The following is a 57,671-nucleotide window of genomic DNA, read 5'->3' on the forward strand; positions in this document are numbered from 1 at the left end:
CGGGTAATGTGGCCGACAACAACAAAAATCTCTTACCAGAACTCCTAGCCGATTTACAAGGACATTGTTTTGGCGATTGTGGCTACCTGACCAGCCTGTTTGCTGACTTCTACGCTCGGGGTTTGCAGTTGGTCACTAAACTTCGAGGCCGGATGAAAAATACATTGATGCCCTTAGGTAACAAATTGAATCTGCGCAAACGGGGGCTGATCGAGTCGGTCAATGACCTGCTAACTTCGGTCTTTGATGCAGAGCATACCCGGCATCGCAGTGCGATTAATGGCCAGCTCAACGTGTTAGGCGGTTTGATCGCCTATTGTTTTTACGATGATAAGCCTTCCATTGTCGTGCCTGTCCATAAACGCCTTTATCCATAATTCACGTTAATTATAAATCCCATCGGCAAGCTTGAATTTACTGACCCACTGGCCGTCTTCTTTATGCATAAACGTTAAATTATTCAAGGGGTAAAAATTGCTGCTGGCCGGTACACTTTTAATGATCACAAACCGAGCATTGGGATGCCCTTCTAGCCTAAAGGTAGCATTGGCCTTTTCCTCAAACTGGCCATTGATTCGATTAAAAAAGCTATGGATCAACTCGTGCCGATCTGGAAACTTTTTATGGGTGGCTTCAATCGTAGATTTTGCCTGACCTACATTTCCTTGTTGTACTTCGATGGCCGATTTGATTAACCAATAGTCCAGATCAGCGTTTCCGCTGTCTGTCAACTCGGCTACAAACGGCTAGATCGTATACTCGTTTTTCTCCATGGTGAAGAATTCCAGTAGGTTTTCCAGTACAATCCGTTTATGTTCCGTTGCTAAAGGCAGGTGCTTGTATTGTTCATAAGCCGCTTCTACTCCTTTCGATTGATAGGTTTTATACACCTGACAAATTGGATTTTGAGGAATGAGTTCATAAAGGGCATAGGATTTACGGCCATTTTTCAATAGGGAATGGAGGGTGGTTTGGTAGGAATTTACATAGTCGCCAGAGAAATAAAAGCAGATGGCTCCCGTCGTAAGATTGTTGATACTGGAATAGATCGTGTGTCGGCCTTGAGCAGTCTTTTTACAGATGTCGGTAACTACCTCCAGGCTTGGCGACTGGTTTTTTAAGATAGTTTGAGCAATCGGATACCGCCAGCAAGACGTGCTATCCGCTTTCCCATAGATGTCAAAATTGGTGGAGACCTGGAAGGGGGAATTTTTCAGAATTCGGCTGCCAGTTGGGCTAATCAGCGCAAAATGACCGTGCCGGTCGGCCAAGTGCATCTGGACACTTCGGAATCCAAACTGAAACCAGTAGGTTTGGAAGAAAGAAACGACTTGCTCTACTGTTTTGAAATTGGCTAAAATATAGCTTAGCATAGCCTTGTCGCCTTGGGGAAATTCTTTTTTCAAATACATGCCCTTGACTGGATACAAGTCTGTCGCATTAAAATCAAAGGCTAAGCCCGCTTCATTCATCCCGCCCGCAATTTGCGTGTTTTCTCCATTTTCAGGTTTGTCTTTTGACAAGGTGTAATAGCCGAATTTGACGCCCTTCTTTTTGGGAAATACGTTGATGTAGTTGTAAAAACTGAAACTGGCATCTTCATTATTGCCAAACCACACATGGCCCTTCCGGTCCATTGCACTAACAATCGTACAAGCAAGCCCTTGGCAGGGGTTTATTAGGCACAGGGTTAGTAGAACTAAAGAAGCTAGTTTTATTTTCATGGCTTTTCAGATGGATTGTGAGAAAGTCGCCGTGGAAACCGTCTATCCATGAAAAGGTTACAGAAGTTTTTATGTAGTGTGCGTATATTGCTTCTTTCTATAAATGGGTATGCCAGCCCATGAGCGTTCTAGTATTTAAAGTCAATGCTTCAATACGTATATTCTGAAAGTAGGTCTAATTAGAAGACGTAATTTGACCCAAAAACCGCCCCATTTTTGGAGCAGACACATGAATACGCTTTTGTCTCACTTTGGAGGGTTTTGAGAGACACTAACTTTCAACTATCTGTCCAACTCAATCAGGCCTATACGCTATCGTCCACAAACGAATGCCCGATCAAGTAGACTGGCCATTACCTCTTTCACAAACTGATTAGAAACTCACCCGGTGCTAGAGCCTCACAAGGCAGCGGCATTAGGCCTAATTCTAAACAGACAGCGGGGTTTGCCGCTTACTCTCCTGATGGGTCATCATTCGGTATATCTTCTGTACCCAGCTAGTCAACACTTGTTATGCAGAATAAAGCATTAGTAGTCGGTGTCAGTGGTATTACCGGCAGTAATCTGGCCCAACGGCTGCTCGACCAGGAGTGGACCGTGTATGGGCTGGCCCGTAATCCCGCCACAGAACTAACAGGATCGATCCCCATCGCAGCGGACCTGTTGCGAATGGATAGTCTGAAGGCGGCCTTGTCTGACGTTAGTCCCACTCACGTGTTTATTACCAGTTGGATGCGCAACGAAACCGAAGCTGAAAACATCCGGATAAACAGCCTAATGGTGCGCAACCTGCTGAACGCGGTCAGGTCAACCAGAACCGTGCAGCATGTAGCCCTAGTCACGGGCCTGAAGCATTACCTGGGTCCCTTTGAGGCGTATGCCAAAGCCGGCACATTACCCATAACGCCGGTACGGGAAGAACATCCCAGACTGGCCATCGAGAATTTCTATTACGCTCAGGAAGATGAAGTGTATGCCGCGGCTGAACGGGATGGCTTTAGCTGGAGTGTTCACCGGCCCCATACGGTGATTGGCAAAGCCGTGGGCAACATGATGAACATGGGCACCACGCTGGCCGTCTATGCGTCCATCTGCAAAGAAACCGGCCGACCCTTTCAGTTTCCAGGTTCCGACGCCCAGTGGAATGGGCTATCGGACGTAACGGATGCCCGGGTTCTGGCCCAGCATATGATCTGGGCTGCGACCACTGAGGCTACCCGTAATCAGGCCTTCAATGTGGCCAACGGCGATGTGTTCCGCTGGAACTGGTTATGGCAGCAGCTTGCCGACTGGTTTGGCCTGGAAGCCAGAGGCTTCGATGGGATGATACACCCCCTGCAAGCTGCCATCGGATCTGATGCGACGCTGTGGCGAGCTATAGCGGTCAGCCACAAGTTGAAAGAACCTACGCTGGAACGTCTGGCCTCGGCCTGGCACACGGATTTGGACTTGGGCCGTCCCCTGGAGGTAATGACGGATATGTCCAAGAGCCGCAAGCTGGGTTTTACCGTTTACCAGGACACGCGGGATTCGTTCGTTGATTTGTTTGTCAGGCTTCGGCAGGAGAGGTTAATTCCGTAACGATATCAGGGTATATCCGCAAGCCTGGTTTATTTTTTAAGCAGCTCAAAGGTAGGTGTAAACAGATCACTCCATAACGACGTAGCCTACTGAGTGGTAATGATCTTGTTACGAGCCCTACAGTCACTATTTAAACGAATCATGATCAAATCGGGCTAAAATAAAATGCGCCAGCAAAATCGGTTAGCCACCGGAAAATTATCGCCTAATCAACCAAAACCATGACTAAAAAGCGAGTATTTTTTACGGGCGGATCGGGCAAAGCCGGTAAGCACGTCATTGCCTATCTGCTCGACCAGGGCCACACCGTGTTGAATGTCGATCTGATGCCCCTGGATTACCCGGGTGTCAATAACCTGGTCGCTGATATTACCGATTCTGGCCAGATGTTTAATGCCTTGCGTTCCTACGCCAGCTTAGCAGAACTGGAACCTGGCTGGGGCGTACCCAGCTTTGATGCAGTCGTCCATTTTGCCGCCGTGCCCAGGATCTTACTCAAACCCGATAATGAAACGTTCCGCATCAACACGATGGGAACCTATAACGTACTTGAAGCGGCCGTCAAACTGGGTATTCGAAAAATTATTATTGCCTCCTCCGAGACGACCTATGGCATTTGTTTTTCCGATGGCCAAACCAACCCGCATGTCTTGCCGCTGGAGGAGGACTATGACGTCGATCCCATGGACAGCTATGGATTATCCAAGGTGGTCAATGAACAAACGGCCCGCAGCTTTCAGCGACGTTCGGGGGCGGATATCTATGCCTTACGGATCGGCAATGTGGTTGAACCCCACGAATACGCGGAGTTGTTTCCTGCTTATTTTAGCCATCCTGAGGTGCGACGCCGGAATGCCTTCAATTACATCGATGCGCGGGATCTGGGTCAGATTGTGGATTTGGGTTTGCAAAAGGATGGACTGGGCTATCAGGTGTTCAATGCGGGCAACGATCACAACGGAGCCATTCTTCCCAGCCAAGAGCTGGCAGACCGGTTCTTCCCGGGGGTGCCCATCAGTCGGGCATTGGAGGTGTATGAAGCGTTGTTTTCCAATCGCAAAATCCGGGAAGTGCTGGGCTTTAGGGAACAACACAACTGGCAAAAATACGTAGCCTGGGGGGCGTAAGGTACAACGGAGTTTTTGTCTAGTTGGCTACTGTGGCTGATACCGTAAGCTACGCATTGAGTTAGACAAATATTAAAACCAGCATATAATGAGAATACGTCTCTATTCGCCACAACACAAACGAACGTACATAGTAGAACAAGATGGGTAAAATAAATGCCCAGAAGGGCACCTAATTACAACATACATTCCAGGGGTTTCGTGAAAGGAGAGTGACTATTGCGCAACGCTGCCTGTGTTTGTTTATAGCATTATTTATCAGATGATTTATGCGGTGAAATTAGTTGATTGATTAGGGTCATCTGCATCGAGACGATCTTCCATTCATCGTTTTTCTTTTCAAAAACATCAACTCTCCATTTATAATCAGTATCGCCTTTTTTGTATTGGCGAAAGGGTACAGTATAGTCTTTGTCAGCGAAAAGGGTTTCTTCCGTGTAGACCATAACTAGTGTAGGGGTTAGAAACCGCACTTGTTTAACGTCAAATCGCAAGGAGGTTGGCTCTAAGCAGCATGGACCCAGCAGCTTGAAATGGGAAAGAATTTCAGGTTTACTTTTCCAAATTTCACCGACAAAATTGATCAAGGTTCCATCGTCCGTAAAATAACTGCTCAAGGCTTCCCAATCATGCTTATTCCAGGCAGTCTGTTGTTGTTGAATAATACGCCTAATGGCCATTTCATCTTTTTCATGGCTTTGGGCGAACACCGCCGTTGTCACAAAAGCGAATACACAAGCGAAGATGGTCTGTTTCATACGAGTTGTTTTTAGGACAAAACTAGCTCGGTAGGCTGCTCGCTGACTAGTACAAATACGACATTTTCACATTAGTGAAATATGCCTTTCACGGCCAGGAAAGACTGCTTTTCAAACGCATCGGAGATTTGTTTAGGATTTGCATTAGCAAATACCTTAAAATCTCGGATCAAGTGCATCTGGTCGAAATAATGGCATTCGTAGGCTACCTGTGTCCAGGTAATGTGGGGATTCGTTTCCTTGAGCAACCACGCCTTCCCAAATCGAACCAACCGACTATAGAATTTTGGCGAAACCCCCATTCTGTCTTTAAACGCTCGTTCAAACTGGCGGTTGCTCATGCAGGCTTTTTTGACCAGGTCATCAATCTTGAGGGTGCCCCCGTACTTGATTAGTTCAGGGATAACATAATCGATAGAAATAGGCTGTCTAATTTTAGAGAGTAGCGTGAACATAAATTCATCAGCCAACTTTTTCATCTCCATGAAGTCAGTGGTATTCCTTAAGGCGTCCAAAATAGCGGTAACGGCGCTTCCAAACACGGCTTCACCATCATAGTCTATGTGGATCATTTCCTGCATCGATTGTCGCAATAAGCGATAGAGCGTTCCGGGTTGAAGCCCGATCTTTATCATGAGGTGATTCGGCCCAATGGAGAGAATATGCCGTTCGGTTTGCGGTCCACTGATGGTGCAGGCATAAAGTGATCGAACTTGTTTTGTCAGGATGTCTTCTACTCTTGGCCTGTCAAAGGGATAAAATAAGATAGAATGTTCAGGTAAGGGTGGAAAAGGAAAGGATAAACTAGTTTTGCCATCATCGGTCACTGCCTGACCAATCATGATATTATTGACGACATGGCTAATTGCCGGATGAGGCACGAAGAATAATTGTTTATCAATCATAAAGAGATATCCTCGTATGCGTATCAGTCATGATAAGCAACTGTCAGCACGACCTGCAACTCGCTGATTTAGGCACTCTCCTTTTCCAATGCGAACTGTGTATTTTGTCGTGTTTTCAAGCTTGCCTAGTTGAAGATATAAAAACTTATCGTATTCAGAAGGATTATACCGCAAGCAGAGTTGTGCACCGGCAGCCTGTATATGGTTCACTCAATGTGCTTAGGCGTGTTGAATACAGGAAAGATTACGGGTACATCAGTATACAATCCATCTCGCCAAACGCTCCAACGTGAGACGAACGAGCGTTCATGTGTCTGTTTCAATATTAGGGCGTTTCTTTAGACGGAAGGCGATGTGCGCAGGTTTAAAAAGCCATGATTTTTGAGTCTTGACTTTTGAAAACCGCTGAATCGCACGCCTGGATTATGCCGTCGCTGTGGTTCGGCGTATGGGCTGGCGTTGCCAGTAGGTCAGACTCCTTCAAGCCCATTCCAGCGGACCAAACTGGTAAAATTGTAGCCAAATGGCACTGAAGGTCAGGTTAATAATCCACACTACAGCCACTACGTAATACAGTTGATGATAGGCTAACTTACCGTAATAACCCAGTCCGTATCCATTGAAAAACAACGTGCAGCAAAGCGTTTGCAGAATGTAATTACTGAACGCCATCTGGCCAACGTTGGCCAGCGCTTTCAGTAGCCACGGCACCACACCTGAGCGGTACAGTAGAATCACCAGACTGGCGTGACCAATCCCAGCTAGTGCCCGTTGTACATCATACCCCAGCGCTGGGATAATCCATTGTTGAGCATATTGAGCTGGATCAAGCAGCCGCTGCTGCATCAAAAACATACCCACTGCGCTCAGAGGTAAGCCGATACTGTAACTGCCCAGCAGGCTAAGCCAGTAGCTTCGGGTAGAAAGTTTGGCCGAAAAGAATCCCCATTTGAACAAGGCCATCCCCAGAAACATCATACATAGATTATCCCACAGGGAGAGGTACAAAATCATGGAATGTACTTGAATGTTTGCAGGCTCCAACGTTTTATACACCGTGCCGTAACCGGCACGCATCTTTCGATTGTGCTAAACCACGGCATTCATGTCTGGCTTCGATTCCTTGATAACCTTCTCCCAGGCTTCCTTGTCTTTCTTCTGCTCAGCGGTCAGCTTTTGGTGCGCTTTTTCTACCGCAACGGCCTGTTGATACTGTTCATATTGGCTCCGAAACTCAAGTTGTTGCCGTTCTCTCTTTAGGGCATTGATCGATAGGCATATTAGCGAACAAATCAGTAACTGGCGGGGCTTTAAGTTGCGGAAGGGAAACAGGAACAAGGCACAGATGGCGTAATCGAATAGGATATCACCTACCCACATTAGTACATATTCGTGAATGACGCCAAACAGCACCATCCACAACAGTCGACGATAAAGGAAATCGGCAGCACTTCCCGGATTGGCTTCTTCTTTGCGAGTAGTGAAAATCAGGATACCCGCCCCGAACAGCATCGAAAACAAGGCCCGCATTTTGCCCTCAAAGAAGATGGTCATCACCCCATAGACATTATAATCGGTGCTGCCGGGGCGCAATAAAGGCTCATTTTCGAGGGCAAAGGCACGGCCAAAAATGGGAATATTCGTCAGTAGAATCCCCAGTAGGGCTACTCCCCGCACGATGCCGATGGTCTTGATTCGTTCAACCTGAGAAATTGGACGGGACGTTAGACTGACGGGAGTAGTTGTTTCTGATGAAACAGCTTGTGAAGTACTCATGTTGCAGAATGAGTTTGCCGTATCAGGTTATACCGTTTATTCGGAAATAGGGATTCCCGGTTTTATATCTACATTGTGATAAGAGACAATTTTCCAAACGCCCGCATCTTTGCTCAATACTTGTAATAAACGGGTATGGAGTTGCCCCTTGGCGTCAAGCTGAAGTCGAGCCGGAATCCCTTCTTTCGCAAAGCCGGATACTTGGCATAAGGTCTCTAAAAGGGCGACATCGGAGCGGACAAATTTTATAGATACAATTTTTTGTTTTAAAACCGTATTCTTAAAAAAGCTTTTGAAAATAACATCGTGCTGATCCAAAAACGCTTTATGCCCTTAGAAGAACATGCCCCCAATATTAGTAAAGGTGCCATCGGAGGAAAATGACTGGGAGTATGTCTGGGCATCCCCCTTATTCCAAGCCTGATCTTCCAGTTGGATGATGGTTTGAATGGCCACCGAGTCTTTCGCATTTTGGGCAAGAAGGCGGGATGAATGAAGGATCAACATAAAAACCAAGGCTCCTCGGATGGCTGAATATAGTTTCATGCTTATTGGGTTTATATAAATCGTAGTACGTAAGCTACCAAACGGAATACCCGCCACCTATACTTTTTTAGTTAACGGTTAACTAGTAGGAAATCCTAATTTATGCAATTAAACGTCTTATAATCAGGGTCTTAATTTGCAGAAAAATTATTATCTGATAAACGTAAAGCTAGCCACTTTATGCATTCATTCGTAGCATTCGGTTTCTCATCTTGTCCCAACATAAGCCGCCGTATATAGTAGGACAAAGAATTAGACTTGGAATGATAGTCTCCGACCAGTAACCCCTGATCTTTAGATTCTCACGAAATCGCTCCTTTTTGTGAGAAGTAAGGAATGTCGAACACAGGTATTTCTGAAGCGGATTTACTCTTCAGAACTACCTGTGTTGAATTTGACGCATATCAGATTATACGCCATGATTGCCATTCCCATTAGTTGAAACAGGTTGCGCCTTAACTACTTCCGTTTTACCCGCTTTCCCATTCTCGCCCTTTTTCGCATTCTCCCGCAAGGCTTCCAGGCCTTTCTTCCCGTAAGCCAATCGGGTAATGCCCACGTAGAGCACAGGCACCACAAAAATGGCAATCGACGTAGCGGCCAGCATACCGCCCAGCACGGTACGTCCGATAGTCGCGCGGGCAACACCTCCAGCCCCGGTGGCAAGTGCCAACGGAAACACACCCAGAATAAACGCCAGCGATGTCATCAGAATCGGGCGTAGGCGCAACCGTACCGCTTCGAGTGTCGATTCCAGCAAATCCTCGCCTTTATCCACGCGCTCTTTGGCAAATTCCACAATCAGAATGGCGTTTTTAGCCGCCAGCCCAATCAGCGTAATCAAACCAATCTGCGCATAAACGTTATTGCTCAGATAAGGGAACAAAATCAGGGCTACGATAGCACCCAACGCACCGATCGGTACCGACAAAAGCACCGAAAATGGCACCGACCAGCTTTCGTAAAGGGCTGCCAGAAACAGGAAAACGAAGCCGATCGACAGCGCGAAAATGTAAATGGAACTGTTGCCCGCGTTAATTTCCTCGCGACTTAATCCACCGAAATCGAACGCATAGCCAGCCGGAAGCACTTTGGCTGCTACGTCACGTAGCGCGTCAATTGCCTGACTACTACTGTAACCCGGCTTGGCACCGCCGTTCAATTCCACCGATCGAAACAGGTTGAAGTGCGAAATCAGTGGCGCGTTTTCGATGATACTTGTCTTGATAACGGCACTGATGGGCACCATCTGCCCGCCCTGATTCCGAACGTAGTATTGCCCCAACCGGTTTATATCGCTCCGATACATGGTGTCGGCCTGCGCAACGACCCGGAATTTACGACCGTAAACAATGAAATCGTTAACGTACTGACTACCCAGAAACGTTTGCATTGTCCGATAAACGTTACTGACCGAAATACCCAGTTTTTTACACTTATCACGGTCTACATCAACGCGATACGCCGGGGTTTTGGCCGTGAAGTACGAAAACGCACGGCCGATTTCGGGACGTTTGTTGGCTTCGGCCAGGAAGTTCTGTACTACGTTGTCGAAAGCCCGAACGTCGTCGTTGGTTTCGCGCTGCTGAATCTCGAACGTAAAACCTGATGATTGGCCAAGTCCCGGAATAGCTGGCGGTTGAATAACCTGTGGTCGGGCATCGTTCAGCACCGATAACGCACGTTGCAGTTTAACTACCAGTGAATCGGCCTGCATACCCGGTTCTTTACGTTCCTCCCACGGTTTTAACTGGATAAAAACCGTACCACTATTTGATTTAGACGCAAACGTAACGGCGTTCAATCCGCCCAGCGCCGAAAAGTGTGCTACGTAAGGCTGCTCCTTCAGAATGTTCATAATTCTGTTGAGCACGACCAGGCTCCGTGAGGTAGAGGCTGCTTCGGGAATCTCATAGGTCACTATCAGACGGCCTTCGTCTTCGGTCGGAATGAAACCAGTGGGTTTTGCTTTAAACAGCAGACCCGTTCCGATATAAATAACAACTAACCCAACCAGAACGAGCGGAGTCGATTTTATTAACCGCTTCACGCTATTCGTATACGAGTTCGTTACGCGCTCGAACCATTGATTGAACTTATAAAAAAGCTTATTCAAGCCAGTCGCTTTTTCGTCGATGTGCATTGGACGTAGCATCAGCGTACAAAGTGCAGGCGTAAGTGATAGAGCAACAAAAGCCGAAATCAGTACGGATACTGCGATAGTAATGGCAAACTGCTGATACAGCCGCCCGACAATCCCCGGAATAAAACCAACCGGCACGAACACAGCCGCCAGAATCAGGGCGATGGCAATAACCGGCCCCGAGATTTCGCGCATGGCTTCTCGGGTAGCCTCTCTGGGCGACATCCCTTTGTCAATATTCACCTGAACGGCTTCCACCACCACAATGGCGTCATCGACCACAATTCCGATAGCCAACACAAACGCAAAGAGTGTCAGTGTATTAATGGTAAATCCAAGCGGAACGAACAAGGCAAACGTACCAATAATCGATACGGGAATTGCCAGCAACGTAATGAGTGTGGCCCGCCAGCTTTGTAAGAACAGAAAGACGACCAATACTACCAGCACCAGCGCTTCGAGTAGTGTTTTAACTACCTCAGAAATAGATACCTGAATAACGGATACCGATTCAAAGGGCACTACGTAGTTGATATCTTTAGGGAAGGTTTTTTTCAGATTGTCCATGGCCGAGTACACGCCTTTGGCTGTTTCGAGCGCATTACTGCCCGGCAACTGATACACAAGCAGATAAGCCGCCCGGTTACCATCGACAAACGAATTACTTGCATATGAAAACTTGCCCAACTGAACCCGTGCTACGTCGTTCAGATAAACCAGCGACCCGCGAGACGGATCACTACGTACCACGATTTTTCGAAATTCTTCTTCTTTGCTGAGTCGGCTGTTGGTAAATACGGTGTATTCAAATGCCTGAGAAGCAGGTTGTGGCGAAGCCCCCACCGATCCGCCAGCTACCTGTAGGTTCTGTTCCTGCAAGGCTGCCACTACGTCATCGGCCGTCAAACCGAGTTGCGCCAATCGGTCGGGTTTGAGCCAGATACGCATACTGAAATCGTCGGCGCGACTGAAAATATCGCCTACACCCGGTACACGTAACAGTGCATCGCGGATGTAGATGTTGGCGTAGTTATCGAGAAACGATACGTTGTGCGTCTTGTTTGGCGAGTAAATGGCTACCAGCATGAACAGCGATGGGTTCCGCTTACGTACCACAACGCCCAGGCGAGTTACTTCTTCCGGCAATTGGGGCTGAGCAATACCGACGCGGTTCTGAACGTCGAGTGCGGCAATGTTCACATCGGTCCCGACCTTAAACGTTACGTTCATCGTCATCCGGCCGTCGTTGGTGGCGTTAGTTTGAACGTAGTCCATGCCGGGCGTACCGTTCACCTGCGTTTCAATGGGCGTAGCGACGGTCTGCTCAACAGTCTGAGCATCAGCGCCCGTATACGTACCGGTAACTTGCACCACCGGGGGGGTAATGTCGGGATATTGGCTGACCGGCAGGCTCAGCAAGGCTAATATACCCAACGCCAGAATGACGATGGAGGCAACAATAGCCGTAACCGGTCGATTGATAAATATTTCTGCGAACATAATTTAATGAGTGAAAGGGCGAAAGAGAGAAAGAGTGAAGAGAGAGCTGGAAGCCCTACTCTTTTGCTCATTCACTCTTTCGCTCATTAACTTTTACCACCGCTCCTTCTCTGATTTTCTGCGTGCCTTCAGTAACGATCAGTTCGCCTTCGTTCAGGCCGTTTTTCACGATTACTTTGTCGTTGATACGTGCGCCAAGGGTCACCTTTTTCTGACTGACTTTACTGCTGTCGCCCACTACGAATACGAAAAATTCGCTCATCTGCTCCGTAACTGCCTGATACGGAATTAGCAATTGCGGCTGACCCGTATTATTTCTCACACGAACGTTTCCATTCAAACCAGGCTTCAATATGCGTTTCGGATTCGGGAAAGCGACACGGACACGTAACGTACCAGTCTGTGGGTCAATGGCCCGGTCGATGATACGTACCGAACCCGGATACGGATACGGTTCTCCACTGGGTAGCATCAGAATAAAGGTCGAATCGCGTGTTACGTTCGTCTTACCCTGTAAGGCCGTAAATCGGGTAATCTGCGAATCGTCGACCTGCAAATCTGCCGAAATCGGACTGTCCGACGAGATGGTGTTGAGTGGGGTTGAACCAGGCCCAACGGCGGCTCCCAGACGTACCTGCGAGATACCGATGGTACCATCGAGCGGAGCATAAATAGTCGTGTATTTCAGGTTTGTAGCCACCTGCTGAATGCTGGCTTGAGCGGCTTCTACCTGCATTTTGGCGGCTTCCAACGTAGCGTTGGCATTATCGACCAATTGTTTGGCAACGGCGTCCTGTTGGGCTAACGTATTATATCGATCAGCGTCTTTCTGCGCCCGGTTCAGGTTTGCTTTCTGTACGTTCAGATTCGCCACGGCCTGGTCGTAGCCAGCCCGGTACTGTTGCGGATCAATCGTATAAAGTTTCTGGCCTTTGCTTACGTGCTGGCCATCCTGAAAAAAAATTCCCGTAATATTCCCGGCAACCTGCGGCTGAATTTCTACTTCAAGTAGCGCCGTTACTGTAGCCGGAAATTCATCATAATACGTAGCACTACCTTTTTCGGCTTTCACCGCTGTAACGGGTGTAGGTGGGGGAGGAGCCTGTTGCTGCTGGTCGGCCTTTTTACCGCCACAGGAAGTAAGAAAGACGGCTAAGCCTAAACCTATAAATAATTGAATGATAGAGTGTTTCATAGTGGAAAAATCTTTTTTGTCATGCTGACGAAGGAAGCACCTTAACCTTCCCTTACAAGTTTATTTGGAAACTTTAAGATGCTTCCGCTCCGGCGGCCCGGCTTCGTCAGCATGACAAACCTAAAATTGAATGGCTCCCAACGACCGCTGTACGTCGAGTTTACTAACTAAAACCTGATACAACGCATTGAATACGTTCAGACGAGCGGTACGTAGGTCGGCTTCGGCGATGGTGACATCCAGATACGTTTTAATACCCGACCGATATTGGAGATTAATAACCCGATAGACCTCTTCGGCCAGTTGCTGATTTTCACGTAACGCCAGATACGTTCCCAGATTTCCTTTATAATTTGCCAGAGACTGCGCGTATTCGGCGTCGACAGCACTGGTTAAAGACGCTAAATCCCACTGCAATCGTTTTACCTGTAATTCGGCGATTTTAGTTTGCTGAATACGTCTTCCGCCCTGAAAAATGGGCAGGGCCACCGTCAAACCAACAAGCGAATTTGGAAATGACTGACCATATAGCTGCCCCAGGGCGTTGTTCTGGTACAGGAAATTATAGTTGGCATTGGCATTTACGGTCGGCAGATACGACCAGCGATTGTAGCGGACATTGGCGTCCAGCAGTTGCCCCTGTGTTCGTAGCAACTGGTATTCGATGCGATTCTGCGGATTCACCAATTGCAACGTATCGACGCTGGCTTCATTTGCTAATTGCAACGTATCGTAGGCAACACTGAGCTGCGCATTTGGAGGATACCCCATCAATTGCTTCAAAACCTGATACTTACCACTTACCTGATCACGAAATTGTTTGCGTTGCGCCAGCGAATTATTCAGCGCAATACGTGCCCGCTGCGGGTCTGTTTTATCGACAATACCACCCTGATACTGATTGGTAGCATCCTGCAAACTACGCTGTAGCCGAGTAATATCCTCGGTCAGAATATCAGCTTGCCGCTGCGTCAGAATCAGGTCGTAAAACGCTTTGCTGACGTTAACCACTACGTCGATTTTATTGCGGTTGGTAACCTGTGTGGCTTGCACGCGGTACGCATCGGCGGTCTGGCTGGCCAGCAGCAAATCGCGATTGAAAATACTTTGCGTGAGTGAGAAGGATACCGTCGATGTATTCTGGGCGCCGAGAGCAACAGGTCGTCGTTCGCCGGTTGTGGCATCCGGAATGAGCGTAACGGGTAGCTTGAGGTAATGCAACAGGTTGTAACTCCCCGCAATTTGCGGATACCAGGCTGCTAACGCACTTTGAATGGTACGTTCCGCAATTTCCTGATCGATAACCGACTGACGGACAATAGGTTGGTGTTCCAGCGCGTATTGAATGCAATCGGTAAGAAAGGCTTGTTTGGCTAATGAATCAGACGTCTTTTGTGCCAATACTGCTGGCGGTAAAAACCAGCCCAGTATCAGCAGAAAGCCGATAAATACTTTTTTCATACAGGGTGTACGCTGGAACGCTTCAGTAGATAGTCAATGGCGTGTACTATCTCAACAACCCGTTCCTAACCTCATTTTGTTCGCTGATTAATAAGAAATTAACTGCCTATTTTGTTTACTTAAGTAGTTTTTCTGAACGTTAATTGGGTAAAATGACGAGGAAAAGAGTTAGCAAACTTGCAATCTAAGTAGGCTGGTTTGGGGGGCAAGATCCGGCATTACTGTTGCAAACCGATAGAGTTCTGTTTGCCAAACCCGGCCAAAGGACGTAATTTCGGGCTTCGACTGAATTGATAAAGTAAAATGGCCGACGTATTGAATGATTCCGAAGGAGTTGACCGTAGCGATGCCAGTGTTAGCAACACCGGAAACTCCCTGAATTTTATAGAACAAATTGTTGAAGAGGACTTAGCTGCGGGCAAAAACGGAGGTCGTGTACACACGCGTTTCCCGCCCGAACCCAATGGCTATCTCCACATTGGCCATGCCAAATCGATTTGCCTGAACTTTGGTCTGGCCGATAAATACGGCGGGCAAACCAACCTCCGTTTCGACGATACCAACCCCGTTACTGAAGATACTGAGTACGTTGATTCAATTAAAAACGACGTGCGCTGGCTGGGCTTTGAGTGGGAAAATGAATTCTACGCGTCAGATTATTTCGACCAATTGTATACGTTTGCTGAAACGCTGATTCAGAAAGGGTTAGCGTACGTAGATGATTCGACTTCGGAAGAAATTGCCGCCCAGAAAGGTACGCCGACCGAGCCGGGACGTATGAGCCAATACCGCGACCGTAGCGTGGACGAAAGCCTGGATTTGTTCCGTCGGATGAAAGCTGGTGAGTTTCCCGATGGGGCCAAAGTGCTACGTGCCAAGGTCGATATGGCATCGCCGAACATGCAGTTGCGCGACCCGATTATTTACCGGATCAAGCACGCGCATCACCACCGCACGGGCGATACATGGTGCATTTACCCGATGTACGATTTCGCCCACGGGCAGTCGGATTCCATCGAACACATTACCCATTCGCTCTGTACGCTGGAGTTTGAAGTACACCGGCCCCTGTATGACTGGTTTATCGATAAACTAAATATTTTTCCGTCGCGACAAATTGAGTTTTCCCGGCTCAACCTGACCTACACGGTCATGAGTAAACGGAAACTGAAACAACTTGTAGAAGAAGGGCACGTCAGCGGTTGGGACGACCCACGTATGCCGACTATTGCCGGTCTTCGTCGACGTGGCTACACCTCCGCCAGCATCCGCGAATTTGCCGACCGGATCGGCATCGCCAAACGTGACAACATGATTGACGTGGGTTTGCTGGAATTCTGCATCCGCGAGGAACTGAACAAAACAACCCACCGCGTGATGGCGGTTGTCGATGAAAAACCGCTGAAGCTGGTTATCACGAATTACGAGATTGGTCGGGAGGAAATCATGTCGATTGAAAACAATCCCGAAGACCCCGGCGCGGGCGAACGGAACGTACCGTTTAGCCGCGAGGTGTACATCGAACGGGATGATTTCATGGAAAACCCGCCGAAGAAATTCTTCCGGCTGTTTCCCGGCGGCATGGTACGTCTGAAAGGAGCCTATATCATCAAATGCGATGAAGTGGTAAAAGACAACGCGGGCGAAATTATCGAGCTACGTTGTTCGTATATCCCCGAAAGCCGCAGTGGTTCTGATACGTCGGGTATCAACGTAAAAGGTACGATTCACTGGGTATCCGTACCACACGCCGTCGAAGCGGAAGTGCGTCTCTACGACCGACTTTTCTCCGTCGAGAACCCGGCCGCCGACGAGCGGGAATTCCGCGAACTGCTGAACCCCAATTCGTTGGAAGTGGTACGTGCTTTCGTAGAGCCGGCCCTAATTGAACTGGTACGTTCGGGCGCACAGACCAACGTACAATTCATGCGGAAAGGCTATTTCGTGCTAGATTCCGATTCAAGGTCCGATAAACCCGTTTTCAACCGCACCGTTACGTTGAAAGACGCCTGGGCGAAGGAGTTGAAGAAAGGGTAGAAGGTAGAGTCAATTATGAATAAACGTCTGAATTTATCGGAACTACCTACTTTCGTAGATGTACAGATAGATTCAGACGTAATTATTTTTCAGTTAAGTGATAGCCGTAAAGTGGCTGTTCCACTAATATGGTCAAAACCTTTAAGTGCTGCATCTGTAAACCAACGTAACAATTTTATCATCAGTGCTTATAATGTATTTTGGGATGGCATTGACGAAATTATTGGGGTCGAGAATGTACTTTTTGGGAGGGAACTGTATTTGTAAATTCCGAACTAAAGCCGAAACATGGACGAGCTTCATCGGCACGAATTAGTAGCGCTGACCGAAGCACTACCAGCATATAATTTGCGTCGGGTTGAGATTGGCGTAGTTGTGGATATAGGCCCCGACAGTACATATTTACTTGAGTTTGTTAGCAATAATGGTGTTCTCTATGCCATGCCAACTGTCCCGGCCACTCAGCTAATGAGAGTATATCTCCAAGCTGATATGGTTGATTAGTAAAATGTTGCCTTGAGCGAGGTTGTTACGTCGAAATTATACTTCATGGACATTATTCGGAAATCCAGCAATCCGAAGGACATTCACGTTTACGATAAGGAGTATTGGTGGTCTAAAACACCTCAGGAACGGTTAGCCTCTGCGTTTAAGTTAATACGTAGAGCTATACCCATTTACTACGCTAACCCTAATAACCCACCTTTGGGCGATGGAAGACAAGTACTTAAATCGGATAAGCCTATTCAACGCCCCAAATTTCCATCAATTCAGCCCCAAGACCTACTTGATTTATAAAGCTTACCGACTCAATCGAAATAAATTCATTACTTCCCACAGTCCTCACTTCCTGTACAGCTTAAACTAATAAACAACTCGGAGCGGATTTTCCAGCCTGTATCGGTTTTGCGCCACATGGATAGGTACGTTCCGGTGATGGTTTGAATGCCATCGGGTTTTCGGAAACGGCCGACCCAATGGCCGTGTTCGGCAGCTAGTGGGGCTGACGTACTAATGTCAATTCGCTCTGTAGTACGTACATAGCCCAGAAAATTAGGGTCTTTGAATTGCGGAGCTACCGACGCCAGCACCGAATCGCGACCTGATACGTGTGAACCACTACCCCTCGTCACCTGAATATCTGGAAGCATGGTTTCGCCGAACTTTTGAAGATTACGCCCTTCAATCGCCTGATTCGATTGGAGACGTAACGCTCGAATTGATGCTACGTCGGCTGATTCTGTAACTTTTGAATTTCCGTCAACTTGCGCCAGTACCAAATAAGGTACCGCAACCAATAACCAGATACGTAGTAAACTCTTCATGATAGCTTAATTCAGTCGGTAAACGGGGTAGCGGTTGTGCGTTTTTTCGTAGTAGGGCGTTTGCCGATAAATAAAATCAAGCTGAGCGTTGGCGTTTTCAGCAAAGGCTTTGTCGGAAGCTCGCTTTTCTTCGAGTTGTTTACGTAGCGCGGGGTCTTTTCGGACTAGTTCGGCGGCTGTATCCTCAAAAATGTAATTCGAGAAATACTCTTTCTGATCAAGAATACTGTCGAAGAAATTCCAGGCAAAAAACGAATCGACGCCCTGTGGTTCAAGTGTTTCAACGATATATCGGTTGCTGGACTGATCCGTTGGAATCAGGAAGTCACCCTTGTAAAATTGAAGTTTTTGTGATTCAGTGCGTAGCGTAACGTTCGAATGTATATAATGGCCTTCGTAGGGACGCTGACCAGTCCTGAACGTGTCAATGTGATAAGCCGACACGGTCAATACAGTATCTTTCGACAGTGGTTGTAACGTAACGCCGTTCCGTTTGAGTTGATTAATCACGTCGCGCCAACCCTGCTGAATCAGATAGAACCGCGGTTTATCCACCTGAACATTGGCCGAGAACGTATTGAAATAAGGAATACGCTTCGTGAAGGGCTTATTTCGGTCGTAATAAAGCCGTTTCAGACCCGACACCTCGCTGGGTTTATAAGCCGCTTCGTAGCCCAGAAACGTAACGGAATCAACTTTAGTCCGATCAAGCGAAAAGATGAGCGGAAACGTTTTTTGCCGACGAACAGCCTCGTTGGCAAACTTCTGGTTCGCCAGAATCGTACTGGCTTCGCGTTCGCACAGACGTAGCACGGCTTCATCGAAAACGTAAGATGCCTTAACCCGCGCCGGATACGGTTTCCACATATGTGTTTCAAGCGTGAAGCCAAAGCAATTGAACAGCGTCGCGTACCCCGTCGAATAGCGGGGCGTATCATTATAGCCAACTAGGCCGCTTTCGGGTGTATCGCCAACGTGGTCTACGTAAGGCGCTGGTGGGAATCCCCTGGCAGTGAGCATTTTATCCAATGCTGGCTGAAATCGTTTGGTCATATAAACCGATACGTCCGGTTGTAATTTATCTTTCTGCGTAGCGAAATACGTCAGAACGTGTTGATAATCAGCCCCATCGCTGGTGTGATTATCCACAAAAACTTGCGGCTTAAGCGACTGAAACGTGGCCTGAAATGCCCGCGTATTTTCAGATTCGGCTTTTATAAAATCGCGGTTGAGGTTCAGGTTTCGGGCATTTCCGCGAAAACCATACGATTCCGGTCCGTTCTGGTTCACCCTCGAGACGCCCCGGTTCAGACTGCCGCCCACGTTATATACCGGTACGATGGCCAGCAATATGTTCTTTGGTAATTTGTTGGTTTTCAGTAAGTCACGGGCAAGCATCATGCAGGCATCGATACCTTCGGGTTCGCCGGGATGTATACCGTTATTGATGAGCAACGTAACACGATTCGGACGGGCCGTAAATTGTTTATCGGCTGCCAGAAGAAATAAATGCAGCGGTTTCCCGATGTCGGTTTGCCCAATTTCGACCAGTTTGGCTTGCTCGTATTGCCGATCTAACTGCTGGTACCAACTGATAATCTGGTAATACGTTGCTGTCTGGTTGGTATCGCGTTCATAAGGCGTCAGTTCGTTGACGCTACGTTGCGCCAACGAACTGATACAGGTAACAAGAAAGAATGCCAGGCTTAAAAAAGGTAGCCGTAAAAGAGAAGAGAGGTCGCATCTACGTAACATGCAGGCAAGTTAACAGGCGTAACACCAAATCAGCGTTAACTTACCAAACGGTTATCCTGTCCTTTTCAGATTTATACATTTTATCGCCCGGCTGCACATTAAAGGCATTGTAAAAAGGCGTGAAGTTCATCAGCGGTCCGTTCACACGCCACTTGGCCGGCGAGTGCGGATTGGTGTTCACATACATGCCCATGTAGGCGTCCCGTGTTTTGACGCGCCAAATCCGGGCTATCGAAATGAAGAACCGCTGATCGGGGGTAAAGCCGTCCAGTTTCGTCGTGTCTTTTCCCTGCTCGGTCAATTTAAAGGCATCGTACGCAATGGCAACGCCAGCAATGTCGGCGGTGTTTTCACCTACCGTCAAGGCGCCTTTTACATGTACCGAATCCAGCACGGTAAACGTATTGTACTGATCAATCACCTGCTGGGTTTTGGCTTTGAATTTGGCATAGTCCGATTTTGTCCACCAGTTTGTTACGTTGCCATATTTATCAAATTGGGCGCCCTGATCGTCGAAAGAGTGCGTGATTTCGTGGCCAATCACCATACCGATACCGCCATAATTCAGGGCGTCATCGGCGTTAACATCGAAATAAGGAGGCTGTAAAATGCCCGCCGGGAACACAATTTCATTGAGCGGAGGATTGTTGTAGGCTGTTACCGTTGGCGGAGTCGTGTGCCATTCCGTTCTGTCGACAGTTTGCCCTACCTTCGCCAGATTCTGGAGGTAATCATTCTTATTGGTCGACAACCGATTTTCAAAATAAGCGTCTCTTTTTATAGCCACTTTCGAGTAATCCCGCCATTTATCTGGATAGCCAATTTTCTGACTGAAAGCATACAGTTTTTCTTTCGCCTTTGCCTTGGTGGAATCGCTCATCCAATCCAGACGGTTGATACGTGCTTCAAAGGCTTTTTTGAGATTGTCGACCAGAACAGTCATCCGTTTCCGGGCCGATTCCGGAAAATATTTTTTTACGTACAACTGAGCCAGTGCCTCTCCGAGCGAACCGTCAACCGCTTGCGTCATTTCTTCGGCCCGTGTTTTCTTAACCGCCTGACCAGTCAGAATTTTAGTATATTCAAACGAAGCATCAACAAACGGTTGGCTTAAGAGATTTGCATAGTTGGTAAGCGCGTGGGCTTTTAAATAGACTTTCCAATCACTGACAGAAACCGAATCTAACATCCTGTTCAGCTTATCATAATAGGCTGGCTGTTCTACGTTGACCGAATCCGTTTTTACACCCAGGTTGCTTAATAACGTTGTCCAGCGAAGGCTAGGCTGTCTTTTTGACAGAGCAGTGACTGCCAGTTTGTTGTAGTTTGCCTTGACATCCCTACGTTCAATATTCGTTTTATGGGACGTAGCAAGCTGTTTTTCAATGGCATAGATAAGTGCTGCGTTTTTGCTGGCAGTCGTTGTTTCGGTGCCTGTCAATTCAAACAACCGGGTGAGGTAGTTCCGGTAAGCCTGTTGAATCGAGCGTGTTGACGAATCGGTCCTGAAATAATAATCCCGTTCGGGCAAGCCAATTCCGGTTTGATAAAACTGAGCAATATTGACCGTACTCTTTTTGTCATCGGGGCCAACCGAAAAACCAATGATGGATCGATCGCCTACTTTTTGTTCTTCAGCCACCAACTTCAACAACGTAGCAACGTCCATCACGGCATCGATGCGGGCCAATAGGGATTTGATAGGCTCGTACCCACGTTTGTTAATGGCAGCCATGTCCATACCTGACGCGTAAAAATCGCCTACTTTTTGTTCAATGCTACCAGTCGGATTATGCCTTGCCGAAACGCTGTCCAGAATCCCCTGCATTCGAATTCGCTGCGGATAATTCAAAAAGGAATATGAACCCACGCCGGCCTGACTGGCTGGTATTTGAGCCGTATCGGACCAAATGCCGTTGGCGTATTTAAAAAAATCATCACCCGGTTTTTTAGAGGTATCGATTCCCGTAATGACTACGCGTTTTGAATGCTGAGCAGATACGGGTGAACAGGCACAGGCCAGCAATAAGGCCAGCGAGAAATATAGTAGTCTTTTCATAGTTTGTCAGATGTAAGCACGTCCAAAGGTAGGCAATTTACGGGCGGAACCAGTAACAAAACAATGACCTAACCTCAACGTATTGGAAAGCTTTTCGACCCAGGGAACGTAGAACGAGACGGCGATTTCTAACTAGTATGGCAGAAAAAAGAAACAGAAGTGAGCGTGAAGAAATGATTATAAACATAGAGTTAATTAACGTAACGCTTTAAGCTACGTTTCGCTTTCCACGAGTTTTTTCAGTCCGTCCAGAATTTGATCCCAGCCTTTTTCAGAACGTTTATAGCGTTCTTCAGCCCCTTCTCCCTGGCCCACATCGTCGGTGATGGACAACGTAGTTACGCCATTTCGATACGTTAGTTTATCGGTAACGGTTGAAAAATTCGATTCATCACCATCATCGTCACTATTTTCCAAGCTGTATTTCAGGAGTTTATTGGGTTCAATTTGTAGAATCTGGCCCTTCATCTCTATTTTTTTTATCAGGAACATCCGACCCGTGAATAAGATCGTACTGCCAATTTCCCAATCAGAAAAAACTTCGCAATTGAAGAAATACTGTTTGGTTTTTTCCGGGTTGGTCAGTGCATTCCAAACCACCGATGGCTCAGCCTTGATGCTGATTTTTTTCTTGACGACATACGCTTTCATGCTGTTAATGAGCGATTTGTTGGCTACAGCATAACGTAACAACTGCGCCGGGTCGCTACGTATATAAAAGTTCGTTGGTCCCGGATTTGTTTTGTAAAATAGCTACGTAGCTATTTTCAGTAACGAGCGGTATTGCGCTAGTTCATCTGGACAGTCGACACTACGAAAAGACCAAGTGATATACTGCGGAAAAACGTCGTTTGAAAAGACGAAAGGCGTGATAAACAGAGGGGTTAGATAGGTAAATAAACAATTTTAAGAATGAAATAAACCATTAAAATTCGCTTATTTATCGGAATCTTCTTTGGGAAACATGACCAAAGGCACGCTGATTTCTGTATTTTTGACCCTTCACCCAAATCATCAACCAATCTCTATTCATGCAGAAACATCTCCTGACTGGACTGTTTGCGCTGTCAATAACCTACACGGCTCGAGCACAGACCACTTTTCCGCAGAATGGCGTTCACGACGAACGGCCTGGCCTGTATGCCTTCACGAATGCAACTATCATTGTCGATCCACAAACCACACTTAATAATGCTACACTCCTCATTCGCGATGGCAAAGTCGAAGCAGTGGGAACGGCAGTGAGTGTGCCCGCCGGAGCCGTAGTGACCGATTTAACCGGTAAACGGATTTATCCCGCCCTGATCGACATCGACTCCGATTACGGAATGCCCGAAGTGGCACGGGCAACGGGTGGAGGCTTTGGTGGGGGAGGTCGGCCTCCACAGTACGAATCCAACAAAAAAGGACCGTATTACTGGAACCAGGCCATTCAGCCCGAAAACGACGCCAGCCTGATTTTTAAAGCCAATACGTTGAAAGCCGACGAACTTCGAAAACTTGGCTTTGGCGCTGTGCTTACGCATCCGCACGACGGCATTGCGCGAGGTACAGGCGCACTCGTTACGTTAGCCGACGATCGCGAAAACATGCTGATGCTCAAGTCGAACGCTACGGCGCATTATTCATTCAGCAAAGGCAGCTCGACTCAGCAGTATCCTAACTCGATGATGGGTGTGGTGGCCTTGCTACGTCAGGCGCTCTACGATGCAGACTGGTACAAGCGGGCTGGTAATAAAGAGCAATCGAATTTGTCACTCGATGCGTTCAGCCGGATTCAGCCACTGCCCGCCATTTTTGAGGCTAGTGATAAAATGGGCATTCTGCGGGCCGATAAAATCGGTGATGAGTTTGGCGTTCAATACGTTATCCGTACATCTGGCGATGAATACCAACGTGTCGACGAGGTTAAAGCGACCAAAGCGGCCCTAATTGTTCCGCTGAATTTTCCGCAGCCTTACGACGTAGAAGATCCCTGGGATGCTGACAACGTATCGCTGGCCGAACTGAAGCATTGGGAAATGGCACCGCTGAACACAGGTCGACTGGCAAATGCGAACGTAACATTTGCGATCACTACGGCGGGATTACGTAACAAAGCGGATTTCTGGGCTAATCTGCGAAAAGCCATCGAAGGCGGTCTGTCGGAACAAAAGGCACTGGAAGCACTAACTAGTGTTCCAGCCCGGCTGATTCGTGCTGACGATCAGCTTGGTACGTTACAAAAAGGTCGTCTGGCTAATTTTATTATTACGTCCGGAAATCTGTTCAGCGCCGATAATGTAATTTATGAGAACTGGATGCGCGGCAAGCAGCACATTGTGACCAATAAGAATGTAGCGGATTTGCGCGGTACGTGGAATCTCACCATCGGGCAGCAATCGAACCTGAAATTAAATATCACCGGAAAATCGCCTGAAAAGCCTGAATATCAAATTCTTATCGATACGGTAAAAGTGACGCCGAAAGTTGCTGTGTCGGGCGATGTGATTTCCATGCAGGTGCAATTGAATCGTCGAAACCCCGCCACAACCCGGCTGACCGGTTATCGCATGGGTACGACCATTAAAGGAGATGGCGAATCGCCTGATGGCAAAGTCATTACGTGGTCGGCAGTACGTACGGGCGATGCACCACAATCTACGTCTGCTACGTCCACAACGGGAGGGAGTTCAACTGCTACCGTCGCTACGTCAGGTACCGCTACACAACCCACCAGCAACACAGCTGCTACGGTCATTTATCCGTTTGTGGGGATGGGTAATGCGCAACTACCTAAATCTGAGAACGTACTGATTCGGAATGCGACGGTCTGGACCAACGAAAAGGACGGTATTCTGACCAACGCCGACGTACTGGTTGTTGGCGGAAAGATTTCGAAAGTAGGCAAGAGCCTGACGGCTGGGTCTGACGTGAAAGTGATCGACGGTACGGGCAAACACCTCACCAACGGCATCATCGACGAACACTCACACATTGCGCTGCTGTCGATCAATGAAGGTGGGCAATCGAGTTCCGCAGAAGTGCGGATGTCTGATGTGATTAACCCCGAAGACATCAATATTTACCGACAACTGGCGGGTGGTGTTACTACGTCGCAACTGCTGCACGGCTCAGCTAACTCAATTGGAGGCCAGTCGGCTATCGTGAAATTGAAATGGGGCGAATCGCCGGATGGCATGCTGATTAAGGGCGCCGACGGGTTTATCAAGTTTGCGTTGGGTGAGAACGTAAAACAGGCCAATTACCCCAACCCGAACGTACTGACCCGCTTCCCGCAGTCGCGGATGGGCGTTGAGCAGGTGTACATGGACCATTTTACGCGGGCGAAAGAATACCTGCGTATGTGGCAGAATTACAATACGTTGAATGTGAAAGCGAAAGGACTGGCACAAGCGCCCCGGCGGGATATTGAACTGGATGCACTGGGCGAAATTCTGGAGGGCAAGCGGTTCATTACGTGCCACTCCTACGTGCAGTCTGAGATTAATATGCTTATCAAAGTCGCTGATTCGCTGGGCTTTAAGGTCAATACGTTCACGCACATTCTGGAGGGTTATAAACTGGCTGACAAGATGGCGAAACACGGTGCTGGTGGCTCGTCGTTTGCCGACTGGTGGGCGTACAAAATGGAAGTGCACGATGCCATTCCGTACAATGCCGCACTCATGCACCGCCAGGGCGTAACGGTTTCCATCAACTCCGACGATGCCGAAATGGCCCGCCGTCTGAATCAGGAAGCCGCTAAAACTGTGGAATATGGCGGTGTTAGCGAAGAAGATGCCTGGAAAATGGTGACACTGAATCCCGCAAAACTGCTCCATCTCGACAATCGTCTGGGTAGTATTAAAGTGGGCAAAGACGCTGATTTAGTGTTGTGGAACGCGCATCCACTGGCAATTTACGCTCGTCCTGAAATCACGATGATTGAGGGGACTACTTACTTCAGCCTGAAAGACGAAGACGCCAAACGCGACGCCATGCACGCCGAAAAAGCTCGTATAGTACAGAAAATGATTTCCGCCAAAGCAAGCGGTTCGCCCACCGTTCGTCCTACGTTCCGGCGTGCCCGGATGTGGCATTGCGAAGACATTGAAGGCGTTATCGCTGAAGGAGAAGAAAAATAGAAGGCCGATTTTGTCATGCTGAGGAACAAAGCATCTTAATGTTCCCTGGCTAACTTGTTTGGACATCTTAAGATGCTTCATTCCTCAGCATGACAAAATCCAAAACATGGGAAAAGAAATGAAAAAGATCTTCATACTCGCTGCTTTGCTGGTTTCACTGGCGAGTTTTGCGCAGAATCCGGCTCCGGGTGGAGCACAAACAAAAACCATCGCCCTGATGGGGGGGACGGTACACATCGGCAACGGGCAGGTTATCCCGAATGGCGTTGTGCTGTTCAGTAATGGCATCATTACCAACGTAGTAGATGGGACAACGGTTCGGCTCGACCTGACCAACGTAGAGACCATCAGCGTAGCGGGCAAGCACGTTTATCCGGGTATTATTTCGCCCGCGTCGACGGTTGGTTTGCAGGAAGTTGGTGCGGTACGTGCTACCGTCGATAAGCAGGAAACTGGCATCCTGAATCCCAACGTCCGTGCGCTGATTGCCTATAATACCGACTCAGAAATTATTCCGACGATACGTAACAACGGCGTACTTTTCTCGCAGGCCATGCCGCAGGGTGGAACCGTGTCAGGGAGTTCGAGCGTGATGATGTCGGATGGCTGGAACTGGGAAGATGCTGTATTGAAGAAAGATGATGGTATCTGGCTGAACTGGCCGAACTATTTAGCGCGGGAATTTAGTCTTGAGGATTTCTCGACGGTTGTCCGGAAAAACGAACGGCGCACGCAGGCTATCGAAGCGTTACGTACTACGTTCACCGAAGCAAAAGCGTATGCAGCCCTGACCAACCCGATGCCGATGAACCTGAAACTCGAATCGATGAAGGGACTGTTTACGGGTAAACAAAATCTGTATGTGCGGGCTGATTATGGCAAAGACATCATCGAAGCCGTTACATTCGCCAAGTCGCTGGCCATTCCGAACGTAGTGATTGTGGGTGGAGAAGAGGCCAATCGGGTAGTTGGATTTCTGAAAGAAAATAACGTACCAGTGATTCTGAGTGCGTTACATCGGTTGCCCAATCGCGAGGACGAAGACGTAGACCTGCCGTATCGGATGCCGGGCATTCTGCATAAAGCGGGCATATTAGTGGCACTGAGCTACGCTGACGAGTGGTGGCGGACACGCAACTTACCGTTTCTAGCCGGAACAGCCGCTGGCTTTGGTATAACGGATAAGGAAGAAGCGCTCAAACTTGTTACGTCGAATACCGCGAAAATTCTGGGCATTGATAAACTGGTCGGTACGTTAGAAAAAGGTAAACACGCTACGTTGTTCGTGTCGGCGGGGGATGCGCTGGATATGCGTACAAACGTAGTGGAACACGCTTTTGTGCAGGGCCGTAAAGTGAATCTGGACGACCGACATAAACGGTTATACAAGCAGTATAAGGATAAATACGAGCAGAAATAACTAAGGCGTTAACCGAGAATCGTTACGTAGGTCATTACTCCCAGTAATGGCCTACGTAGCGATTCTCGGTTAACGTCCCAGCCAATCTTTGAAATCAGACAGACGACTCAGGCTGACGAATACTTCCTGTCGGGTAGTAGGCTGTAAATCAAGCTTTAGTTTGCCAGCTGAATACGTATGAATCGTTTGTATTGCTGAACGAGCGACTAAAAACTGCCGGTTTGCCCGAAAAAACTGCGACGGACTCAGAATGCCGGCTAACTGATCGAGGCTGTATTCGAGGGGTAGAAACTGGCTGTCTTTGGTCATCAGAAACGTAGCTTTCTCTTCTGAATAGAAATAAGCAATGTCACGGGTTTCGATGCTCCGAATCTTCGTGCCGATGCTGATCATAAACCGCTCTTTATAAGGTGATTCCCGAAACTGTTGTACGACTTGCAACAGTTGAGTGAGGTCGGGGCTGGTTGCTACGCTACGTAGCGTTTTTAACTTGGTTAGTGCGTTTACCAGTTCTTCTTCATCAACAGGTTTCAGCAGATAATCAATGCTGTTGACCTTGAACGCCTTGATCATGTACTCATCATAGGCAGTCGTGAAAATAATTGGTGTGGTCAGATGGATTTGCTCGAAAATGGTGAACGCCAGACCGTCTTCCAGATGAATATCCATCAAGATCAAATCTGGCGAAGGATTTTGCGACAACCACGTAACGGATTCCCGTACCGAAGGTAACTGGGCGAGAATATGGATACTGGGATCATATTTTTTGAGCATCCGTTCAAGGTGCCGCGCCGAACGCGCTTCATCTTCAATAATCAGTACGTTCATAATTTAAAGAGTGAAAGAGTGAATAGCTACCGCGAAATTATTCGCTCTTTCACTCATTTAATAAGGGTATTTTGACGATGAATGAACCGGCTTCATGACCATAACTAATTGGGCGGTCGGTTAGGAGTGCGTAGCGATTCGTGATATTTTGAAGCCCTACACCTGTGGACGGCTCTGGCTGGTCGCGCGGTTGAATGGGATTTTCGACGATCAGCCAGTCGTCCTGCGTATAGATACGTACCAGCAGCCGTTCCTGAAGCGACATTCGGTTGTGTTTCACCGCATTTTCAACGAGTAACTGAAGCGTTAGTGGAGCAATCTGACACTGAAGCTGGTTCTCCTGCGATACGTCGATAATTACTTCAAACTTGTTCTCGAAGCGAATCTGAAGCAGAAACGTATACGCTTTAATGAAATCCAGTTCAGTTTTGAGCAAAACCATATCCTGATTCCGTTGCTCTAAAATGTATCGATACGCTTTTGATAATCGCTTGATAAACTGTTCGGAGAGTTCGACATCCTCATGAATCAGCGAGGTCAGAATACTTAGGCTGTTGAAAAGAAAGTGCGGACTGAGCTGCTGTTTCAGCGCTTCGAATTGGCTAAGCAGTGCTTCTTTTTCTAAGCGCTCGGCTTTAAGCTGTACATCTTTTATTTGTTGAAAAGCCCGCAAATTAATTGTCAGATAAAAGGCAGACAGCATAATAACGACCGAGAGAACGTTATTGGCCCGCTTAATGTAAGCCAACACTTCTGGGCTAAACGGTGAGCCCTTCGACTTGTGTGCCATTGAAGGCCCAAAATGATCCACCAGAAATGCTATTCCCCCCAACACAAGGTGAAGCATCTGGGTGAAAAAAATGGAAAGGACCAGGGCAATGAGAAAGGTGAACAGAAATGATTTACCACTAAACCCCATCAATACGTCTTTGCCGAATAGACGAAATAATTGACGCTGACACCAATCTGTAACCGTAATTCCGAGATAATAAAGAACAAGGTTAATCAGAGCAAAAGCCGCAAAAAACGGAAACGCCCGGTAAATGGTAGTCCAATTACGTGCCGAATCCGGTAGGTTGACATAAAGCAGCAAAGGCGAAAAAAGCCCCAATAAATACAGGGCAATCTGCCATTTCTGCCTCGAAGTAAGTCGGTTATGCATGTTTCGGGTTGACCTGCAAAATGATAAAAGTATCCGGTAGCACCATTAATAGAAACGAAAGCATTACGTTTCTTCGGGCTACTACGTGACTTTAAACATAGAAACCGGTGGCTAGCCGGTTTCTACAGTCAGTTAATCAGGAAAGAATCCCAGGAGGCTAGCTTGTTACGATTCCTGTACAACGAAGCTCTCATAGGGATCGGCCTGAACAACAAACGTTTTGGTAACCGTTTGGTCTCCCGTTTTCAGCACCAGTTGATACGTGCCCATACTCAGGTTTGAGAAATCGAAAGCCTGGCTAAGTCCTTTTTGAAGCGATACGTTCGCGTTGTAAATGTTCTGACCGTTTGCGTCCCGAATGGCCAACTGACCTTTGGCCTGAACTGGTTGAACGTAAAGTTTGAGTTTGTGATCAGTTGTCATCACCACACGGGTTTCTGATGTAGAAGGCTGATCCGTTGCTTGATTGGCGAACGATGCAGTACCGGCGATCAGTCCCAGCATCAGTGTAAGTACTTTTTTCATGGCTTGTTTTATGTTTTGGTTTGTTTATCTCGTTTTTGACGGTTCTCCGTTGCGATGAGACAAAGTTGCAATGGGTATGACAAGCCTGAAAATCAAAGGCGACGAACGCTGGAATTAGCCGGACGACTGCGGGTTTTCGGGTGATGACTAATTGACTAATGGGGATGACATTCAAAAAATATCCCGAAAGTTTACACATCCGGGATAGTACATCTTGGGAATCAATGGTTAATGTACTCGCAACTTTTGTCCCGGCCGAAGGCGCGAGCCTGAGATATGATTTTTACGTTTCAACGAAGATACCGACATACCGTAGCGGTCGGCGATGGAACTGAGTGTTTCACCTGAACGTACGCGATGCAGCACTGTCCGTTTAAGGCGCGGCCTTGAACTGGATTCTGACGAAGACGACCGCCCACCCCGCAAATAATCCCAGACGGAACTGGTTAACAGAAAATGATCGGAGTTGATGGTGTTCTCGGGGAAGGAGAAAATATTTAAAGGAGTAAATGGATTTCCTTCGTAGCGTGTCTCAAAGTGAAGATGCGACCCATAACTCCGCCCTGTGCTACCTCCCAGACCCACCTGGTCGCCTGCTTTGACGAGCTGGCCGTTTTCAACGGTTTGCTTCGACATGTGGCCGTAGAGTGTTTCAAGGCCATTATAATGTCGAACCAGCACAAATCGGCCCCAGCCACTACCATCCCAGCCTACTATCCGGACGATACCATCGAAAGCTGAATAAACAGGCGTTCCAGTTTCCAGGTCGAGGTCAACGCCAGCATGCCAGCGCCCCCAGCGATACCCGAAATTAGAGGTCATTTTACCGACGTCCAGCGGAGACGACCAGTATCGGTTCGCTGGCGGGTCATATAACTTGATATCGATAGCTTCGTCGAACTCAAGGGGATTGATGTTATAAGGATCAACGGTTCGTGAATCCCAGACCGCATAATAATCGGCGATTTTAACCCATTCTGTACCTACAAGAACAGAGTCGATCACTTCAACCACACTGGTTTCACCCTGATCAATCTGGCTGGTGTCTTCACTAACCACTGGGTTTAATTCTTTCTTGGGTTCAAACTGACTGTTGAAACGTAGCTGGGTTGGTTCCTGTTCAAACTGTTCGTCTGCTTTTTGCGGTTGCTGAACGACCGGAGCATTCGGTTTTTCTTCATTCTTGGGTGTAATACGCAGGTTATTTTTAAATCGCCCGCGCTCTTGCGCCTGTGTTGGCAATGCCAGAAACAGGCAACACCCAATGGCCAATAGCCACTGTGTAGCGGTTTTTCTCATCACAGGTATAGATGAGTTCCAGGTTTCAGCCGGGCCGCCGGGCGGTTGGCTGACGCGAAAACCGCCCGGCGGCCCGGCTGAAACCTGGAACAGATTAGTATCTTAAATTTCTTCGGCCTGCATTTCCAGCGTAACCAGATAACGCTCGGCGTCAAGGGCGGCCATACAGCCTGTACCAGCAGCCGTAATGGCCTGTCGGTACACATTATCCTGCGCATCGCCACAGGCAAACACGCCCGGTACGTTGGTTCGGGTACTCCCTTTCTCAACAATAATGTAGCCGTTATCGTCAAGTTCGAGGTAGTCGCGGAAAATGCCCGTGTTCGGCGTGTGACCGATGGCCACAAAAAAGCCTGTTACATCCAGAATCCGTTCTTCACCCGTTTGAGTATCTTTTACCCGAACGCCGTTCACACCTTCGTCGCCCAGTACTTCTTCTGTAACGGTATTATACAGGATTTCAATATTGGGAGCCGTTTGCACGCGTTTCTGCATGAATTGCGACGCCCGCATCTCGTCGCGACGTACCAGCATATACACTTTCCGGCAAAGATTCGCCAGATAGCTGGCTTCTTCAGCGGCTGTATCGCCAGCTCCGACAATTGCTACGTCCTGACCCCGGAAAAAGAAACCATCACAAACGGCACAGGCTGATACGCCTAATCCGTTGAGACGCATTTCGGAGGGTAAACCGAGCCATTTGGCCGAAGCACCCGTCGAAATAATAATCGAATCTGCGGTGATTTCGTGTTTGTCGTCAACGATAGCCCGGTGTGGATTGTCGTGGCTGGGTTGATCTACAAACTGCACGCTGGTAATCAGGCCATAGCGAATATCAGTACCAAACCGACGAGCCTGCGCTTCCAGGTCCTGCATCATCTGCGGACCATGAACGCCGTTCGGATAGCCTGGAAAATTATCGACTTCATTCGTAATGGTGAGTTGCCCGCCGGGCTGACCGCCCTGATACAGAACGGGATTCATATTCGCACGAGATGCGTAAATGGCCGCTGTGTAACCGGCTGGGCCAGAGCCTATAATCAAGCACTTAACGTGTTCGGATGTCATTGCAGAGAAACGAAGCAAAATGAAAAAATACCCCCTGCCGATGTTTAGCTGGACGAGGGTATCTTGACAACATACACAAAATTGAAAAAAATCCCGCAGGAAAGCAAAGAGTGAACGTGTGAATGAGCGAAAGAGTAAATAGCTTGCGTTAGCCATTCACTCTTTCGCTCGTTCACACATTCACTCTTTGCTATATCACGCGCCACTCGATACGTCGGTTCAAGCGTCGGTTTTCGTCAGTCGTGTTAGGGGCCACGGGTTTAGATTTGCCGTAACCGATGGCTTTGATACGTGTTGCGGGTATTCCGGCTTTAGTGAGATAAGCCGCTATAGATTGGGCTCGCTTTTGAGAAAGGGTCTGATTAGCAGTTGCATCGCCTTTGTCGTCGGTATGGCCCGAAATTTCGACGTTCAGAGTCGGGTTGGCCTGTAAAAAGGCAGCCAGTCGGTCGAGTTCGGTACGTGACTTCTCGGCCAGATCGTAGCGACCTGATTCGAAGAATAAATTATTGAGGGTTTCATTGGCCGAACTTCCAGCCGCTGCTGGCTCCAGAGGGACACTCAGTGATAGGCCATCGCCTTTGGTCTTCTGGGTAAAATCGAACGATAGGCTTTTGAAAAGATAGCCTGGCACACTCACGTAGAGCGCGTATTCGCCCCCACTCGGCAATACGGCCGTATACTGACCCGTCTGAGCATCGGCCTGCACCCGCGACACTACCTGGTTGGTTTTTAGGTCAATCAGTTCGACTGTGGCTGATAAGGGCTTTTTCGTTTTTGCATCCTCAACAACTCCTTTCAGATAGCTAACTGACTTGATACGTTCACGTAGCGTTTCAGGTAGATCGAACGTATAGAGCCTTGATTTCTGCGAAATTCCATCTTTTTGCTCTTCAAACGAGTAGTACGCCCGCGTTCCGTTGGCTGCTACAAACAGGGACGCCTGATCCTCTGACGTATTGATCGGGTATCCCAGATTAGTAGGCATCGACCAGCCCGAGGCTCCGTTATCGGCCACAAACAAATCGTAACCACCCATTCCAATGTGGCCTTCTGACGCAAAAAACAGGCTTTGCCCGTTGGCGTGAATAAAGGGAGAAGCTTCGTTAAAAGCCGTATTTACAGGCTCACCCAGATTAACAGGTTCGGCCCATGTGCCGTCGGAGCCGATGTCGCTCTGCCAGATATCGCGCTGGCCTTTGCCACCCGGTCGGTCAGAAATAAAATAAAGTCGTCGTCCATCCGCCGACAAGGCAGGCTGCGACTCGTAATATCGCGTATTGACTATTGGGCCTAAATTTTCGGGACTCGACCAATCGTTGCCCGTTTTATGGCTCACATATAAATCACAACTGCCAAAACCTTTACGTCCCTGACAAGCCGTAAAAACGATGGTACGTCCATCAGCGGAGAGACTGGCTGTTCCCTCATTCTCAGGCGTATTGATGCCCGGCGACAACGAAACTGGTGGCGACCAGACTTCGCCATTGAACGTAGCCGCCATCAGATCTTCGTCACCTTCGGGTTTCAGCGCGGTAAAAACCAACGTCTGTTCATCGGCCGTCAGCACTGGGAAATACTGCGAAGGCGTCGTTTGCAGTACCGACGAAATAGGTTTGGGATCGACGTTCTGCGGATGTTGCATCGCTTCCTGACCAAATCGAGCATTGGCCAACTGTCGGTTAATACGTTTCACCTGCGCCGACTGCGGGGCAAATAACGTCTGGTATTTTTCGAGGTAGGGGAGTGCTTCACCGTAGCGTCCTAACCGAAGCAGAATCGTACTCAACGATTGGTAGGCCGGTGCCGATGCCGGACTGTCGGGCTGCAACTGGATGGCATCTCGGTAAGCGGCAATGGCCGGTTCGAATCGTTTCGTAAATTCGTAAAGCTGACCAAGTTTCAGATGGGCATCTAAGAAATTTGGGTCCTGTTTAACGGCCTGTTCCATAAACGGAATGGCCTCGCCCGCTTTCCGTTCCCCAAACAGTTTGATGGATTGCGCGTAAAGTTCCTTCGCTTTCTTATCCTGGGCGAAGGAAAAATGTATAATGAGAAATGAGAAATGAAAAATGAGAATGAATGAATGGATTGTCATGCATTTTGCATTATTCATTATACATTCACTTAGGGAATGTCCATGTACTTGTGGGTCTGCAACGAAATTTGCCATTGCGGATTATTTTTTACGTAATCAACGATGCGAGGTAGCATTTCATTGGAACGACTCCACTCAGTTTGTAAAAAGAGTTTGCAGTCGGGACGTAAAAAGGGCACGAATGACTCCGCAAAGGCGAAATCGGACGCATTATAAATGATAACTTTTAATTCGTCGGCTTGATCGAAAATGGCCGGATTGGGCTTTTTAAACTTCTTGGGGGAGAAACAGATCCAGTCCCACGAGCCCGTAACCGCCTGGCAAACCCCCGATGTTTCGATGTTCGTGCGGAAACCGGCGTCTTGCAGGGCTTGGGTTAACTCGGTCAGGTTGTGCATTAAGGGTTCGCCACCCGTCACGACCGCCATTCTTCCCGGATGACGTAACGCACCTTCGACTATCGAATCAATACTTAGTTTCGGATGAATATCAGCGTCCCACGATTCTTTTACATCGCACCAATGGCAACCGACATCGCAGCCGCCGAGTCGAATAAAATAAGCTGCCCGACCCGTATGTGCCCCCTCGCCCTGTAGCGTATAAAACGCTTCCATAACGGGCAACGTAGCGGCTGACTCCACTTGTGTTTTTACCGAATGTTGTTTCTGCTCCAGTACCATAGTGCAAAGATACGGACTATAAATGAGTGAAAGAGCGAATGAGCGAATGAGTGAATAACCTGCTGGGCAATCAGCTTGCGTCAGCTTTTCGCTCATTCGCTTTTTCATTCTTTCGCTCATTATCCGTACCTTCGTGCCATGATTTCAAAACGGGCAACACATTCTCCCTTTCGACATCGGCACCACCATCGTGCCTGATACGTTCATGCGTCGGCATTTGTCCGTTTTCTCTATTTTTGCCCTGATTTCCCAAACCGTAGTTTAGTTCTCCAGGAGTATGAATGATTTCATACCTCCTACATCCTGCACAATTAATGTCTTCTCTGTTACGTATTGCCCTGCAAAAATCGGGTCGGTTGAGCGAAGATTCGTATCAACTGTTCAAAGAGTGCGGTATCCGTTTCGACTACGGTACCGGTAAACTCAAATCCATTTCGTCGAATTTCCCCGCCGAATTTCTATTCCTGCGTGATGACGATATTCCCGGATACGTAGAAGATGGCGTAGCGGATTTAGGAATTGTTGGTGAGAACGTAGCGGTCGAGATGGGCCGTAATGTGAAGACAATCCATAAGCTTGGTTTCTCAAAATGCCGACTGTCTATTGCCATTCTACGTGGTACGGAGTGGACGGGCGTGCAGAGTCTGGAAGGAAAGAATATTGCTACGTCCTATCCCAATCTGTTAGGGAATTATCTGGCCGGAGAGGGCGTCAAGGCGCATATTCACGAAATCAGCGGGTCGGTTGAGATTGCACCGAGCATTGGTCTGGCCGAAGCCGTCTGCGACATCGTCAGTTCGGGCAGTACGTTACTAAGCAATGGCTTAAAAGAAGTGGAAACCATTTTCCGTTCCGAAGCCATCCTGATTACCCACACTGAACTTGATGCCGACAAACAGGCATTGGCTGATAAATTATTGTTCCGAATAAAATCAGTACAGGCCGCCAAAAACAATAAATACATTGTCCTTAACGCGCCGAATCACGCACTGGAACGTATTACGTCCCTGCTACCCGGTATGAAAAGCCCGACCGTAACGCCATTGGCTACCGAAGGCTGGAGTTCCGTACATTCGGTATTAAATGAAAATGAGTTCTGGGAAAATATCGAAGCCATCCGTGCCGCCGGTGCCGAAGGAATTCTGGTGATTCCCATCGAGAAAATGATCTATTAAAATTTAGTTGCTAGTCGATAGTCAAGAGTCATTAGTCGTCAGAGGAGTTGAAAGGAGTGATGACTATTAATAAGCCACTATCGACTGACGACTATCGACCACTATGAATATTATCCCTTTTCCGCAACGTAGTGAATGGTCCGCTTTGCTCGCTCGGCCTGTTCAGGCGACCGAACAGATTGAAGCGGCTGTAGCACCAATTCTGGCGCAGGTCAGAGCTGGTGGCGATGCTGCGCTGGTTGAGCTGACGAGAAAGTTCGATAAACTGGACGTAACAGCCAGCGGACTCGAAGTGAACGTAGCAGCACTCGATGCCGCCGAAAACCAACTTAGCGATACGTTAGAAGCTGCCATTCGGCAGGCTTATCAGAACATTCGTCTGTTTCACGAACGGCAAAAGCAGCCCGTCGAGAAAATCGAAACCATGCCCGGCGTTACGTGCTGGCGGAAAAGCGTTGGCATCGATAAAGTTGGCCTGTACATTCCGGGCGGAACGGCTCCTCTGTTCAGTACAGTACTGATGTTGGGTATTCCGGCGCAACTGGCTGGATGTCGTGAGATAATACTTTGTACGCCCAGCGACCATCCGGCCATCTACTTTGCAGCCAAACTAGTGGGCGTTACCCGCGTGTTTCGGATTGGGGGAGCGCAGGCTATCGCAGCTATGGCGTACGGAACCGAGTCGGTGCCGCAGGTGTACAAAATCTTCGGGCCGGGCAATCAATACGTAACGGCAGCGAAGATGCTGGTGGCCAAAGAGGGCGTAGCGATTGATATGCCGGCCGGTCCCAGCGAAGTTGCTATCTACGCTGATGATTCGGCTATTCCGTCGTTCGTAGCCGCTGATTTACTCTCACAAGCTGAACATGGTATCGACAGTCAGGTGCTGCTGGTTTCGACCAGTAAAATGATACTTAACAGTGTTAACCTTACGTTAACAACCCAATTGAGTCGGTTGCCCCGGCAAGCAATGGCCGCTCAGGCTCTGAAAAACAGCAAGATGATTCTGCTTGACAATCAGGAGGATGCGCTGGATTTGCTGAATCAATATGCTGCCGAGCACCTGATTTTGAGCGTCGAAAATGCCGAAACAGTTTCTGAACGTATCACCAATGCGGGTTCTATCTTTCTCGGCAACTACACACCCGAATCGGCAGGTGATTACGCGTCGGGCACGAACCATACGTTGCCTACCAACGGCTTTGCGCGGGCTTACAGTGGTGTATCGCTGGACAGTTTCGTAAAAAAAATTACCGTTCAGCACATTACGCCTGAAGGGTTGCAGCAACTCGGCCCGGTGGTGGAAGCGATGGCCGAAGCCGAATCGCTCGATGCCCACAAACGGGCCGTGAGCCTGCGGCTGGCGAGTTTAGAGGAAGAAAATTTGGCTTGATTTCGTTCGTTTGCTGAAAGAGTATTATCAATTTTAATACGATTAAGCCCTATGAAACACCTCACCGACCTGTTGCTTCTGGGTGATCCTCGTTTGTACGAAACCTGCGATCCTGTGCAGGAAACTGAACTTCCGCTCGTGTCGGGTTGGGTAGCCGATCTGCACAACGTAATGGAAGAAATCCGGGTAACGTATCAGTTTGGCCGAGGCATTGCGGCTCCCCAATTGGGCATCATGAAGCAACTGATTTACCTGAATGTTGACCGTCCTCAGGTGATCATCAATCCCGAAATTGTGACAGCCAGCAACGATATGGCAGAGCTTTGGGACGATTGCATGAGTTTTCCGAACCTGTTGGTACGTGTCCGGCGACATCGCAGCCTGACCCTAACGTATCATGACGAACACTGGCAACCGCATACCTGGAACGTAACAGACTGGGGCTTGTCAGAACTGATTCAGCATGAGTATGACCACCTGAACGGCGTTTTATGTACAATGCGAGCCATTGATGATCAATCATTTCGGTGGCGGCCTACGCCGAAAACGAACGTAGTGTAGGGGAGTAGTTGAATTGGTTGTACTATTTGTTACTCAACCCGGCTCACGCTTTTTCCTCAGAAGTTAAACTAATGGCTGTCGAACCAATTGAGTTCGATGCCCGGTTCTTTCAGAAATTAAACCAATGCAATCATTCAATCTACGTAGTATCCTTCGCCCGCACATTTTGTCGCTAACACCTTATTCGTCGGCCCGCGATGAGTACACAGGCACTATCGGCGTGTTTTTAGATGCCAACGAAAACCCTTACGGCTCAGTCGTAGCGTCCGTGGTTCGGCATTCCGAACGTAGCGACGATAGCGATTACAACCGCTATCCCGACCCGCATCAGTGGGCCATTAAAGAACGGCTGGCACCCATCAAAGGCGTACGGAAATCTCAGATTTTCCTGGGAAACGGCTCCGATGAACCCATCGACCTGCTGGTACGTGCTACGTGTGTTCCGGGGCAGGATACTATTTTGATTATGCCGCCAACGTACGGCATGTATGAAGTATCGGCAGCAATCAATGATGTTCCTATCATTAAAGTACCCTTAATGTCAGATTTTCAGGTTGATACGTCAGCCGTGCTGGCGGCTATTACGGATAAAACGAAACTCATCTGGCTTTGCTCGCCCAATAATCCGTCGGGTAATCTGCTGCAACGGGATGCCATACGTAGCATTCTCGAAGCTGCCGACCATTCCCTAGTAATTGTTGACGAAGCTTATATTGATTTTGCCGATACGTCCTCTTGGACTACCGAACTCGATACGTATCCGAATCTGGTTGTCTTGCAGACCTTTTCCAAAGCCTGGGGATTGGCTGCGCTACGTCTGGGTATGTGCTTTGCGTCGGAAGAACTGATTCAGGTGCTGAATAAAATCAAGCCACCCTATAACATCTCGGCACCTACTCAACAACTGGCGTTAAAAGCGCTGGCTCATGAGGCTGGAAAGAATGAAATGGTAGCGCAAATTTTAGAACAACGGCGTCAGTTGGTCGAAAAACTGCGTTCTTTGCCTGCTGTGCGGGCTATTCACCCGTCGGATGCGAATTTTTTGCTGGTGCAGTTCGATAAAGCAAAAGACGTATTTGAACATCTGATTGAGCAACAAGTGATTGTGCGTGACCGTTCGAAGGTTATTCTCTGCGACGATTGCCTGCGGATTTCCGTCGGTACGTCGGCTGAGAACGAGCGACTGCTGAACGTACTGCAAAACATGAGCAGCGTACCAGTAACGGGCGAACTTCCTCTGGCTACCGGCGAAGCTGCATCGAAGCCTGAATTGGTATCGAATGCCTGATTTTTGTAACAGTCGAAGCAAATTTCATGTTACGAAAACGGAGAATGCCAGTCTGAGAAAGACAAATTACCTACTTTATGAAAAAAATGTATATAGCCGTTTTCGGGGCTATTCTGGGATTGCTTCTTACGTCTGATGTCGCTCTGGCGCAATATAACAACTGGTCGGTGGGGTTTCGGATCGGGGAACCGGCGGGCGCAAACATTCGCAAATATTTTGGCGGAAATCATGCCTTCGATCTGAATATCGGTACGTATGGCGGTATCTATGGTACCCATCGTAGCTATGGGTCAGGGGTTTATAAAAGTGTTGGTCTCACACTTCAGGGGCATTACATCTGGCATCTGGCACTGACGAAGAGCGAAAGTGTTCGCGTATATTACGGGTTTGGTGGACAGGTTAATAACCGCCGTTTTTATCCGCCCCGACTGAACGGCGAATACGAGAATGCGCTTTCTATTGGTGCTTCTGGTATAGGTGGGGTAGAGGTGTTTCCAGCCAGTAAACCGTATTCGTTTTTCCTGGAAGCCGGCGGCTACCTCGAACTGCTCCAGGCTCCCTTTTTCATGAATCTCAACACAGGACTTGGGCTGAGGTATAATTTTTAAAAGGCATAGGGCTTAGGACAGAGGGCAGTGGGTAACACCTCTACCCCATGCCCCATGCCCTCTGCCCTAAGCTTCGATGTTCAAAATCTACAGTTCTTCAGCGGGTTCGGGTAAGACGTATACGCTCACGAAAGAGTACCTCAAACTGGCACTCCGACCGGATGAGTACGACGATTATTTCCGGCATATTCTGGCTGTTACGTTCACCAACGCAGCAGCCAACGAAATGAAGGACCGGATTTTGAAAACGTTATCCAGGATTAAAGGGGAGGAGGAAATCACTGACCCTAAAACAGTAGCCCTGCTCGATGAACTGGTCTGTGAAATATATCATATACAGCCTGATTCAGATTCGTTTGCTAGTTACAAAGCAGAACTTCGCCAAAAAGCGTCTTCCGTATTCAAAACCATTCTGCATCGCTACGCCGATTTCAGCGTAACCACCATCGACTCGTTTACCCAGCGTGTAGTAGCGGCCTTCACCGACGAACTTGGGTTGCCTTATTCGTTTGAGGTCGAATTGGAAACGGACGAAGTGCTTGAATTAGCCATCGACAACCTCATCGAAAAGGCGGGTACGGATGAGATGGACGAAATTACGACCATTCTGAGCGAGTACTACACCCATGCGGCCGCCGAAGGAAAAAGCTGGAATCAACTTCCCGAATTGCTCCGCGAATTTGGTCGCAACCTCACCTCCGACCAGTTTTACCAGGCTGTGAACGCAGCCCAGGAACTGTCGCCCAGCGCGTTACGTATGATCCGGACGCAGTTGCTCGCCCATAACCAGCAGGTCGAAGCGGATATTGTGGCGCAGGGACAACGGGCCTGGAAACGTATCACGGAGGCTGGTCTGGACGAAAGTGATTTCACGTATGGGAACGCTGGTGTAGGCGGATACCTGCGTGCGATAGCTGAGGGAAATACGGGTAAAGAACCGGGGACACGCGTTAACAATGCCGTAGAGAAAGGCGAATGGTATGGGAAGAAAACGCCCATGCCGGTTCAGGGCATGATCGACGCCATGACCGACGAACTGAGCGATTGCATCCGGCAGATTCAGGCCATCCGCGACGAACAGGGACAACAGGTAGCGCTGTTCGACTGTCTGCTGCCGCATTTGCAGAAACTGGCCCTGCTGAAGCAAATGCGGATTGAATTCGATGATTTGCTGCGGAAAGACGGCCGGGTTCACATTTCAGAATTTAACAAGAAAATTCTGACTATAGTGTCGTCGGAGCCAGTGCCGTTTTTGTACGAGCGATTGGGTACCCGATACAATCACATCCTTATCGACGAGTTTCAGGATACGTCCCGATTGCAGTTTGCCAATCTGCTGCCGCTCATTGAAAATTCGCTCGCGGGCGACCATTTAAATATGGTTGTGGGCGATGGAAAGCAGGCCATTTACCGGTTCAGGGGGGGCGATATGGACCAGATTGTAGCGCTCCATAGCGATAAGCTTGATAGCCTGAAATCTGCGCATAACCCCGAATCCTGGACCGCCGACCGTATTGAGGGGCTAAAACGGCATCTTGACCCCAATGCTTTAACTGTCAACCGACGTAGCGCAGTACCAATTGTTCGTTTCAACAATGATTTCTTTGATTTTACGGCGCAAGAGTTTCGGGGACAGCATCCCAAACTAACCGACATATTTGATGAGAATAAGCTCTTTCATCAGGAAACTCCCAAAGAGGCTAACCAGAATGGACACGTCCAGATCGATTTTGTAGCCCACGACGAAGAAGCCGACAAAGACCTGACTGCCCGGATGCTCGAAACCACCCTCTTGCATCTGGAAAAGGCGCTGGCCGATGGCTATCGTTACGGCGACGTAGCGATCTTGTGCCGCAAAAAAGCTCATGCCCGAATTTTAGCTAATGAGCTGAACAACAGGCAAATTCCGCTCGTGTCGGCCGATTCACTGTCGCTGGAGTTTTCGCAGCCTGTCAAATGGCTCATTACGCTCATGCGGTTGCTTCAGCGACCCGAACAGCGACTGCTACGTTATGAATTGCTGTATCTGTTCCACCGGGTTGTGCGCGGTATTTTCCCCGACGACGAACTGACAGAAACGCTACGTCGGACTGCCGAAACGGCCGACATCGCGGCCATGTACAACTACCTGACCGCAGAAGGTTATCCCGTCGACCCATACGAACTGAGCCAATTGAACCCATATGAACTGGCCGAACGATTAACGGCGCAGTTCGGCCTCTTTCGGCAGGCCGAACATAATCCGTTTCTATTCCGGTTTCTGGACGAGGTTCTGGCGTTTAACCACAAACGTAGCGGTCACCTGAGCGATTTTCTGTTGTATTGGGAAGGCGTTCAGGAGAAAGTGTCGGTGGAGGGAAGTGCTCGTAATGCCGTAACTATTGAGACGATCCATAAAGCAAAAGGCCGGGAATTTCCAGTCGTTATTATCCCCTTTGCCAACTGGCGGGTCGAACCTATTAATGATAGTACGATCTGGCTCGACCTGACTGATATTCAGACGGATGCCCTTTCGCACGTAGCGGGTACCGGCCAATCGACCCGGCTTATGTCAGCTCCGTCGAATACCACCAGTAAGCTACGTAACACAGCGGTGGCGGCTCAGTATGAGGAAGAAATGACGCGGACATTTATCGAAAATATGAACCTCCTCTACGTTGCCTTCACCCGACCAACCGACCGGCTGTACATCGTCAGTAAATCATCGGATTTTGGGAAAGGAAATAATCAGCGGGATGTGAGTTACTGGCTGCACGCCTTTCTGCGCGGTAGCGAAGCTGCTCAGTTGTGTGGCTGCGCCTGGGAAGAAGGACGTAGCAGCTATGAAATCAGCCTGTGTGCCGATGTAAAAGCGCGGAAAGAATCTGATGCTACGTTGGATGAGATTATTCTGGATGAGATCGTTAGCGGGAATCGGGGGCAGGATCTGCAACTGCGTCGGCTGGCCGACCGGATGTTCGACGTAACGACCTTTGAACAAACCCGCGAACGCGACCGTAAACTGTGTGCCGCCCTAAGCCTCATCAAAGGCCCCGAAACTATTGATACCAGCCTGAGACGATTGCTGAGCGAAGGGTTGATACGTCAGGCTGAACGGGCCGAACTCAGACAGCATTTGCTGAACATTGTGTCGCATCCGGCGCTATCGCCTTTATTCGACGCAACGCTACGTATCGACACTGACCGGAATATCCTGAGCAGTAGTCGGATTCATGGCGCCCCGCATCGGGTTGTCCATTTCCCGGATGGGCAAATTGTACTGGTACAATATGAATCGGCTACTGACTCAGTCGAGGAAAGTCTCGACAATCTGGCAGCTTCTTTACGATACTTTACAAACTTATACCGAGAAATGGGATTCCCCGAAGTTGAAGGGCGACTCGTGTTTTTAGGCGACGAGCCCAAAGTGGTTCGGGTGGTATGATTTGTGTAGTTAATGAATAATGTGAAATGGATAATGAATAATGATTTGTACAGAAATGGTAAAATCTTTTAGGAATAATTGGCAGGAAATTCTGAAGAAAAAACGTATTGGTATCACATTATTTATTATCCATTATTCTTTATTCATAACTCCTCTTTCAGCCCAGTCTCCTTACGAACTACGTACGGGTCGTGAAATTACGCTGCTGGGAGTGGGGGCCGCTACGTTAGGTGGCTCATTCGCACTCGCCCACAACATTGATCCACTTACTCAGGCTGAAATCAGCGTATTGAAACGCGCTGACGTAAATTCGTTCGACCAGAAAGCAACGTATCAATGGTCGACGACGGCGGATAAACTCAGTGACGTAACACTGGCGGGTACCATCGGCATAACAGGTTTACTGACGATAGGTACAAAACCCATGCGGCAGGATCTAAAAACGGTGGCCGTAATGTATATCGAAACCATGCTGCTGGCGAATGGCGTGAAAGGTATGGTGAAAGCCGTTACGCAACGTACACGCCCGTTTGTTTACAATCCTGATGCACCCCTGGCCGATAAACTGGAACGTGACGCTCGGCAGTCGTTTTTTTCAGGACACGCAACCAATGCCTTTGCTACCGCCGTTTTCACGGGGGAAGTGTTCCGGCATTATTTTCCGCACTCGAAGCTGAAGCCGGTCGTATGGGTAGGCTCGCTTGGACTGGCGACGGCGACGGCGGTGCTACGTTACGAGGGTGGTCTGCACTATCCGTCTGATTTACTGGCGGGTGCTGCGTTCGGTACGTTAGTAGGATGGGGTATTCCGAAACTCCATGAAGTTAAAAAACAGACGGCTCTGGGCCGCCGACTCGATATACAGCCGTGGAGCAATGGAGCTGCCAACGGAATCTATGTGCAGTTGTCTATGTTCTCGCGGTAAGTTTTTCTGCTTTTTCGAGTCGTACTACGTTCATTTTCTAACGTAGCACACCTGTTTTTTAGAAATGACCAAAATTACCGACCACATCAAGGCCGCAAACGGCAAACCGATTTTTTCCATTGAAGTCATTCCGCCCATCAAAGGCGACAACCTGAAAAATCTGCTCGACAATATCGAGCCGTTGATGGAATTCAAGCCACCGTTTATCGACGTTACGTACCACCGCGAAGAATACATCGAACGGCCGCTTCCCGATGGCACTATCCAGAAAATTGTGACGCGCAAACGGCCCGGTACGGTCGGTATCTGTGCCGCTATCATGCACCGTTTCGGCGTCGACCCGGTGCCGCACGTACTCTGTGGCGGCTTCACGCGCGAAGAAACTGAAGATTTCCTGATCGACCTGCATTACCTCGGCATCGACAATACGCTGGTGCTACGTGGTGATCCCGCCAAGCCATTTACAACGTTCAAGGCCAAAGAAAATGGCTACTCATATGCCAGCGAACTGGTGGAGCAGGTAGCCAATATGAATCGGGGAATTTACCTGCACGAAGAAGATACGGCGCTGGCACCCAGTAGCTTCTGCATTGGCGTAGCGGCTTATCCCGAAAAGCATTTCGAAGCCGCCAACCACGATATTGACTTTCACTATCTGAAGCAGAAAGTGGAACTAGGCGCCGACTACATTGTAACGCAAATGTTCTTCGACAACAAGAAATACCTGGATTTTGTCGAACGCTGTCGACACCATGACATTACAGTGCCCATCATTCCGGGCTTGAAGCCGTTAAGCACTCGCAAACAACTGCAAATTCTTCCCAAACTCTTTCATCTGGAGTTGCCCGATGACTTGGTTAATGCAGTGGAAGCCTGCGAAAACGACCAGCAAGCCCGGCAGGTAGGTGTAGAGTGGTGCGTTCAGCAAGGCCGCGAACTGATTGACGCAGGCGCTCCTGTACTCCATTTCTACACCATGGGCAAAGCCGACAACGTTATGAAAATCGCCCGCGAGCTATTTTAGGAGCTAGATGGAACGTAGCAGTTTTGTCATGATGGATAGGTAGTTACTTCTGCTTTAAAACAACCCATCAGCGGTTAATTTCAATAATTAATATCCAGGCGTCATAAATCGCTTTGATAAAGGACAGCAAAATCGTGGGAACTACCCAGTAAACCGCTGTCAGGCCATTGGTTATGATCAGGATACCAGCCAGCCAGGACGGTAGAATGATGAGCTGCGTAACCAGTAGGCTGAAGCGATACGAGCGTTTGTAGCGAACGGGCGTCTTTGTCAGCAGCCGCCAGCTAACCCGCAGGGCAATCATGCTGGTGATCAAACCTAAAATCAAAAGCTCACTGCCAAGTATCCACAAGGGTTGGTCGGGTACCAGTCCACAACAGGAAATCAGCAGTACGTTAATCGGTAAAAGCAGACTCTCGAGGGTTTTGCCCGGAAGATTGGGATACGAAAGTATTTGTTTCAGACTGATTGAAACGCTCACGAAAATAAAGCCTACCAGGGCTGCTGATGCGCCGGCCGTAGCCACGAAGAAATCACTCCAGTTTTGCATGTGTTTTTTGGATTATGATCGTTGGCAAACTGTGCAGAGGTAGGGAGATAAAGCCCCAAAACGACTGAATTTGGCGGTTTCGCCAATAACAAAGCCGACCAGAAATAACGGCGTATTGCCCAATCAGTACGTTAATAAGAGCGGGAAGTAACAATCTGACGCCTATTTACATGGTTGCAAACATGTTTTATTGCCGTTTATAGGCGCCAGGAGGCTGGCGTGCCCATCGTCACAGCAGATAGACGCAGCGATTGACTGAGCAATCGCTAAAGTAAAGCAAAATTATAAAAAAAATAATCACGGATAGAGTCGTCGAATGAGCCTTTCCATGGTTAATCCTTGACCAATGATGGAGAATAAGACGACGGCATAGGTGATGGTCACCAGGAAATCTTTGTGGGGCAACGTATCGTCGATGGAAAGCGCCATGGCGATGGACAAACCACCCCGTAAGCCGCCCCAGGTTAGCATAAGCGGAGCTTTATTGTCGAGTCCAAGCCAACGGTGTGCGAGCGTGAACGGAATTAGAATGGAGACGTAACGGGCCAGCAATACCAGCAGGATAACCAGTACGTAGATACTCCATTGAGTGATATGGAAATCAATGATAACCAGTTCAATTCCGATCATCACAAATAAAAAGGCGTTCAGAATGACATCAACAAGTTCCCAGAATTTATCGACATAATCTTCGCTTGTCTCGCTCATGACGTGTCGTTTTCGGTCGCCAACTAACAGTCCGGCTACGACCATTGCCAGTGGGCCGGAAATATGCAACTGCTGCGCCAGCAGATAACCACCCATAACACCAGCAACGGTAATGAGCACTTCTGTCTGATAGTGATTAATCGACCGGACGAGCCCATACATGCCATAGCCCAGCGCCAGCCCGAATAGCATACCTCCTCCGGCTTCTTTCAGAAAAAGCCACGCCACTTCGCCCGCGCTGACGACCTCGGGGCCTTGCTGGACAAGCTGATAAATCGAGGCAAACATGACCACCCCCACGCCATCGTTGAACAACGATTCGCCGACAATATTGATTTTGACATTTTCGGGTAGGTCGAATTTGGCCATGATACTCAGAACAGCGATCGGGTCGGTGGGAGAAATAAGCGCTCCGAAGAGGAGACAAAGCGGGTAGGTCAGCGTAAATCCGAGGCCATTCGCTACGTAGTAAAGCCCCGTTCCGACCAGAAACGTACTGATAATGACGCCCACGAAGGCAAATAACATTACCGACCTTCGCTCGATACGTAGCAGATTTGCATCGGTATGGAATGCACCGGCAAACAGCAGGAAACTCAGCATTACGTCGAACAGAATCCGCCCGAAATCAATCTGTGCAATGTTTTGCCGAACGTACTGAAACCAGGCCGGATGCAACCCATTTAAACTGATAAGGACCACCGAAACTGCCAACGAGAGCACCATTACGCCAATAGTGTCGGGGAGTTTCAGAAAACGCGTATTGAGGTACATGAACAGCGCTGCACCAACAATAAGCAACGTAATCAGGGTAAACAGACTCATCATTCATCACTTATGCCGCCAGATAATTTCCGATACCGACGATAACGGTTGAGAGCACTACGGTCAGAATGCCCAACGTAATGGTTCGCATGGTGGGTTTATTGGCTCCCTTCCATTCGTGGAGATACAAACCCCACAGGCTGCTGAAGGCAATGATAAAGGCCATGTGGAGCGTCCAGCCGGAGAAGCGATATTCGCCCATTTTGCTGTCGCCCATGCCGTAGAAGAAGAACTGGAAATACCAGGTAAATCCGGCCAGTGCGCAGAAGACGATGTTGGCCAGAATGGGCGCGGAAAAATTGGTATAGTCGGTATAGGTTCGGTTACGGATATTTAGATAAATCGTCCAGATAGCGTTGGTTGTCAGGCCACCTAACAGGATAATCACCAGCGCGGCATTGTTCATGTAAAGTGGGTCAGCGCCAGCCTTCACGGCCAGTTCGGCAATAGGTTGTCCGGCCGTCTGCCCGAAGGCAAAACAGGCGCTCATGATGCCCGAAAATATAGCGACCATCAGCCCCTTCCGAATATCAAACTCCGCGATGGTTGCCTTTTTTTGTTCATCGGAGAGGGTACGTTCTTTCATCATACCGGCTATGCCACAGATGGTAATGCCCAGCACACAAACGCCCAGCCCCAGGATAATCACCTGTCCTGAGAGTGTACTAATAAGTTTACCAAATTGACCTTGCCAGATGGGAGGCACTATGGTTCCGAAAAAGGCACATAAGCCCAGCGTAACCGCCATGCCCAGTGATAAACCCAGGTACCGCATGGCCAGCCCGAAGGTTAATCCGCCGAAACCCCATAAAACACCCCAGAAATAGACCCACCAGAGCGTATCAGAAGGAGACTGCTTCAGCACGTCGAACAAATTAGGGACGGTTAGCGTACCGAGTATGAGCGGAGCTGCTATCCAGGAAAACAGCCCGCCAATGAACCAATAGCTTTCCCAGGCCCAGCCGCGAACTCTTTTGTAGGGTAAATAAAAACTTCCGGACGCAAAGCCGCCCAGCGCATGTAGAATAACTCCCCAGATAACTGCCACGTTTTCTCTATTTTTACAAATTTACCGAACTTAATTGCCTGAACTTACCTGTTCTCACCTGTTATGCGCTCGTTAGAGGCCTTTTCCAGATGCAGATTTCCAGGCATCCAACAGGGCGTGTCAAAAATTTTAATTACAGGAGAGTACATGAAGCAGGAGAATTGAAATTAAACGTACTTTGCTAAAACAAGATTACAGATAGATACTACTTACTCCAATTTATGAATACGACGCAAGCGTTCAACTACGTAAGCTATCTCTGGGATGAGAAAAAGGCGGCCGAACTCGCCGGCGACGAAGTAGCCCTGTTTATTTACCGCTCTAATCTGCTCGGAGCGGACCTTCGCCTGACCAACTACGCTGGCGGGAATACATCCGTTAAGCTGATGGAAACCAATCCGTTGACTGGTGAACCCGTGGAGGTGATGTGGGTGAAAGGTTCGGGCGGGGACATCGGTACGCTCACCAAAAAGGGGTGTGCGAACCTCTACGTAGAGCGATTGCATGCATTGAAAAGCCGGTATCGCGGACTGGAATTTGAAGACGAAATGGTGGGTCTGTTCGATCACTGCCTGTTCGACCCCAAATGCGCTGCGCCATCCATCGATACGCCCTTACATGGCCTGTTGCCGTACAAACACATTGACCACCTGCACCCAGATGCCCTGATTGCCATTGCCGCCAGTAAAGACGGTGAGGCTATCATGCACGAAATATGGGGTGATAAAATGGCGTGGATTCCCTGGCAGCGCCCCGGTTTCGACCTCGGCCTGAAACTGGAAGAAGCGGTTCAGAAAAACCCAAAACTGCGGGGGATTATTCTCGGCGGACATGGACTGTTTACCTGGGGTGATACGTCCTACGAATCGTATATCAATACGTTGGAAGTGATTGAGCAGGCGTCAGAATACCTGCATCAGAATTTTGGCAAAAAACGGCCGGTTTTCGGTGGTGTAGCCCGCGGAAATACAGATGCCGATACGCGCAAAAAACAAGCGGCTGCCCTGATGCCAACGCTACGTGGTCTGGCATCAAGTTATCGCCAGATGATTGGCCATTTTACTGATGATTCGCGCGTACTGGAATTCGTTAACTCGAACGATCTGCCACGTTTAGCGCGTTTGGGTACGAGCTGCCCCGACCACTTCCTGCGTACCAAAATACGCCCGCTGGTTCTCGACCCGGAACAATTGACCGGAGCCGACAGTGCTACGTATCTGGAAAAAGCTTTTGAAGATTACCGTGCCGATTATGCTGCGTATTACGAGCGTTGCAAACATGACAATAGTCCAGCGATACGTGACCCAAATCCGGTCGTGCTGCTGTGGCCGGCCGTGGGTATGATTACGTTCGCGAAGGACAAGCAGACGGCACGCGTGGCGGCTGAGTTCTACACCAACGCTATCAACGTAATGAAAGGCGCCGAAGCCGTTTCTGACTACGTTGGTCTGCCTGAACAGGAAGCGTTCGATATAGAATATTGGTTGCTGGAAGAAGCGAAACTTCAGCGTATGCCAAAACCAAAACCACTCTCTGGTAAAATTGCCCTGATTACAGGCAGTGCCGGAGGGATCGGAAAAGCTATCGCCAAGAAATTCCTCTCAGAAGGTGCTGTCGTTGTCATCAACGACAACGACGCCGACCGTCTGGCGGGTGCGAAAGATGAGTTCCTGAAGCAATACGGCAAAGATGCCTATGCCGCCGACCAACTTGACGTAACGAAGGCCGAAACTATTGCCGCTACGTTCGATACGGCTACGTTGGCGTTTGGGGGAGTCGATATTGTAGTAAACTGCGCCGGGTTGAGCATCTCCAAACCCATTGAAGAGCACACCGAAAAGGACTGGGATCTGCTGTACGACGTACTGGTGAAAGGGCAGTTCCTGGTTACGCAGAAAGGCGTTGAAATCATGCGCAAGCAGAAACTGGGTGGCGATGTTATCAACATCGTCAGCAAAAATGCGCTGGTGTCCGGCCCGAACAATGCGGGTTATGGTTCAGCCAAGGCAGCCCAACTGCACCTGAGTCGCCTGAACGCGGCTGAGTTAGGCAAAGACCATATCCGCGTGAACGTAGTAAACCCTGACGCCGTTATCTCCGACTCGAAAATCTGGGCGGGTGCCTGGGCCGAAGGTCGTGCCAAAGCGTATGGCATTACGGTTGCCGAACTACCGGGTTATTATGCCAAACGGACGCTATTAAATGAAATCATCCTCCCCGACGATATTGCTAATGCCTGTCTGGCCTGCGTGAATGGCCTGCTCGCCAAATCGACCGGCAACGTACTGAACGTAGATGGTGGCGTCGCCATGGCGTTTGTTCGGTAACATAACATTAATGAATAATGCAAAATGAATAATGTATAATGTCATTCAGGACGCTAGGTCCCTTCGTCTACATTATACATTATTCATTTTGCATTATTCATTTAAACCAACCCTCAATCCTTATGCAAATCGAACTCGAACATATTTCGGATTACAACCAGACTCAACTGGAAGGGCATCAGCGAAAACTGTCGTACTGGACGCAGGAGGTCGCGAAGGCGGAACCAGTTATTCAGAAACTGATTGAATTTCAGGTGGCAATCCCAAGTTGGGCGCTGGGTACGGGTGGGACGCGCTTCGGGCGTTTTCCGGGTGGGGGAGAACCTCGTTCGCTGGAAGAGAAGATTGCCGATGTAGGTCTGCTACACGCCCTGAACCGCGCGAGTGGCGCGATTTCGCTGCATATTCCCTGGGACATTCCAACTGATCCACAGGCCGTTAAACAACTTGCTGCTCAGAACGGTCTACGTTTTGATGCAGTTAACTCCAATACATTCCAGGACCAGGCAGATCAAGCGTTAAGCTATAAATTTGGCTCACTCCAGCATACCGATGCTGCTGTTCGGCAGCAGGCTATCGACCATAACATCGACGTAATAAAACACGGCGTCGAGCTAGGTTCTGATTCGCTGACGGTCTGGCTGTCAGATGGTTCCTGTTTTCCAGGACAGCTGAATTTTCGTAAGGCATTCGACCGCACCTTGTCGAGTCTGGCCGAAATCTATGCCGCCCTGCCCGACGACTGGAAGCTATTTGTGGAGTACAAAGCCTTCGAGCCCAATTTCTATTCGATGACCGTGGGCGATTGGGGCAGCAGCTTCCTATTCGCCAGCAAACTCGGCCCGAAAGCGTACACACTCGTCGATTTGGGACACCACCTGCCCAACGCTAACATCGAGCAGATTGTCGCGATTCTCCTCCATCAGGGTAAACTTGGCGGCTTCCACTTCAACGATTCCAAGTACGGCGACGATGATTTAACCGTCGGCAGTATCCGTCCGTATCAACTATTCCTGATTTTCACGGAATTAGTGGATGGTATGGATGCACGTGGAATGAATCACGCCAAAGACCTCGGCTGGATGATCGACGCCAGCCACAACGTAAAAGACCCTCTCGAAGACTTGCTTCAGTCGGTCGAAGCCATCCAACTGGCCTACGCTCAAGCTTTACTGGTCGACCGGGAAGCGCTGGAAGAAGCCCGCGAAGCCAACGACCCTGTTCGTGCCCAGGAAATTCTTCAGGATGCATTCCGCACCGATGTTCGCCCGCTGGTCGCCGAAGCACGTCGACGGGCAGGTGGTTCATTGAACCCACTCGGCCTCTACCGTACATTAGACGTTCGCCAGCAACTCATCGGCGAGCGCGGTGCCAAAACCTTCGCCACGGGACTGTAAATTAATGATGAATTATGAATGATAAATGATGAATGGACGGCCAGAAGTCCTATTCGAACATTCATAATTCATCATTCATAATTCATCATTCATGAACGTTGTTGCTATTTTCGACATTGGGAAGACCAATAAAAAGCTGTTTCTTTTTGATGAACAGTACCAAATTGTCTGGGAAAAATCGGAACAGTTTGCCGAAATTTCAGACGAAGACGGAGACTCGTGCGAAGACGTAAACCGGCTTCGGAGTTGGGTTACTACGTCGCTGGAGGAAGTGCTACGTTTGCCCCAATTTACGGTGACGGCTGTCAATGTCTCCGCTTATGGGGCTAGTATCGTTTATATTGACAAGGACGGTGAGCCAGTTGGGCAACTATACAATTATCTGAAAGCGTATCCTGCTACGTTGTCGGAGCAGTTTTTCGGTAACTATGGGCCAGAGGTAGAGTTGACTCGCCAGACGGCGTCGCCTTCGCTGGGGAGTTTGAATTCAGGACTTCAGGTGTATCGCATCAAATACGAACAACCTGAACTGTTTGCCAAACTGACCTATGCGCTGCACCTGCCGCAATACGTTAGTTACCTCATTACCAGGTGGCCCGTCTCGGACATGACCAGCGTCGGCTGCCATACCATGCTTTGGGATTTCGACCGGCAGCAATACCACAGGTGGGTAACCGACGAAGAACTCGACGGTCGACTGGCTCCCATTGTTGCTTCCGATTCGGTTCAGGCTGCAACGGTCGATGGTACGTCGCTTCAGGCGGGTGTTGGCTTGCACGATAGCTCGTCGGCCCTGGTTCCTTATCTAGCATCGTTTCAGGAGCCGTTTGTACTTATTTCGACCGGAACTTGGTGCATTAGCATGAATCCGTTCAACAATCGTCCGCTGACGCCGGAAGAGTTGCAGTATGATTGTCTGAATTACATGCATTACAAAGGCCAGCCCGTAAAATCGGCACGATTGTTTGCCGGTTACGAGCACGAGCAACAGATAAAGCGGCTGGCAGCGCATTTTCAGGTGCCTATCGATCAATATGTTCGGGTGGGGTATAATCCGAAAACGATTGAGCGACTACGTCATCAGAACAGCCAGGTAACCACAGACGCGGATGCGAAAGGGAATCAGTTACTTTCGATGAAAGGCTCATTATTTGGTCAGCGCAATCTGGCCGACTTTGCTGATTACGCTGAAGCGTATCACCAGCTCATTCTTGATATTGTGGCCCAGCAACTGATTTCGACGAACCTGGTGCTGGCGGGCTCTCCCGTGAAGCGCATTTTCGTTGATGGTGGTTTTAGCAAAAACCCGATTTACATGAATTTGCTGGCGCTGGCTTTTCCAACTATTGAAGTTTATGCGGCCTCAGTTGCGCAGGCTTCGGCACTGGGCGCTGCCCTGGCAATTCACTCGTACTGGAATTCGCATCCATTGCCAGGTGATTGTGTTGACCTGAAAAAATATACCGCATCCGTAACGGTGCATTGAATCCTGACAGTTTGCCCAAATGAATCTCAGTTCTTTACTACGTCCAGCTTTCGTACTAATTTGGTTCACTACGTTATCCGGGCAGGCGCAGAAACTTCCTGATAAAACCGAGATTCTGGCTAAGATGAGGCTGGCCAATACCTATTTCATGCAAGCCTGGCCCGATCCTGGTAAGGAAATCGTAACCAACAAAACACGCCCCAGTAACATCTGGACGCGGGCCGTTTATTACGAAGGGCTGATGGCTTTGTACGGAATCGACAAACAAAAATCGTATTACGATTATGCCGTCGATTGGGGCGAAAAACACCATTGGGGACTACGTAGCGGCCCCAACACACGTAACGCCGATGATCAGTGCTGTGGGCAAACCTACATCGATTTGTACCTGATCGATCAGGCTGCCGGTCGCACTAAGCCGGAACGTATCGAGGCCATCAAAGCGTCAATCGATGCGATGGTCAGGAGCGACAAAATAGACGACTGGAACTGGATCGATGCGCTGCAAATGGCAATGCCGGTATTTGCCAAACTTGGTACGTTAGAAAAGGAACGTAGCGAAAGTGCCAACGCCTATTTCGAGAAGATGTATCAGATTTACAATTACTCGAAAACCAAACACGGCGGCAACGGTCTCTACAATTCCGAAGATCACCTGTGGTGGCGCGATAAGGATTTTGTGCCACCGTATAAAGAACCCAACGGTCAGGATTGTTACTGGTCGCGGGGGAACGGCTGGGTGGTAGCTGCGCTGGTACGTGTGCTGGAAATTTTGCCGAAGAATGCCCCGCATCGGGAAGAATATGAGAAAACGTATCTGGAAATGATACGTGCCTTACCCGCTCTTCAACGGCCGGATGGCTTCTGGAACGCGAGTTTGCATGACCCGACGAATTTTGGTGGTAAAGAGCTTTCCGGTACGGCGCTTTTTGTCTACGGCATGGTCTGGGGGATCAACCACGGCCTGCTGGATGGGAAAACGTATCGCCCCATCATCACGAAAGCCTGGAATGCCATGGTGAAAGACGCAGTTCATGACAATGGATTTCTGGGCTACGTTCAGGGAACAGGCAAAGAGCCTAAAGATGGCCAGCCTGTTACGTTCGACAGCAAACCTGATTTTGAGGATTACGGCCTCGGTTGTTTTCTGTTGGCTGGAACGGAATTGTATAAGCTGAAACGATAGTACTAATTCCAGATTCAACGTATACTAACTAAAGAACAGGAACCCGAATCAATCTTTTATATGGAAGAGATTGCTTTTACAATGAAACTTAAACCCGGCGTTGAGGCTGAATACCTGCGCCGTCATGATGAAATATGGCCTGAGTTGTCTGCCTTGCTTACGAAGGCAGGTATCCGGGATTACTCCATTTTTCTGGATCGTGCTACCGGAACGCTCTTTGCCGTTCAGAAGCGAACCCCCGACCACACGGCCGATACGTTGCCCGAACAGGCCATTATGCAGAAATGGTGGGCCTACATGGCTGACCTGATGGATACGTATCCAGATAATTCGCCAGTGGTGATACGTCTGGAACGGGTCTTTCACATGGATTAATCATTTATTCGGCTTTCCTTCACTTTTTACAAGTTTACATGAAAAAACATTGGCTACTTGTTCTGGCGACATTGTTTACGTTTACGCCAAAAGTTCTGGCGCAGTCAGATAACCCGGCTGTTCGTCAGCGCGAATTTATTTATGAACAAGCTCCTTTCCCCGAATGCCACGCATCGACGCTGGCCGAGACGCCACAGGGAATTGTAGCAGCCTGGTTTGGTGGTACAGAAGAACGCCATCCGGATGTTGGTATATGGGTTAGCAGCCGCACGAAAACCAACTGGACAACTCCCGTAGAGGTAGCCAATGGCGTACAACCCGATGGCAAACGATTGCCTTGCTGGAATCCAGTTCTGTTTCAGGTTCCAAAAGGCGAATTGATACTATTCTACAAAGTTGGGCCGAGTCCATCGACCTGGTGGGGATTGTTGAAGCGCTCGAAGGATAATGGTAAAACCTGGTCGGCGGCTGAGAAACTGCCAGATGGTATTTTGGGGCCAATCAAAAATAAACCAGTCCTGTTGCCCTCCGGCGTATTGCTGTGTCCAACCAGTTCGGAAGATAATAACTGGCGGGTGCATTTCGAGATGACCAGCGACTGGGGTAAAACCTGGACCCGAACACCAGCCATCAACGACGGCGTTACCGACGGAGCCATCCAGCCGAGTGTATTGTTCCACCCGAACGGCCAATTGCAGATACTTTGCCGGAGCCAGAAACTGGGTTTTATTCAGGAAAGCTGGTCGAAAGATGGCGGTAAAACCTGGTCTAAACTGGAAAAAACCGAGCTACCTAATCCTAATTCAGGCACCGACGCTGTTACGTTGAAAGATGGCCGACAAGTGCTGGTGTATAATCCAACCACAAGGACAGGGAACAAAAATGGGCCACGTACGCCACTCGACGTAGCAATCTCCAGCGACGGCAAAACCTGGAAAACGCTGGCCGTTCTCGAAAACGAACCCGGTGAATACTCATATCCAGCTGTTATTCAGACCGAAGACGGGCTTATACACGTAACGTACACCTGGAAACGTCAGCGCGTCCGACACGTAGTGCTTGACGCGAGTAAAAGGCCTTAAAATCGTTTTTAACGGCAAAGAGCGCTGAGGTAAGCGCAAAGGTTCGCTAAGTTATCTCGGCAAACTTTTGCGCTTACCTCAGCGCTCTTTGCCGTTAAAAACACTACGTTACTTTTTAGCTTCTTCTACTTTTTTCGCCGTCGGAATATGGGTAACATCCCGTTCCTGTTCAGTTTGTTCGACGTACACTGCATAATCAGCCGGTTCAATTTTAACCCCAAAATGGTTGGCATAAGCCAGGGTAAATTCCGCTCCGAAATAAAGAATGGCTGCGGTGTAATAAATCCAGGTTAGAATCACGATCAGTGAGCCAGCAGCTCCATACGCTGAACTGGTACTGGTGGTTTCGATGTACAACCCAATTATGTATTGCCCCAGCATAAATAATAGGGCCGTAAAAATAGCTCCCCAGCGCACATCTTTCCAGGAAATCTTAGCGTCGGGTAATACCTTGAAAATAACGGCAAACAGGACGGCAATCACTACTGTACTGATTGAAAAATTAATGGCCATAATAATATAAACCCCAAGACCCGGGATAAAGCGGACCAAATAATCGCTCAGAGCAGCGACAATTCCATTAACAATAAGCGAAACCAGTAGCAGAAAGCCTAAACTTACTATTAGCGAAGAGGACAGTAACCGGTCTTTCAACAACTTCACCCAGCCCCGTTTGGGCTTCGGCTTCACGCGCCAGATTAGGTTGATCGAATCCTGAATTTCGACAAACAGACTACTAGCGCCAACCAGTAACGTGACAATACCGATAATCAAGGCTGTATTGGTTTTGCCCGACAGTTCAACGTTTTTAATCATTTCCTGAATCTGTTTGGCGGCTTCGTTGCCTACCAGTCCATTGATCTGCGAAAAAATTTGCCCGCGAATGGCTTCTTCGCCGAAGAAAATACTGAATAATGAAATAATGAGTACCAGCAGCGGAGCCAGCGAAAACACGGTATAATAGGCTAAAGCCGCGCTTAATTTCAGGCAGCGATCATCCTGAAACCCACTAAATGCATCTTTGAGAACTGTCCACAGGTTGGGGAAAAAACCCTCTTTAACCTTGTTCTTCTTCGTTGTTTCGGTCGGCATAGGTATTGAATTGGCGAATAGATTCCGATATATCCGCGTAAATAGGTTTGCCATGGTGTATAAGATTTGTCAGAATGCCTGAAGCAATCCCAATCCAC

General features: G+C 48.7%; 48 protein-coding genes. 22 read left to right on the forward strand and 26 right to left on the reverse strand.

What is annotated here, in order from left to right:
* Positions 1–377, forward strand: a 377-nt coding sequence (locus tag IC229_RS12625; RefSeq protein WP_223833973.1) for a transposase, incomplete at its 5' end; no start/stop codon positions are given.
* Positions 378–383: 6 nt separating this feature from the next.
* On the opposite strand, the gene IC229_RS12630 is transcribed toward IC229_RS12625, so the two are convergent.
* Together IC229_RS12630 and IC229_RS12635 are read right to left on the reverse strand one after the other, a co-directional pair.
* On the reverse strand, positions 384–731 hold the full coding sequence (locus IC229_RS12630; RefSeq protein ID WP_190887346.1) for a hypothetical protein: 348 nt from the start codon (positions 729–731) through the stop codon (positions 384–386).
* 15 nt (positions 732–746) lie between these two features.
* Entirely contained in the window at positions 747–1,637 is an 891-nt protein-coding gene (locus IC229_RS12635) for a carcinine hydrolase/isopenicillin-N N-acyltransferase family protein (RefSeq protein WP_190887347.1), read from the reverse strand.
* A 600-nt stretch (positions 1,638–2,237) separates the two neighbouring features.
* On the opposite strand from IC229_RS12635, the gene IC229_RS12640 reads away from it, so the two are divergent.
* Together IC229_RS12640 and IC229_RS12645 are read left to right on the forward strand one after the other, a co-directional pair.
* Entirely contained in the window at positions 2,238–3,305 is a 1,068-nt protein-coding gene (locus IC229_RS12640) for an SDR family oxidoreductase (protein WP_190887348.1), read from the forward strand.
* Positions 3,306–3,526: 221 nt separating this feature from the next.
* Positions 3,527–4,432, forward strand: a complete 906-nt coding sequence (locus IC229_RS12645) for an NAD-dependent epimerase/dehydratase family protein (RefSeq protein ID WP_190887349.1) — start codon at positions 3,527–3,529, stop codon at positions 4,430–4,432.
* 251 nt (positions 4,433–4,683) lie between these two features.
* Here IC229_RS12645 and IC229_RS12650 read toward each other — a convergent pair whose 3' ends face one another.
* From IC229_RS12650 to IC229_RS12690, 9 genes are all read right to left on the reverse strand, one after another.
* On the reverse strand, positions 4,684–5,190 hold the full coding sequence (locus tag IC229_RS12650; protein ID WP_190887350.1) for an SgcJ/EcaC family oxidoreductase: 507 nt from the start codon (positions 5,188–5,190) through the stop codon (positions 4,684–4,686).
* Between the two features lie 71 nt (positions 5,191–5,261).
* Positions 5,262–6,095 (reverse strand): helix-turn-helix domain-containing protein, encoded by an 834-nt coding sequence (locus tag IC229_RS12655; protein ID WP_190887351.1) that lies wholly within the window; start codon positions 6,093–6,095, stop codon positions 5,262–5,264.
* Between the two features lie 480 nt (positions 6,096–6,575).
* A complete protein-coding gene (locus tag IC229_RS12660) occupies positions 6,576–7,109 on the reverse strand; it encodes a DUF418 domain-containing protein (protein WP_190887352.1) in 534 nt (177 codons plus the stop codon).
* 75 nt (positions 7,110–7,184) lie between these two features.
* Positions 7,185–7,871 (reverse strand): DUF418 domain-containing protein, encoded by a 687-nt coding sequence (locus tag IC229_RS12665; protein ID WP_190887353.1) that lies wholly within the window; start codon positions 7,869–7,871, stop codon positions 7,185–7,187.
* A 36-nt stretch (positions 7,872–7,907) separates the two neighbouring features.
* On the reverse strand, positions 7,908–8,189 hold the full coding sequence (locus tag IC229_RS12670) for a hypothetical protein (RefSeq protein WP_190887354.1): 282 nt from the start codon (positions 8,187–8,189) through the stop codon (positions 7,908–7,910).
* Between the two features lie 15 nt (positions 8,190–8,204).
* On the reverse strand, positions 8,205–8,417 hold the full coding sequence (locus IC229_RS12675; protein ID WP_190887355.1) for a nuclear transport factor 2 family protein: 213 nt from the start codon (positions 8,415–8,417) through the stop codon (positions 8,205–8,207).
* A gap of 409 nt (positions 8,418–8,826) precedes the next feature.
* Positions 8,827–12,060: an efflux RND transporter permease subunit gene (locus IC229_RS12680; protein WP_190887356.1), complete on the reverse strand. Its 3,234-nt coding sequence runs from the start codon at positions 12,058–12,060 to the stop codon at positions 8,827–8,829.
* 67 nt (positions 12,061–12,127) lie between these two features.
* Positions 12,128–13,255, reverse strand: coding sequence for an efflux RND transporter periplasmic adaptor subunit (locus IC229_RS12685; protein ID WP_190887357.1), 1,128 nt, complete (start codon positions 13,253–13,255; stop codon positions 12,128–12,130).
* A gap of 120 nt (positions 13,256–13,375) precedes the next feature.
* Positions 13,376–14,716: a TolC family protein gene (locus IC229_RS12690; RefSeq protein WP_190887358.1), complete on the reverse strand. Its 1,341-nt coding sequence runs from the start codon at positions 14,714–14,716 to the stop codon at positions 13,376–13,378.
* Positions 14,717–15,019: 303 nt separating this feature from the next.
* Here IC229_RS12690 and IC229_RS12695 point away from each other — a divergent pair, with 303 nt between their 5' ends.
* From IC229_RS12695 to IC229_RS12705, 3 genes are read left to right on the forward strand one after another with little or no spacing between them, the layout of a single operon-like run.
* The gene (locus IC229_RS12695) at positions 15,020–16,753 is read left to right on the forward strand and encodes a glutamine--tRNA ligase/YqeY domain fusion protein (protein WP_223833974.1); all 1,734 of its coding nucleotides are present in this window, start codon (positions 15,020–15,022) and stop codon (positions 16,751–16,753) included.
* Between the two features lie 15 nt (positions 16,754–16,768).
* Positions 16,769–17,020, forward strand: a complete 252-nt coding sequence (locus IC229_RS12700) for a DUF2442 domain-containing protein (RefSeq protein ID WP_190887359.1) — start codon at positions 16,769–16,771, stop codon at positions 17,018–17,020.
* A gap of 21 nt (positions 17,021–17,041) precedes the next feature.
* Positions 17,042–17,257, forward strand: coding sequence for a DUF4926 domain-containing protein (locus tag IC229_RS12705; protein WP_190887360.1), 216 nt, complete (start codon positions 17,042–17,044; stop codon positions 17,255–17,257).
* 323 nt (positions 17,258–17,580) lie between these two features.
* Here IC229_RS12705 and IC229_RS12710 read toward each other — a convergent pair whose 3' ends face one another.
* The 4 genes from IC229_RS12710 to IC229_RS12725 all read right to left on the reverse strand — a co-directional run bounded on the left by IC229_RS12710 (position 17,581) and on the right by IC229_RS12725 (position 22,543).
* Complete coding sequence (locus tag IC229_RS12710) at positions 17,581–18,078, reverse strand: YybH family protein (protein ID WP_190887361.1); 498 nt, start codon at positions 18,076–18,078, stop codon at positions 17,581–17,583.
* Positions 18,079–18,084: 6 nt separating this feature from the next.
* Positions 18,085–19,833 (reverse strand): M14 family metallopeptidase, encoded by a 1,749-nt coding sequence (locus IC229_RS12715; RefSeq protein WP_190887362.1) that lies wholly within the window; start codon positions 19,831–19,833, stop codon positions 18,085–18,087.
* 40 nt (positions 19,834–19,873) lie between these two features.
* Positions 19,874–21,892, reverse strand: a complete 2,019-nt coding sequence (locus tag IC229_RS12720) for a M13 family metallopeptidase (protein ID WP_190887363.1) — start codon at positions 21,890–21,892, stop codon at positions 19,874–19,876.
* Positions 21,893–22,105: 213 nt separating this feature from the next.
* Positions 22,106–22,543, reverse strand: a complete 438-nt coding sequence (locus IC229_RS12725) for an SRPBCC family protein (protein WP_190887364.1) — start codon at positions 22,541–22,543, stop codon at positions 22,106–22,108.
* A gap of 380 nt (positions 22,544–22,923) precedes the next feature.
* Between IC229_RS12725 and IC229_RS12730 the strand changes: the two genes are divergently transcribed.
* Complete coding sequence (locus IC229_RS12730; protein WP_190887365.1) at positions 22,924–26,019, forward strand: amidohydrolase family protein; 3,096 nt, start codon at positions 22,924–22,926, stop codon at positions 26,017–26,019.
* Positions 26,020–26,137: 118 nt separating this feature from the next.
* The gene (locus tag IC229_RS12735; RefSeq protein ID WP_190887366.1) at positions 26,138–27,439 is read left to right on the forward strand and encodes an amidohydrolase family protein; all 1,302 of its coding nucleotides are present in this window, start codon (positions 26,138–26,140) and stop codon (positions 27,437–27,439) included.
* Positions 27,440–27,508: 69 nt separating this feature from the next.
* Here IC229_RS12735 and IC229_RS12740 read toward each other — a convergent pair whose 3' ends face one another.
* The 7 genes from IC229_RS12740 to IC229_RS12770 all read right to left on the reverse strand — a co-directional run bounded on the left by IC229_RS12740 (position 27,509) and on the right by IC229_RS12770 (position 35,099).
* On the reverse strand, positions 27,509–28,267 hold the full coding sequence (locus tag IC229_RS12740) for a LytR/AlgR family response regulator transcription factor (protein WP_190887367.1): 759 nt from the start codon (positions 28,265–28,267) through the stop codon (positions 27,509–27,511).
* A 49-nt stretch (positions 28,268–28,316) separates the two neighbouring features.
* A complete protein-coding gene (locus IC229_RS12745) occupies positions 28,317–29,429 on the reverse strand; it encodes a sensor histidine kinase (protein ID WP_190887368.1) in 1,113 nt (370 codons plus the stop codon).
* A 165-nt stretch (positions 29,430–29,594) separates the two neighbouring features.
* Positions 29,595–29,954, reverse strand: a complete 360-nt coding sequence (locus IC229_RS12750) for a T9SS type A sorting domain-containing protein (RefSeq protein ID WP_190887369.1) — start codon at positions 29,952–29,954, stop codon at positions 29,595–29,597.
* Positions 29,955–30,182: 228 nt separating this feature from the next.
* Positions 30,183–31,253, reverse strand: coding sequence for a peptidoglycan DD-metalloendopeptidase family protein (locus tag IC229_RS12755; protein ID WP_190887370.1), 1,071 nt, complete (start codon positions 31,251–31,253; stop codon positions 30,183–30,185).
* A 102-nt stretch (positions 31,254–31,355) separates the two neighbouring features.
* Positions 31,356–32,321 (reverse strand): thioredoxin-disulfide reductase, encoded by a 966-nt coding sequence (gene trxB, locus IC229_RS12760; RefSeq protein WP_190887371.1) that lies wholly within the window; start codon positions 32,319–32,321, stop codon positions 31,356–31,358.
* 190 nt (positions 32,322–32,511) lie between these two features.
* Positions 32,512–34,419 (reverse strand): OmpA family protein, encoded by a 1,908-nt coding sequence (locus tag IC229_RS12765; RefSeq protein ID WP_394355935.1) that lies wholly within the window; start codon positions 34,417–34,419, stop codon positions 32,512–32,514.
* A 29-nt stretch (positions 34,420–34,448) separates the two neighbouring features.
* Positions 34,449–35,099, reverse strand: a complete 651-nt coding sequence (locus tag IC229_RS12770) for a 7-carboxy-7-deazaguanine synthase QueE (protein WP_190887520.1) — start codon at positions 35,097–35,099, stop codon at positions 34,449–34,451.
* Positions 35,100–35,413: 314 nt separating this feature from the next.
* On the opposite strand from IC229_RS12770, the gene hisG reads away from it, so the two are divergent.
* The 8 genes from hisG to metF all read left to right on the forward strand — a co-directional run bounded on the left by hisG (position 35,414) and on the right by metF (position 45,497).
* On the forward strand, positions 35,414–36,274 hold the full coding sequence (hisG, locus tag IC229_RS12775; RefSeq protein ID WP_190887373.1) for an ATP phosphoribosyltransferase: 861 nt from the start codon (positions 35,414–35,416) through the stop codon (positions 36,272–36,274).
* 103 nt (positions 36,275–36,377) lie between these two features.
* The gene (gene hisD, locus IC229_RS12780) at positions 36,378–37,667 is read left to right on the forward strand and encodes a histidinol dehydrogenase (RefSeq protein ID WP_190887374.1); all 1,290 of its coding nucleotides are present in this window, start codon (positions 36,378–36,380) and stop codon (positions 37,665–37,667) included.
* 51 nt (positions 37,668–37,718) lie between these two features.
* A complete protein-coding gene (locus tag IC229_RS12785) occupies positions 37,719–38,228 on the forward strand; it encodes a peptide deformylase (RefSeq protein ID WP_190887375.1) in 510 nt (169 codons plus the stop codon).
* 124 nt (positions 38,229–38,352) lie between these two features.
* Entirely contained in the window at positions 38,353–39,516 is a 1,164-nt protein-coding gene (gene hisC / locus IC229_RS12790) for a histidinol-phosphate transaminase (RefSeq protein WP_190887376.1), read from the forward strand.
* A 77-nt stretch (positions 39,517–39,593) separates the two neighbouring features.
* A complete protein-coding gene (locus tag IC229_RS12795) occupies positions 39,594–40,124 on the forward strand; it encodes a hypothetical protein (protein WP_190887377.1) in 531 nt (176 codons plus the stop codon).
* 76 nt (positions 40,125–40,200) lie between these two features.
* A complete protein-coding gene (locus IC229_RS12800; protein ID WP_190887378.1) occupies positions 40,201–43,548 on the forward strand; it encodes a UvrD-helicase domain-containing protein in 3,348 nt (1,115 codons plus the stop codon).
* A gap of 55 nt (positions 43,549–43,603) precedes the next feature.
* The gene (locus tag IC229_RS12805) at positions 43,604–44,473 is read left to right on the forward strand and encodes a phosphatase PAP2 family protein (protein ID WP_190887379.1); all 870 of its coding nucleotides are present in this window, start codon (positions 43,604–43,606) and stop codon (positions 44,471–44,473) included.
* Positions 44,474–44,537: 64 nt separating this feature from the next.
* Positions 44,538–45,497: a methylenetetrahydrofolate reductase [NAD(P)H] gene (gene metF, locus IC229_RS12810; protein WP_190887380.1), complete on the forward strand. Its 960-nt coding sequence runs from the start codon at positions 44,538–44,540 to the stop codon at positions 45,495–45,497.
* 67 nt (positions 45,498–45,564) lie between these two features.
* Here metF and IC229_RS12815 read toward each other — a convergent pair whose 3' ends face one another.
* The 3 genes from IC229_RS12815 to rhaT form a co-directional block, all read right to left on the reverse strand.
* Positions 45,565–46,047 (reverse strand): hypothetical protein, encoded by a 483-nt coding sequence (locus tag IC229_RS12815; protein ID WP_190887381.1) that lies wholly within the window; start codon positions 46,045–46,047, stop codon positions 45,565–45,567.
* A gap of 297 nt (positions 46,048–46,344) precedes the next feature.
* A complete protein-coding gene (locus IC229_RS12820) occupies positions 46,345–47,583 on the reverse strand; it encodes a cation:proton antiporter (RefSeq protein WP_317171562.1) in 1,239 nt (412 codons plus the stop codon).
* Between the two features lie 7 nt (positions 47,584–47,590).
* Positions 47,591–48,628 (reverse strand): L-rhamnose/proton symporter RhaT, encoded by a 1,038-nt coding sequence (gene rhaT / locus IC229_RS12825; RefSeq protein ID WP_190887382.1) that lies wholly within the window; start codon positions 48,626–48,628, stop codon positions 47,591–47,593.
* Between the two features lie 221 nt (positions 48,629–48,849).
* On the opposite strand from rhaT, the gene IC229_RS12830 reads away from it, so the two are divergent.
* From IC229_RS12830 to IC229_RS12855, 6 genes are all read left to right on the forward strand, one after another.
* On the forward strand, positions 48,850–50,955 hold the full coding sequence (locus IC229_RS12830) for a bifunctional aldolase/short-chain dehydrogenase (protein ID WP_190887383.1): 2,106 nt from the start codon (positions 48,850–48,852) through the stop codon (positions 50,953–50,955).
* 122 nt (positions 50,956–51,077) lie between these two features.
* The gene (locus tag IC229_RS12835; RefSeq protein ID WP_190887384.1) at positions 51,078–52,352 is read left to right on the forward strand and encodes a TIM barrel protein; all 1,275 of its coding nucleotides are present in this window, start codon (positions 51,078–51,080) and stop codon (positions 52,350–52,352) included.
* A 91-nt stretch (positions 52,353–52,443) separates the two neighbouring features.
* Positions 52,444–53,838 (forward strand): FGGY-family carbohydrate kinase, encoded by a 1,395-nt coding sequence (locus tag IC229_RS12840; protein WP_190887385.1) that lies wholly within the window; start codon positions 52,444–52,446, stop codon positions 53,836–53,838.
* Between the two features lie 19 nt (positions 53,839–53,857).
* Positions 53,858–55,024 (forward strand): glycoside hydrolase family 88/105 protein, encoded by a 1,167-nt coding sequence (locus IC229_RS12845; RefSeq protein WP_190887386.1) that lies wholly within the window; start codon positions 53,858–53,860, stop codon positions 55,022–55,024.
* A gap of 60 nt (positions 55,025–55,084) precedes the next feature.
* A complete protein-coding gene (gene rhaM, locus IC229_RS12850; RefSeq protein WP_190887387.1) occupies positions 55,085–55,399 on the forward strand; it encodes an L-rhamnose mutarotase in 315 nt (104 codons plus the stop codon).
* A gap of 38 nt (positions 55,400–55,437) precedes the next feature.
* Positions 55,438–56,481 (forward strand): sialidase family protein, encoded by a 1,044-nt coding sequence (locus IC229_RS12855; RefSeq protein ID WP_190887388.1) that lies wholly within the window; start codon positions 55,438–55,440, stop codon positions 56,479–56,481.
* 108 nt (positions 56,482–56,589) lie between these two features.
* Here IC229_RS12855 and IC229_RS12860 read toward each other — a convergent pair whose 3' ends face one another.
* Positions 56,590–57,573 (reverse strand): YihY/virulence factor BrkB family protein, encoded by a 984-nt coding sequence (locus tag IC229_RS12860; protein ID WP_223833983.1) that lies wholly within the window; start codon positions 57,571–57,573, stop codon positions 56,590–56,592.
* Between the last annotated feature and the right edge of the window lie 98 nt (positions 57,574–57,671).

The sequence above is a fragment of the Spirosoma profusum genome, assembly GCF_014699005.1.
GTDB classification, from domain to species: Bacteria; Bacteroidota; Bacteroidia; order Cytophagales; family Spirosomataceae; genus Spirosoma; species Spirosoma profusum.

Coding starts and splice junctions, on each gene's coding strand:
- IC229_RS12635 (WP_190887347.1), bottom strand. CDS start 1,637: ATGGACCGGAAGGGCCATGTGTGGTTTGGCAATAATGAAGATGCCAGT.
- IC229_RS12640 (WP_190887348.1), top strand. CDS start 2,238: ATGCAGAATAAAGCATTAGTAGTCGGTGTCAGTGGTATTACCGGCAGT.
- IC229_RS12645 (WP_190887349.1), top strand. CDS start 3,527: ATGACTAAAAAGCGAGTATTTTTTACGGGCGGATCGGGCAAAGCCGGT.
- IC229_RS12650 (WP_190887350.1), bottom strand. CDS start 5,190: ATGAAACAGACCATCTTCGCTTGTGTATTCGCTTTTGTGACAACGGCG.
- IC229_RS12655 (WP_190887351.1), bottom strand. CDS start 6,095: ATGATTGATAAACAATTATTCTTCGTGCCTCATCCGGCAATTAGCCAT.
- IC229_RS12660 (WP_190887352.1), bottom strand. CDS start 7,109: ATGATTTTGTACCTCTCCCTGTGGGATAATCTATGTATGATGTTTCTG.
- IC229_RS12665 (WP_190887353.1), bottom strand. CDS start 7,871: ATGAGTACTTCACAAGCTGTTTCATCAGAAACAACTACTCCCGTCAGT.
- IC229_RS12675 (WP_190887355.1), bottom strand. CDS start 8,417: ATGAAACTATATTCAGCCATCCGAGGAGCCTTGGTTTTTATGTTGATC.
- IC229_RS12680 (WP_190887356.1), bottom strand. CDS start 12,060: ATGTTCGCAGAAATATTTATCAATCGACCGGTTACGGCTATTGTTGCC.
- IC229_RS12685 (WP_190887357.1), bottom strand. CDS start 13,255: ATGAAACACTCTATCATTCAATTATTTATAGGTTTAGGCTTAGCCGTC.
- IC229_RS12690 (WP_190887358.1), bottom strand. CDS start 14,716: ATGAAAAAAGTATTTATCGGCTTTCTGCTGATACTGGGCTGGTTTTTA.
- IC229_RS12695 (WP_223833974.1), top strand. CDS start 15,020: ATGGCCGACGTATTGAATGATTCCGAAGGAGTTGACCGTAGCGATGCC.
- IC229_RS12700 (WP_190887359.1), top strand. CDS start 16,769: ATGAATAAACGTCTGAATTTATCGGAACTACCTACTTTCGTAGATGTA.
- IC229_RS12705 (WP_190887360.1), top strand. CDS start 17,042: ATGGACGAGCTTCATCGGCACGAATTAGTAGCGCTGACCGAAGCACTA.
- IC229_RS12710 (WP_190887361.1), bottom strand. CDS start 18,078: ATGAAGAGTTTACTACGTATCTGGTTATTGGTTGCGGTACCTTATTTG.
- IC229_RS12715 (WP_190887362.1), bottom strand. CDS start 19,833: ATGTTACGTAGATGCGACCTCTCTTCTCTTTTACGGCTACCTTTTTTA.
- IC229_RS12720 (WP_190887363.1), bottom strand. CDS start 21,892: ATGAAAAGACTACTATATTTCTCGCTGGCCTTATTGCTGGCCTGTGCC.
- IC229_RS12725 (WP_190887364.1), bottom strand. CDS start 22,543: ATGAAAGCGTATGTCGTCAAGAAAAAAATCAGCATCAAGGCTGAGCCA.
- IC229_RS12730 (WP_190887365.1), top strand. CDS start 22,924: ATGCAGAAACATCTCCTGACTGGACTGTTTGCGCTGTCAATAACCTAC.
- IC229_RS12735 (WP_190887366.1), top strand. CDS start 26,138: ATGAAAAAGATCTTCATACTCGCTGCTTTGCTGGTTTCACTGGCGAGT.
- IC229_RS12740 (WP_190887367.1), bottom strand. CDS start 28,267: ATGAACGTACTGATTATTGAAGATGAAGCGCGTTCGGCGCGGCACCTT.
- IC229_RS12745 (WP_190887368.1), bottom strand. CDS start 29,429: ATGCATAACCGACTTACTTCGAGGCAGAAATGGCAGATTGCCCTGTAT.
- IC229_RS12750 (WP_190887369.1), bottom strand. CDS start 29,954: ATGAAAAAAGTACTTACACTGATGCTGGGACTGATCGCCGGTACTGCA.
- IC229_RS12755 (WP_190887370.1), bottom strand. CDS start 31,253: ATGAGAAAAACCGCTACACAGTGGCTATTGGCCATTGGGTGTTGCCTG.
- trxB (WP_190887371.1), bottom strand. CDS start 32,321: ATGACATCCGAACACGTTAAGTGCTTGATTATAGGCTCTGGCCCAGCC.
- IC229_RS12765 (WP_394355935.1), bottom strand. CDS start 34,419: ATGACAATCCATTCATTCATTCTCATTTTTCATTTCTCATTTCTCATT.
- IC229_RS12770 (WP_190887520.1), bottom strand. CDS start 35,099: ATGGTACTGGAGCAGAAACAACATTCGGTAAAAACACAAGTGGAGTCA.
- hisG (WP_190887373.1), top strand. CDS start 35,414: ATGTCTTCTCTGTTACGTATTGCCCTGCAAAAATCGGGTCGGTTGAGC.
- hisD (WP_190887374.1), top strand. CDS start 36,378: ATGAATATTATCCCTTTTCCGCAACGTAGTGAATGGTCCGCTTTGCTC.
- IC229_RS12785 (WP_190887375.1), top strand. CDS start 37,719: ATGAAACACCTCACCGACCTGTTGCTTCTGGGTGATCCTCGTTTGTAC.
- hisC (WP_190887376.1), top strand. CDS start 38,353: ATGCAATCATTCAATCTACGTAGTATCCTTCGCCCGCACATTTTGTCG.
- IC229_RS12795 (WP_190887377.1), top strand. CDS start 39,594: ATGAAAAAAATGTATATAGCCGTTTTCGGGGCTATTCTGGGATTGCTT.
- IC229_RS12800 (WP_190887378.1), top strand. CDS start 40,201: ATGTTCAAAATCTACAGTTCTTCAGCGGGTTCGGGTAAGACGTATACG.
- IC229_RS12805 (WP_190887379.1), top strand. CDS start 43,604: ATGGTAAAATCTTTTAGGAATAATTGGCAGGAAATTCTGAAGAAAAAA.
- metF (WP_190887380.1), top strand. CDS start 44,538: ATGACCAAAATTACCGACCACATCAAGGCCGCAAACGGCAAACCGATT.
- IC229_RS12815 (WP_190887381.1), bottom strand. CDS start 46,047: ATGCAAAACTGGAGTGATTTCTTCGTGGCTACGGCCGGCGCATCAGCA.
- IC229_RS12820 (WP_317171562.1), bottom strand. CDS start 47,583: ATGATGAGTCTGTTTACCCTGATTACGTTGCTTATTGTTGGTGCAGCG.
- IC229_RS12830 (WP_190887383.1), top strand. CDS start 48,850: ATGAATACGACGCAAGCGTTCAACTACGTAAGCTATCTCTGGGATGAG.
- IC229_RS12835 (WP_190887384.1), top strand. CDS start 51,078: ATGCAAATCGAACTCGAACATATTTCGGATTACAACCAGACTCAACTG.
- IC229_RS12840 (WP_190887385.1), top strand. CDS start 52,444: ATGAACGTTGTTGCTATTTTCGACATTGGGAAGACCAATAAAAAGCTG.
- IC229_RS12845 (WP_190887386.1), top strand. CDS start 53,858: ATGAATCTCAGTTCTTTACTACGTCCAGCTTTCGTACTAATTTGGTTC.
- rhaM (WP_190887387.1), top strand. CDS start 55,085: ATGGAAGAGATTGCTTTTACAATGAAACTTAAACCCGGCGTTGAGGCT.
- IC229_RS12855 (WP_190887388.1), top strand. CDS start 55,438: ATGAAAAAACATTGGCTACTTGTTCTGGCGACATTGTTTACGTTTACG.
- IC229_RS12860 (WP_223833983.1), bottom strand. CDS start 57,573: ATGCCGACCGAAACAACGAAGAAGAACAAGGTTAAAGAGGGTTTTTTC.